We start from the raw sequence: 56603 nt of genomic DNA, 5'->3' as shown, positions 1-56603 counted from the left end.
GGCGCTGGCCGACACGGTGGTGATCGTCAACGAGTTCGGCGAGATCGGCCTCGACCACCTCCTGATCGAGACGGTGGACGAGGACATGATCCTGCTCGGCGCCGGCTGCCTGTGCTGCACCGTACGCGGCGACCTGATCGCGACCCTCGAGGACCTGCTGCGCAAGCGCGACAACGGCCGCATCAAGCCGTTCCGCCGGGTCGTCATCGAGACGACCGGCCTCGCCGATCCCGCCCCGATCCTGCACGCGCTGATCTACCATCCTTATCTCGCCCTGCGCTTCCGCCTCCAGGGCGTGGTCACCGTCGTGGATGCCGTGAACGGCATGGCGACCCTCGACGCGCATCCCGAGGCCCTGCGGCAGGCGGCGGTCGCCGACCATCTCGTGGTGACCAAGAAGGATCTCCCCGAAGCCGACGAGGCGGGGCTTCGGAGCCGGCTTCGAAGCCTCAACCCGGCCGCCAGCCTCGACGGGCCGGACGTGCCCGCGCAAAACCTGCTCGGCGGCTTCTTCGGCGTCGACGGCAAGGCCGCCGACGTCCGGGCCTGGCTCGGCGCGGCGCAGGAGGAGATCGAGGGGCATGACGACCCCGGCCACCACCACCACGGGCATCATTACGGTCACGGGCATGCCCATCACCACCATGACGTGAATCGCCACGATGCGCGCATCCGGGCCTTCCATCTCGTCAGCGACGCGCCGGTGCCCCGGGCAACCCTGGAGATGTTCCTCGACCTGATGCGCGCCTCGCACGGCCCGAAGATCCTGCGGCTGAAGGGGCTCGTCGCCCTGGCCGAGGATCCGGAGCGGCCGGTGGTGGTGCACGGCGTCCAGCACGTGGTCCACAGCCCCGTCACCCTCGACACCTGGCCCGACCCGGACCGGCGCTCGCGCCTCGTCCTGATCGTGCACGACCTCGACGCCGCCTTCGTCACGCGGCTCTGGGACGCCTTCCTCGGCCGCCCGCGCATCGACACCGCCGACCGTGCCGCCCTCACCGACAACCCGCTGGCCATCCCGGGGGGCTGATTCCGCCCGGCGCGGCGGCACCGGTCTTGAACCGTTAACGGCATCTCACGGGCCGGAGCCTCGGACTGTCCCAGGACGGTACGACGGCGCAGCGGATCAGGACGGGCCGACATGTCGAAGCGCTTCACGATCATACAGGGCGGCCTGTCCGATCGGCGTCCCAACGCCGCCGCGGTCGCCCTCCGCGCCGCGCACTGGCGGGTCCGGCTCGCCCGCCCGGGCGAGCTCGACGAGGGCGATCTCGTTGCCTGGCGCGCCTTCTTCGATGGCCTGCCGGCGGCCGATCCCTTCGCCGACCCCGACTACCTGCACAGCGCCGCGAGCCGGGCCGCCGGCCCGGACGAGGTCACCTTCGCCCTTCTGTTCGCGTCGGCGGAAGACGGTGCGGAGGCGCTCTGCGGCGTGGTGCCCCTTCTCCTGCCGCATCCGTTCTGGGGCGGCTCGATGATCCGCCTGTGGCAGCCTCCGCTCGCGCCCCATCCGGTCGAGCCGGCGGTGAGGACCGAGGTGGCGGCCGCCGCCTTCGAAGCTCTGATCGCCCGCCTGCGGGCGAGCCGTCCCCGGGCGACGCTCCGCCTCGAGGGCCTGCGCGCCTGTGGCGCCCTGGTCGCCGCCCTGAGGGACGATTCCCGGCTCGACCTCGCCGAGCGCCCCCAGCCGAAGCGGATCCCGGAAAGCAGCTTCGTGGATCTCCGTCCGCCGTCCATTCCGACCACGGTCGAGCGGGCCGAGGGGCCGGCCATCCGCGACGCCGTCGAGCGCTTCCTGCTCGCCGATGCCAGGGCCAGCGACACGCCGCTCCTGTCCGATCCCTCCGATTCCACGCTGGTGCGGGTGGTGACGCGCCTGTTCGCCCGGCGGGGCCAGGCGGAGGTCGAACTCGGCGAGCGGGAGGGCCGGGTGGTCCGGGCTGCGATTCGGCTCGGCGCGCCGGGCGCGCGCATCACCTGGCGCACGATCGGGCGGCAGGACGCGCCGCCCCGCGCGGAGACGATCGGTCTCGATCTGCGCCGCTCCCCCGAGGCCGATGCCGGGGCACGGCCCGCCCGCATGCGCCTGATCGGCGGCTGACCGAGGCCCGGCGGGGCCGCGGGCGGGACTACTCGTCCTCGCCGAAGCGGTTGGCCAGCAGGGCCTCGATCGCGGCGAGGGCGTCCGCGGCATCCTCGCCCACGGCCACCACGGCGATGGTGGTGCCCTGGGCGGCGCCGAGGGTCAGCAGGCCCATGATCGAGCGGCCGCCCACGGTCTCGCCCGCCCGGGTCACGGTGACCGTGGCGTCGAAGCGCTCGACGGTCTGGACGAACTTCGCCGAGGCGCGGGCGTGAAGGCCGCGGCGGTTGATGATGGGGAGGATCTTGGCGATGCCGCCCGCTGGAACCTCGGGCTCCGGCTCGATGTCGCTGTCGAAGCTCTCGCTCATCGCCTTCCGTGCCGTTCCCTGCAAGACGTCCCCTGCCGTTGCCCGGCATCGGGCGCGCAGCCTCTCGTCATCCGCGCTGTCATTGCTGGTTAGGCGAGGCGGGGCGTGAAGGGAAGGCGGTTGCGCTTCCCCGCAGGCTACTTGCCGGCGAGAACCCGCGACGCGACGTTGATGTACTTCCGGCCAGCTTCCTGGGCGTGCAGCACGGCCTCGCTCAGGGTTTCCTCGTCGCGCACGCTGGCGAGCTTGATCAGCATCGGCAGGTTGATGCCGGCCACGACCTCGACCATGCCGCCATTCATGCAGGACAGGGCGAGGTTGGAGGGCGTGCCGCCGAACATGTCGGTCAGCACCACGACCCCGTTCCCGGAGTTCACGCGGCCGACGGCGGAGATGATGTCGCGACGGCGCGACTCCATATCATCGTCCGGCCCGATCGTGACCGTCTCGATCTGGTCCTGACGGCCGACCACGTGTTCCAACGCGGCCTTGAATTCGGTCGCGAGCTGGCCGTGGGTGACGAGCACCATTCCAATCATCGAAGCGCGTTCCGACGCCCTGTGAGCGGAGCCGCCATTTTGTGCAGCGCAAGGTCAAGCGCAACCCATTGCGACTTTTTACTAGTCGCAACAACCCCACCATGCCACGCCGGCTCTGGGGGCGCTATGGGTCGGCGGCGTTGCGCGCGAGAACGGATCCGGGGTGCGACTGCCGGGCAACGCTCATCGACCGCAGCACCTCACGGATGAGGTATGGGCCCGGCTGGCGCGGTTCAAGCGTGAGGACGGGAAGCCGCAGGCCGAGGATCTCCGTTTTCTCCTCCGCCGTCTCCGGCATCCGCGGCCGATGCGGGACGAGATCCACCACGAGGCGCAGCACGGCCGCCTCCGCATGGGTCGGCAGGGTGCGGATGCCGAGGCCGCGCAGCTCGATCCGGCCGGCCAGCGCCGGATGCGGCCGGGCGATCAGGCGCCCGTGGCGGCGGGTGAGCCGCACGCGGTCGTCGGCCACGAGCCGGGCATGGAGGCGGTCGCGCTCCGCCTCGTCGATCAGGGCGAGGCAGAGCGCCGACTTGCCCGCCCCCGACTCGCCGCGGATCAGGATCCCGGCCTCGCCCAGGAGCACGCAATTCCCGTGGATCGTCGTCGCGTCGGCATCGGGCTCGCGCAGCATGGGGCAGCCTCAGGCCGCCTCGTCGGCGGCGTAGCGGTCGGCCCGCGGGGCAGGGGGCAGGCGCACGATGAAGCGGGCGCCGCGCACGGTCGGCTTGCCCTCCTCGTCGGCCGGACCGGGCCGGTTCTCGGCGCGGATGGTGCCGCGATGGGCCTGCACGATCTGCCGGGAGATCGAGAGGCCGAGGCCGGAATTCTGGCCGAAGCCCTGCTGCGGCCGGTCGGTGTAGAAGCGCTCGAAGATCCGCTCCAGGGCGTGTTCGGGGATGCCCGGCCCCTCATCCTCCACGATGAACTCGATCGTGCCGCGCAGGCGGACCAGGGCGACGCGCACCTTGGCCCCGGGGGGCGAGAAGGAGCGGGCATTGTCGAGGAGGTTGTTCACGACCTGCCCGAGCCGGCTGTCGTGGCCGATGATGCGGAACGGGTCCTCGATATCCGCGGGCGGCTTGTCGATGTCGAGCTGGATCAGGGCCGTGTTCGCCCGCCGCCGCTCGTTGGCCACGGAGACGACGGTGGTGAGCAGGCGCTTCATGTCGACCCGCCGCGCCTCCGCCCGGGCGAGCTCGGCGTCGAGGCGCGAGGCGTCGGCGATGTCGCTGATCAGCCGGTCGAGGCGCTTCACGTCGTGCTGGATGATCTCCATCAGCCGGCCGCGGGATTCGTCGCTCTTGGCGAGCGGCAGGGTCTCGACGGCGCTGCGCAGGGAGGTCAGTGGGTTCTTGAGTTCGTGGGAGACGTCCGCCGCGAAGCTCTCGATGGCGTCGATGCGCCGGTAGAGGGCCTGCGTCATGTCGCGCAGGGCTCCGGAGAGATGGCCGATCTCGTCGGTGCGGTTGGTGAAGTCCGGGATCTCCTGGCGGGACTTGATGCCCTGGCGCACCCGCTCGGCGGCATCCGCCAGCCGCCGCACCGGCCCGGCGATGGCGCCGGCGAGCAGGAAGGAGAGCACCAGCATCACCGCGGCGGCGATCAGGAAGACCTGGAGCAGGCCGAAGCGCTCGGAGGCGATCACCCGGTCGATGTCGCCGCCGGGGGTCGAGACCATCAGGGCGCCCCGCACCGCGCCGGCGCGCTGGATCGGCACGGCCACCGAGACGATGGTCTCGCCGAGCTCGTTGCGGCGCACGATCGTGCCCCGGGAGCCGGACAGAGCCGCCTGCACCTCGCGCAGGGTGCGCCCGTTCTGCGGGCCGATCTCCTCGCTCTGGGACGAGCGGTCCCCGGGGATCAGGCCGAAGATGCGGCCCTGCACGAAGTCGAAGGTCTTCTCCAGGAAGTTCGGCTTCTGCCGCCGGGGCGTCAGGGCGGAATCCGAGCGGGCGCTCTCCCCCCGCGCGGAGAGGGTGCGGGTGTCGAACAGGAGGCCGCCCTCCCGGTCGTAGATCCGGGCGCGGTTGCCGGTCGGCGTCACCAGGCGGCGCAGCAGGGGCGCCGCCTTCTCCGGGTTCAGGGAGAAGTCGAGGGAGGCGGCGTCGTCCTCCGCGCTGTCCTTGGGCTCGCCCGCCTGGAGCTGCAGCAGCCGGTCGGGGTCGATGCGGATCGCGTCCGTGTCGACGGAGGCCTGGGCGGCGATGGCGCCTGCGATGATCTCGCCCTGGATCAGCAGGCTCTGCACCCGGGCCTGGATCAGCCCCTGGCGGAACTGGTTCAGGTACAGGAACCCGACGAGCAGGACGATCAGCCCGACGAGGTTGAGGACGACGATGCGGCGGGTGAGGCTCGACGAGGCGCGGGCGCCGATGGCGTTCCACAGGTCGCCGAGCCAGGACAGGGGAGGGGCGGAGAGAGGAAACGCGACGCCGCGCAGAAGCTTGCGCAGCCCGGACCGGTTCCTGTCGGGATCGGAATGGAAGAAAGGGGCGAGCATCGCTCCGTCGGTCTCTCGCGGCACACCGGCCGCCGGTGGAATCCGGGGTCGGAAACGCCGGTTCTGGAAATCAGGTTTCCTTGAAGCGGTAGCCGACGCCGTAGAGCGTCTCGATCATGTCGAAGCTCTGGTCGGTCACCTTGAACTTCTTGCGCAGCCGCTTGATGTGGCTGTCGATGGTGCGGTCGTCGACATAGACCTGATCGTCATAGGCCGCGTCCATGAGGGCGTTGCGGCTCTTCACGACGCCGGGGCGCTGGGCGAGGGCCTGCAGGATCAGGAACTCGGTCACGGTCAGCGTCACCGGCTCGCCCTTCCAGGTGCAGGTGTGCCGCTCCGGGTCCATCATCAGGGCGCCGCGCTCCAGGGAGCGGGCGGCATCCGCCTCGCGGGCGGCCGGGTTGGCGGTGTCCTTGGGCGCGAAGCGGCGCAGCACCGCCTTCACGCGCTCGACGAGGAGGCGCTGCGAGAACGGCTTATGGATGAAGTCGTCCGCGCCCATCTTCAGGCCGAACAACTCGTCGATCTCCTCGTCCTTCGAGGTGAGGAAGATCACGGGAAGGTCCGATTTCTGCCGCAGGCGTCGGAGAAGCTCCATCCCGTCCATGCGCGGCATCTTGATGTCGAAGATCGCGAGATCCGGCGGGGATTGCCGAAGCCCGTCGAGCGCCGAGGCACCGTCGGTATAGGTCTGGATCCGGTACCCTTCCGTTTCCAGGGCGATCGAGACGGAGGTGAGGATATTGCGATCGTCGTCGACGAGGGCGATGGTCGGCATGCGCGTTCCCTGGCTCGGCGGCCCGGCGGCGGATCTTGTCGCGATCGTCCGCCCTCCGGCCGGCCCCATGCTTGGGCTGGCGTGCACGCGACCGCAAGCCCCTTGGATCGGGCTCCGCCGCGTGACGAAAGCTCCGTCCTTTACGACCATCGTGGGAAAAAAGCGAGCGGGCGGCAGAGCTTGGCCGTAACGACCACGGAACGCGGGCGCCTCGCGACGGCCTCGGCAGGCTGCGGCGAAGGCCATCGGTGCCCCGGCCCGGCCCGCGCGCTATGCTGTCCCGAGAGAACCCGGGAGAGCACGACCATGCAGGACGAGAACGCCGATGCGGCGGGGCCGGCGACGGCCGCGGAGGTCCCCGCCGGGCCGCCGGCGAGGGGGCCGGCGGAGCCGTTTCCCGCAGCGCAGGCACCCTTCGACGCGGTCGGCCTCGCCCGCAGGCTGCTGCGCAGCGTGCGCTCCGGCGCCCTCGCCACCCTCGATGCTGCGGACGGCACGCCCTTCGCCTCGCTCGTGACCATCGCGACCGATGTCGACGGCACGCCGCTGCTGCTGCTCTCCCGGCTCTCGGCGCATACGCGAAACCTGTTGAAGGATCCGCGCGCCTCGCTGCTCTTCTCCGCCGGCGGCAAGGGCGATCCCCTGGCCCATCCGCGCCTGACGGTGACGGGCCGGGCCGAGCCCGTCGCCGAGCCGCGGGCCCGGGAGCGCTTCCTTGCCCGCCATCCCAAGGCCGCCCTCTACGCGGACTTCCCCGATTTCGGCTTCTTCGCCCTGAGGCCGTCCGCCGGCCATCTCAACGGCGGCTTCGCCAAGGCGGCGACCCTGAAGCCGGAGGAACTCCTCCTGGATCTCACCGGCGCGGAAGGGCTCGTCGCGGGCGAGCGCGGCGCCGTCGCCCACATGAACGCGGACCACGCCGATGCCCTCGCCCTCTACGCGGCGGGGCAGGGGGAGGCGGGCGCGGCCTGGACGCTGACCGGGCTCGACCCGGAGGGGCTCGACCTCGTCTCGGGCGAGCGGAGTGCGCGCGTGACCTATCCCGAGCCCGTCTCGGATATGGGTGGTCTGCGCCGTATCCTGGTGGCGATGGCCGCAGCGGCGCGGGGTGGATAGTCCGCCGCCCGCAGGGCCGCCCGCTACCCATTGGAAACCTCTGCCGGATTAGAACGGCGTGTCTTCCAGGGGTCAGGGGCGGCGGGTTTCGGGATCATGGCAGGTGTGAAGCGGGGCAGGTCCCTCGTCGCATCCTTCGCGAAATTCGCCCTGGCGCTCGTCCTGCCGCTCGTGCTGATGACCGCGGTCGCGACGCGCTGGTATGTCGAGAGCGAGCGCGCGCGGCTCGGCACGGTCGTGCACATGGCCGGCGAGCGCCTCAGGGAGGCGATCGAGCGCGATCTCGCGGAACTGGCGGGCGTCGCCCGGGCGCTCGCCCATTCTCCGGCGATCGATCGGCGCGACTTCGCCGAGCTCCATGCCCGCTTCCTGACGCTGATCGAGAGCGGTGCCGACACGATCACCCTGACGGAGCTGGGCGGCCGCCAGCTCGTCAACACGCGCGTCCCTCCCGGCGAGCCCATGCCCGTCGTGGCGCGGCCCAAGCTCGAGGCGAGCCTTCGACCTGACGGAAAGCCCGTGGTGTCCGGGCTGCTGATCAGCGCGCTGTCCGGCCGGCGGATCATCGGCGTCAACGTGCCTGTCGTGCGGGACGGGGTGGTTCGGAGCTACCTCTCCGTCACCCGGCGGCTCGAGCATCTCGAGCATCTCCTCGACCGCCAGGGCATCGCCGAGCCGTTCTCGGCGGCTATCCTCGACGGCGAGGGGCACGTCATCGCGATGACGCCCGGTGCGCGGATCGCCGAGGCCTGGATCGAGCAGACGAAGCTCGCGGCGGAGGATGTCGCCCGCGAGCCGGTCGCCTCCCTCTCTCCCTTCGGCGACGGCGTCGTGGGCTATCAGGTGAAGTCCGACCTGTCGGGCTGGACGATCCTCACCGGCGTCGACCGTGCGGCCCTCGAGAAGCCCCTCAGCGATTCGATGTTTCTCTTCCTGGGGCTCGGTTTCGTCCTGTGCGGGATCGGCGGCGGGATCGCGTGGCGCTGGGCGCGCCGGATTACGGCGGGCGCGGAGGCCCTGGTGGCGGCGGCCCGGGCGATCGGACGCGGCGAGAAGGTCGAGCTTCCGCCCCTCTACCTTTCGGAATCGAACGCGGTCGGGCGCGCCCTGGTCGATGCCTCGCAGCTTCTCGAGGAGCAACGCCGGGCGATCGCCGCCGCGCACGCGACCCTGGAGGAGCGCGTCGCCGAGCGGACCCGGGAGGTGGAGGCGAGCCGGCTCCGCTACGAGGTGCTCGCGGAGAACCTGGCCGACGTCATCGTCCTGCGGCAGCAGGGCGCCTTGGAGATCGGCTACGTCTCGCCCTCCTGCGAGCGCGTCTTCGGCTTCCATCCGGATTACGCCCGCACGATGCCGCTCGAGGAGGTGATCCATCCCGACGATCTCGCCGAGATCCGGGGCGGCGACCTGACGCTCTCGCCGGCGCGGCCCTGCGTGACCACGCTGTTCCGCGCCAAGCGGAAGGACGGCCGCTGGATCTGGGTGGAATGCGCCAGCAGCCTCGTCGCCACCACGGACGGCGCGCCGCCGAACATCGTCTCGGTCCTGCGCGACGTCACGGAGCGGCAGGAGCAGGCCGAGGCCCTGCGCATCGCGCGGGACACCGCCGAACTCGCCCAGGCCAAGGCCGAGAATGCGAGCCGCGCGAAGACGGATTTCCTGGCCGTGGTGAGCCAGGAGATCCGGACGCCCCTGGCCACGATCTCCGGCATCGGCGAGCTTCTGGCGGAATCCGAGCCCCTGTCCTCCGAGCAGCGCCGCTATGTCGGCTTCGTCGCCGAGGCCGCCGCCGCGATGCAGGCGGCCGTGGACGACATCCTCGATTTCGCCCGGGTCGAGGCCGGCGACATCCAGCTCGACCCGATGCCCTTCGCCCTGGCCCGCATGCTCGATCACGTCGTCGCCCAGGTGCGCGGCATGGCGGCGCGCAAGGGCGTCAGCCTCGGCCTCAACGGCGCGGACCGCCTGCCGCCCCTCGTGATGGGGGACGAGCGCCGCCTGAACCAGATCCTCCGGAGCCTTCTGACCGCGATGGTGCGGGCGCGCCGGGGCGGCCTCGTCACCCTCTCGGTGCAGCATCGGCCCGGCCCCGGGGGGGAGAGCCGCCTCGCCTTCGTCCTGACCGGCGACGGCGGCCAGGTCGTCTCGAAGGATCATGGCGGGCTCGGCGTCACCATCGCCCGCCGCCTCGTCGCCCTGATGGGCGGCCAGCTCGAGGCGGCCAAGGGCGCCTCCCGCTACGCCTTCAGCCTCGGCCTGCCGGTGGTGGCCCAGGCGCCGGATCCCGTGCCGGTCGAGGCCGCGACGCCCGGCAGGCCCGGATCGGCGCGGCTGCTCGTCGCCGAGGATCATCTCGTCAATCAGGAGATCGTGCGCGCCATCCTGGAGCGGGCCGGCTTCGCCGTCGACGTGGTGTCCGACGGGGTCGACGCCCTCGCTGCGGTCCAGCAGCGCAACTACGATCTCGTCCTGATGGATGTGCAGATGCCGGGCATGGACGGCATGACCGCGACCCGCCGCATCCGGGCCCTTCAGCATCCGGCCCGGCGGATCCCGATCATCGCCATGACGGCCAATGTCATGCCCGATCAGGTGCGCGCCCTGCGCGAGGCGGGCATGGACGCCCATGTCGCCAAGCCCTTCGACCGGCACACCCTCTGCGCCGCGGTCTATGCCAGCCTGTCCTCGCTGATGCTGGTCGATGCGGCGAGCGACGCGCCCGCGCCCCCCGCCGTGTTCGACCGCACCGTCTACGACCGGCTCTGCACCCAGTTCGACCCGGGCGAGGTGCGCGGCTTCGTCGGCGGCTTCGTCACCCTGCTCGATCTCGTCCAGGGCGACGAGGTGATGCTGCGCGCCCGCTCGCCCGCCATCGCCGTGGGGGCCCGCCAGCTCGGCTTCCTCGACCTGGCCGAGGCCCATGACCAGCTCGCCCAGGCCGGCGACGAGGCCTCGGCGGCCGCCGCCCTTTCCGCCTGCCGGGTCGCCCACGGCCTCGCCTGCCGGGTGCTCGACGAGCTCACGACCACCGCTTCCCCCGAGATCGCGGCGAACGTCGTATTGCTCTGAACGCCCTGATTGTGGGTCCCTCGGGGCAGGGGCGCCTTGGCGCGCCTGCCCGCCGCTGCTATCTCCCGCCCCCGACCGTTCCCTTCAGACCTGCCGTGCGCCGCGCCAGCCCCTGGGACGGGCCGCCGTGTCAGCGCCGGAGACCCCGATGACCACCTCGTCCATCGACAACATCCGCAACTTCTCGATCGTCGCGCATATCGACCACGGGAAGTCGACGCTCGCCGACCGCCTGATCCAGGCGACCGGCACCGTGGCCTTGCGCGACATGAGCGAGCAGATGCTCGATTCCATGGATATCGAGCGCGAGCGCGGCATCACCATCAAGGCCAACACCGTCCGCCTCGAATACAAGGCGCAGGACGGCAAGGACTACATCCTCAACCTGATGGACACGCCCGGCCACGTCGACTTCGCCTACGAGGTCTCGCGTTCGCTGGCCGCCTGCGAGGGCTCGCTGCTGGTGGTGGACGCCTCCCAGGGCGTGGAGGCGCAGACGCTCGCCAACGTCTACCAGGCGCTCGACGCCAACCACGAGATCGTGCCCGTCCTCAACAAGGTCGACCTGCCGGCCGCCGAGCCGGACCGGGTCAAGGAGCAGATCGAGGAGGTGATCGGGCTCGACGCCTCCGAGGCCGTGCCGATCTCGGCCAAGACGGGCCTGAACATCGACCAGGTGCTGGAGGCCATCGTCACCCGGCTGCCGGCGCCCAAGGGCGACCGGGACGCGCCGCTGAAGGCGCTGCTCGTCGACAGCTGGTACGACGTCTATCTCGGCGTCGTCGTGCTCGTGCGCATCGTCGACGGCGTGCTCAAGAAGGGCATGACCATCCGCATGATGGGCGCGGACGCGGTCTACGGCGTCGACAAGATCGGCGTGTTCCGCCCGAAGATGGCCGATATCGGCGAGCTCGGGCCGGGCGAGGTCGGCTTCCTCACCGCCTCGATCAAGGAGGTCGCCGATACCCGCGTCGGCGACACCATCACCGAGGACAAGCGCCAGACGGCCGCGATGCTGCCGGGCTTCAAGGACGTGCAGGCGGTGGTGTTCTGCGGCCTGTTCCCGGTCGATGCCGCCGATTTCGAGAATCTGCGCGGCGCCATGGGCAAGCTGCGGCTCAACGACGCCAGCTTCTCCTACGAGATGGAGACCTCCGCGGCGCTGGGCTTCGGCTTCCGCTGCGGCTTCCTCGGGCTCCTGCACCTCGAGATCATCCAGGAGCGCCTGGAGCGCGAGTTCAACCTCGACCTGATCTCGACGGCGCCCTCCGTCGTCTACCGCCTCAACATGCGCGACGGCGAGGTGAAGGAGTTGCACAACCCGGCCGACATGCCGGACCCGATGAAGATCGAGACGATCGAGGAGCCCTGGATCCGCGCCACGATCCTCACCCCCGACGATTATCTCGGCGGCGTGCTGAAGCTCTGTCAGGACCGCCGCGGCATCCAGATCGACCTCAACTACGTCGGCAAGCGCGCCATGGTCGTCTACGACCTGCCGCTCAACGAGGTGGTGTTCGATTTCTACGACCGCCTGAAGTCGATCTCGAAGGGCTACGCGTCCTTCGACTACCACGTCTCCGATTACCGCGAGGGCGACCTCGTGAAGATGTCGATCCTCGTCAATGCCGAGCCGGTCGACGCCCTCTCCATGCTCGTCCACCGTACCCGCGCCGAGAGCCGCGGGCGGGCCATGTGCGAGAAGCTGAAGGACCTGATCCCGCGCCACCTGTTCCAGATCCCGGTCCAGGCGGCCATCGGCGGCAAGATCATCGCCCGCGAGACCATCCGGGCCCTGTCGAAGGATGTCACCGCCAAGTGTTACGGCGGCGACATCTCCCGCAAGCGCAAGCTCCTCGACAAGCAGAAGGAGGGCAAGAAGCGCATGCGCCAGTTCGGCAAGGTTGAGATCCCGCAGGAAGCCTTCATCGCCGCACTCAAGATGGACGATTGAGGGCTGCGTCCACTTGCTCGCGACGCGGCATGCCGCCGGATCGTCATGCGCCGCGATAAAATCCCGTATTCGATCCGATGATTTTAATCACGAATATTCGGTTATTCGGGGTAAAATCTTCACGGACCAGCCCTAGTCCGAGTCGATAATTGGGTCGCGCCGATCCGTCTATAATCATCGGCGCGGCCGGCACGGCCGCTTAAACGATCTGTTTTCGGCTTCGCGCTAACACGTCAGCGACGCAACCAAGCTGTGCGTCTTCCCGCTCCGGATGCCGATGCGTCTCGACACGCCGACCCTGCTCCTGATGACGGTCGCCGTCACCGCCGTGGTGGGCGTGCTGTTCCTGCTGTCCTGGAGCCAGGCCCGCCACACCCGCGCCCTGGCGATCTGGGGCGTGGCGCATCTCCTGGGCGCGGCCGGCGCGGCGCTTCTCTCCCTGCGCAACGTGATCTCCGACGCGCTCTCGATCGGCCTCGGCAACGCCCTCATGCTCGGCGCCTACGGGCTGATCTGGTGCGGCGTGCGCGCCTTCCAGCACCGGCCGCCCCGCTACGGCGTCGCGGCGGCGGTGGGCTGCCTCTGGAGCCTCGCCTGCCTCTGGCCGGACTTCATGGCCTCGCTGTCGGCGCGGGTGATCTTCATCTCCGTCTTCGCCGGGGCGTTCTGCGCGCTCGGCGCCTACACCCTGTGGCGGGGCCGCAGTGAGGCGCTGGTCTCGCGCTGGCCGGCCATGACGATCCTGGCCGCCTACGCCGCCCTCTATTGGCTGCGCATCCCGATCGCCCTGGGGCCGACGATGCCCGCCGACACGAATGCGATGGAATCCCCCTGGTTCGCGGTCGTCTGCTTCGGTGGGACGCTGTTCACGGTGGCGATCGCCTTCGTGTTCATGGCGCTCACCAAGGAACGGGCGGAGCACGAGCAGCGCCTCGCCGCCGAGACCGATCCCCTCACCGGCGTGCCGAACCGCCGCGCCTTCGTGGTCCGGGCGGAGAAGCTCCTCGCCGCGCGCGACCGGCCCTGCGTGCTGCTGCTGTTCGACCTCGACCACTTCAAGGCGATCAACGACACCTACGGCCATGCGGTCGGCGACGGCGTGCTCGCCGGCTTCTGCCACGCGATCCAGGCACTGCTGCCGGCCGGTGCCGCCTTCGGGCGCATGGGCGGCGAGGAATTCGCCTGCGTGGTGCCGGACATGGCGACCGAGCCGGCGATGCGGCTCGCGGACCGGTTCCGTGCCGTGCTCGCCGCCATCGACGTGCCGGCCTATCGCGACCTCCGGATCCAGACCAGCATCGGGCTCGCCACCGCGCGGGCCGGGGAGCAGGCCGCCTTCGAGGCGATGCTGCGCGCCGCCGACGACGCGCTCTACAGCGCCAAGCGGGCGGGCCGCGACCGGGTCGTCGCCGCCTGCCCGCTGGGGGAGCGGCTCGCGGCCTGACGACCGGACGAGGCGCGCTGCCGCGGAAAAGCCGCCTTCGCTCCGTCATGGCGCGTTCAGGCGCCGTGCCCGAAGCTTCGGCGCGTGACAGATCAGGCCGCGATGCCCCGAAGGGCCCGGCGAGGGGAGACGACGAGACCATGGGCGGGGGTGCTTTCCGGGCCGGCGCGCGCATCGCCGCCGCCCTTGTCCTCGTCTGCGGCGCGGCCCGCGCCGAGACGGTCGAGGCGCGGATCGATGCGCTTCTCGCCAAGATGACCTTGGAGGAGAAGGCGGGCCAGCTCAACCTGATCTCCCTGGAGCCCGGCTTCGATCCCGAGAGCGCGGCCCGCGGCGAGGTCGGCGCGGTCATCAACTTCAACAATCCGCAGCTCGTGGCGGGCATCGATGCCAAGGCCCGGGCTTCCCGCCTCGGCATCCCCCTGCTGGTCGGGCTCGACATCGTCCACGGCTACCGGACGATCTTCCCCCTGCCGATCGGCATGGCCGCGAGCTTCGATCCCGGCCTGATGCGCCGCGCCGCCGCGGCGGAGGCCCGCGAGGCCGCCGCCATCGGCGTGAACTGGACCTTCTCCCCCATGGCCGACGTGGGGCGCGACCTGCGCTGGGGCCGGGTCGCGGAGGGCACGGGCGAGGACACCTGGCTGACGAGCCGCTTCACCGAGGCGCAGGTCGAGGGGTTTCGCGATGGCGGGCTCGCCAGCACGCTCAAGCATTTCGCGGGCTACAGCGCCGTGCTCGGCGGGCGCGACTACGACGCCACCTGGATCGCCCCGACCGAGCTCTACGACACCCATTTTCCGCCCTTCCGGGCCGGCATCCGCGCGGGCGCGGATTCGGTGATGACCGCGCTCACCAGCCTGAACGGGCTGCCGGCCACGGCGGATGCCACGCTACTCACCCAGGTCCTGCGCCGCGAATTCGGCTTCAAGGGCCTCGTCGTGGCCGACTGGCAGGCGGTGAGCGGGCTGATCGCCCACGGCGTTGCCCGCGACGGCGCGGAGGCGACCCGCAAGGCCTTCCTCGCCGGCGTCGACATGGACATGACGAGCGGCCTGTTCGTGCGCCACCTGCCCGAGGAGGTGCGCGCCGGCCGGATCGCCGAGGCGCAGGTCGACGAGGCCGTGCGGCGGGTGCTGAAGTTGAAATTCGGCCTCGGCCTGTTCGACAAGCCGGTGGTCGACCCCGCCAGCGCCGATGCCAAACTGCTCCGGCCCGAGACCCGGGCGCTCGCCCGCGAGATGGCCCGGTCGAGTTTCGTCCTGCTCAAGAACGAGGGCGACCTGCTCCCGATTGATCCGAAGCGGGTGCGGCGCATCGCCCTCGTCGGCCCCTTCGCGGATTCCGCCTGGGACCAGGTCGGCCCGCACGAGGGCGCCGGCAAGCCCGAGGATGCGGTGACCTACCGCGCCGCCCTCGAGGCGCGGGCTGCCGCGGCCGGAATCACCCTCGACGTCGCCCCGGGCTGCGACCGCGCCTGCGCGAGCGATGCGGGCTTCGCCGAGGCCGTCGCGGCGGCGGGGCAGGCCGATCTGGTGATCGCGGTGATGGGGGAGGGGCGCGACCGCTCCGGCGAAGGGTCCTCCCGGGCCTACCTGACCATGGAGGGACGGCAGCAGGAGTTGCTCGCCCGGGTCGCGGCCACCGGCAAGCCCGTCGCCCTGATCGTCACCGGCGGGCGCCCGGTGGAGCTGCGCGAGGCCCTCGACCGCGCCCGCGCCGTGATGATGGCCTGGATCCCCGGGATCGAGGGCGGGCCTGCGCTCGCCGACGTGCTGTTCGGCGATGCCGCGCCGGTGGGGCGCCTTCCGGTCAGCTGGCCGCGCACCGTCGGCCAATTGCCGCTCACCTATGACGGCCGCCCGGGCGGGCGCCCGCACGTGCCCGGCACCCGCTGGACCATGGGCTATGCCGACGAGTCGCCGCTGCCGCTCTTCCCCTTCGGCTATGGCCTCACCTACACGCGGTTCGCCTATGGCAAGCCGGAGATCGAGACGCCGCATGTCGGCGTCGGTGCCCGGTTCGATCCGGTCCTGGAGGTGAAGGTGCCGGTGACGAACACCGGCGCCCGGGCCGGCCGCGCCGTGGCGCAGCTCTACCTGCACCAGCCCGTCGCCGCCCGCAGCCGGCCCTCGCGCCTGCTGAAGGGGCTCGTCGCCCTCGACCTCGCCCCCGGCGAGACGGGGACCGCGACCTTCCGCGTGGCGGCACGGGATCTCGGCTACCACGAGGCGGACGGCACCCTCGTCGTCGAGGAGGGCGGCTACGAGGTCTTCGTCGGCTCCGACGCGGCCGCGACGCAGAGCGCGTCCTTCGACGTCGAGACCGGGTGGCGCGGGCCGCCGGGCAGCGCCGAGGCGCGGCGCTGAGGCTCGCTGGCCGCGCGCGGGGGCCGCGTTAGATCCCGGGCATGAGCGACTCGACACCCCGCCCGCCGCCCCGGGACGCGATCGCGGAGGGCGCCCGCGCCCGGGCGCAGGGCCGCCGGAAGGATGCCTGCCCCTATCCTGCCGATTCGCCGGAACGGCGGGCCTGGATGGAAGGCTTCGACGGGAAACCGGCCGACCAGGCCCCCGATCCGCCCCTCGACCGGGGCTGACGCGGCGACTTCGTCGGCGCGGCCCGTCCTACCGTGCGGCGCGCCGAATTGCGCCGTGTGCTGCGACACTTCGACGGGCCGCCCGGAGCGCGGAACGGTTGTGGATAACCTCCGGACTCCCCATCTCCGGGAAGGTCGAGGCAGGTCGCCTTGACGTATCCTGTAGCCAAGTTTAGCGTAGAACATATGGGGAACAAACGGACCCTGTCCTGGACGGGCGCGATGCGCGACCTGAGAGGCGGCCGATCTCGGAGCATGGACGTGCGCGAGGAACGTTTGAGAAGCACCGCCGGGCTGCGCGGGACCCCCGCCCTGGCGCTGAGCGCGTGGCGCGGCCGCTCCGGACGCCGCTACGTCGTGGGCATCCACGAGCTCGTCGAGCCCGATCTCCTGGAGATGGGCGAGGCCGTGATGATCGCCGTCCGCCGGGACGATGCCGGCGTGGCGGAGCCGGTCTCCGTGGCCTCCATGGGCGTGAGCCCCCGGGAGCATCTGGTGCGCAACTGGCTCGCCCGGGCGCGCCAGAGCGGCGCCACGGAGATGCATGTCCACCGCCTCGCGGAGACCGACGACGAGCGCCGCGCCATCGTCGCCGACCTGCGGCGGGAGCCGGCCGGGAACGCCTGACAAGACTCCGCCCCCTGCCCGCGGCGCTCGCGACCTGCGGTCGCGCTTCGTGCGGTCGCCGCACCGTCGCCCTTGCCTTGCCGCCCCGCGGTCGTCAAACACGGCGGCCTTGAGGGAAGCGGGGACGATCGGATGGCGCAGACTTCGCAGGGTCCCGGGGCCGGAAAGCCCCGCTCGCGCCTCGGCCTGTTCCTTCCCTTCATCCTCCTCGTCATCCTCGCCGTCGCCTGGTCCGGGCTCTGGTTCTGGATGCGCGGCCGTGCCGTGCAGGAGATCGACGCCTGGCTCGCCCGCGAGGCCGCCGGGGGCCGGAACTGGACCTGCGCCGACCGCTCCGTCACCGGTTATCCCTTCCGCCTGGAACTGCGCTGCAGCGCCGTGACGCTCGCCCGGTCCGATGGCGGGTTCCGCGTCGGCCCCCTCACCGCGGTCGTGCAGGTCTACCAGCCGATGCACGGGCTGATCGAGGTCGCCGGCCCGTTCCATGCGGAGCAGGGCGACCTCGTCGGCGACGTGACCTGGACGTCCCTCGAAGGCAGCTTCCACGGCTCCACCAGCGGCTTCGTGCGCGCCTCCCTCGTCGTCGATCAGCCGAAGGGCAGCGTGCGCGGGGGCGCCCCGGGGCCGGTCGATTTCGCCGCCCGGCATCTGGAGCTGCATGCCCGCCCGACGCCCGGCCGCTTCGAGAGCGAGGGCGCCGTCGATATCAGCCTGCGCCTCGCGAACGGCCGCTTCCCGCAGCTCGACGCGGTGGTCGGCAATGCGGAGCCGGCCAGCGTCGCCCTCGACGCGACCCTGGAGCAGGCCACCCGCCTCGGCACCGGGACGATCGCCCACGAGCTGGAGATCTGGCGGCAGGCCGGCGGGCGCCTCGACCTCGCCCTCGGCTCCCTGGAGAAGGGCGACCGCCGCCTGCAGGCCAACGGCGCGGTCGGCCTGGACGAGGCGCATCGCCCGGCCGGCCGGTTCGACGTGCGCGCGGCGGGGCTCGATGCGCTGGTCGGCCAGATCATGGGCCAGCGCCTCGGCGCGGAGAAGGGCGCCCTGATCGGCAATCTCGTCGGCCGCTTCCTCGGCGGCCTGCAGCGCGGGCAGGGCGAGGCGGGAGCCGGGCCGGAGGGCAACGGCGCCTCCGCCAAGGGCGACCCGGCCCTGGCGCCGCTGCCGCCGGTGAAGCTCGCGGATGGGCGGCTGTTCCTCGGCCCCTTCGCGGTGCCGAACGTGGTGCTGCCGCCGCTTTACTGAACGGCGGGCATCGGGGGCGGCATCTCCGCGGCCAGCGGCCCCGACGTCCGGCTGGACAAGCTGCGGACCGCGTCCCCGGTGCGCCCCGCGGTGACGTCCGCCAGGGTGAAGCGGTCGAGTTCGCGCAGGAAGCTGCGCTCGGCGTTGTCGATCGCGTGCTTCAGGGCGCAATGGCCCGCCAGCGGACAGGGCCCGCGCTCGCAATCGATCAGGCAGCCGCTGCCCTCCAGTTCCGCCACGACCGCGCCCAGGCGGATCTCGCCGACGGGCTTGGCCAGGCGCAGGCCACCGGAGCGGCCCTGGCGCGCCTGGACGAACCCGGCGCGCACGAGACCCTGTGCCGATTTCTGCAGATGATGGGCGGAGATGCCGAAGACGCGCGCCACTTCCGGCGTGGTCGCCCAAGCTTCCGGCGGCTGCCCGGCGAGATACATCAGCAGCCGCAATGCGAAATCCGTGTAGAGCGAGAGACGCACGCGCGGGCCTTCCGTTAGGTCGTCCGGCTCCCCCGCCTGCCGAGCATGGCGGCGCGCCCCCGCGCCCCTTCCGGATCGGCCGCTGATTCCATGAACGGAAGCGCGGGTAAACACATGTGAAGAATCTACGTTAATCGTATTGGTATACTATTGCACAAAGTAAGTCCATGCGTCGCACCTGCCGCGCAGGTGATCTTTGATCGCTTTTGTGTGATCGATCCTGGACGGCTTGGGCAGCCGTGGCGCGTTGGGCAAATCGGCTGGCGACTTTGACAGCCGCCGGTGTCAACTTTTGCGCCGCCCGAAATCCGGCTCCGCCGTCTCCTGGCCCATGGCGACGATGCCGCGTCGGATCTCGCGGGTGCGGGTGAACAGGGCGTGCAGGGCGTCGCCGTCACCCCAGCGGATGGCACGGGCAAGCGCCGCGAGGTCCTCGTTGAAGCGCCCGAGCATCTCCAGCACCGCCTCCTTGTTGGCGAGGAAGATGTCCCGCCACATGGTCGGGTCGGAGGCCGCGATCCGGGTGAAGTCGCGGAAGCCGCCGGCGGAGAACTTGATCACCTCGGAGCGGGTGACCGCCTCGAGATCGGCGGCGGTGCCGACGATGTTGTAGGCGATCAGGTGCGGCACGTGGCTCGTGATGGCGAGCACGAGGTCGTGGTGCTCCGGGCTCATGGTCTCGGTGATGGCGCCGAGCCCCTGCCAGAAGGCCTGGACCCGGTCGATCGCCGCCGCCTCCGTGCCCTCCGGCGGCGTCAGGATGCACCAGCGGTTGGCGAACAGGGTCGCGAAGCCCGCATCCGGCCCCGAATGCTCCGTGCCCGCCACCGGATGGGCCGGCACGAAGGGATTGTCCGGCTTCAGGTGCGGGGCCGCCGCGGCGACCACGGCGGCCTTCACCGAGCCCACATCCGAGAGCACGGCGCCTGGCTTCAGGTGCGGCGCGAGTGCGGCGGCGACGCTGCCGATGGCGCCGACCGGCACGCAGAGGACGACGAGATCGGCCTCGGCCACGCCCTCGGCCAGATCCCCGGTGGCGTGATCGGCGAGGCCGAGGGCGCGAACCCGCTCGACCACGGCCGGGTCGCGGTCGATCGCCACGATCTGCCGCGCGAGCCCGAAGGTGCGCGCGCCCCGGGCGATCGAGGAGCCGATCAGGCCGAGCCCGACGACGGCGAGCCGTTCGACGACGATCCCCACCGCCTCAGCCCCGCAGGAAGCCGGTCAGCGCTGTCACGAAGGCCCGGTTCGCCTCCGCGCTGCCCACCGTGACGCGCAGGGCGTTGGGCAGGCCGTAGGAGGCGACCCGCCGCACGATCACGCCTTGGCTGGTGAGATGCGCGTCGGCCTCGGAGGCGGTGCGGCCGGGCGTCTCGGGGAAGTGGACGAGCAGGAAGTTGCCGACGCTCGGCGTGACGGCGAGGCCGAGCCCCTCGACCTCCCGGGTGAGCCAGGCGAGCCATTCGTCGTTATGGGCCACGGCGGCGGCGACATGCGCCTCGTCGGCGATCGCCGCCGCGCCCGCGGCGATGCCCCCGGAGGACAGGTTGAACGGGCCGCGGATGCGGTTGAGCGCATCCACCACCTCCGCCGGGCCGACCATCCAGCCGATGCGCTGGGCGGCGAGGCCGTGGATCTTCGAGAAGGTGCGCGTCATCACGACGTTGCCCGCCTCCAGCGCCAGTTCCAGCCCGGCGGTGTAGTCGTTGGCCCGCACGTATTCCGCGTAGGCCCCGTCGAGGACGAGGAGGACCTGGGGCGGCAGCCCGGCCTGCAGGCGGCGGATTTCGTCGAAGGGCAGGTAGGTGCCCGTCGGATTGTTGGGGTTGGCGAGGTAGACGATCTTCGTGCGCGGCGTGACGGCGGCGAGGATCGCGTCGACATCCGCGGTGAGGTCGCGCTCCGGCACGACCACGGGGGTGCCCCCCGCCGTCAGGATGGCGATGCGGTAGACCAGGAAGCCGTGCTCGCTGAAGATGCCCTCGTCGCCCGGGCCGACATAGGCGAGGGACAGGAGCGTCAGCAATTCGTCCGAGCCGGCGCCGCAGACGATGCGGGCCGGGTCGATGCCGTAGCGCGCCCCGATCGCCGCGCGCAGAGGCGCGGCGGTCCCGTCCGGGTAGAGGGCGAGCTGGCCCGCCGCCGCCGCATAGGCCTCGACCGCCTTCGGGCTCGGCCCGAGGGGCGTCTCGTTGGAGGAGAGCTTGTAGACCTTGGCGTGGCCGGGCGCGGCGCTCTTGCCGGGCACGTAGGCCTCGATGGTGAGGACGCCGGGGCGGGGGACGGGGCGGGAGGCGGCGGACATGATCGGTCGATGGCGGTCTTGCTCGGAAACGGGATCGTCTACAGCATTTCGGCCCCGCGGGGAGCCGCCGCCTTCGGGAAAAGCGTCGCCCCCTCGCGGGCGCCGTATCCGCCCGGGGCCAGCGCCCACCCGGGGCGGCATCGAGTTTCGTTGACGCTCGCTGGGGGAGCGATTACCTGCAAGGGCTCGCCCCGCCGCAAGCCGAGGCGACCGGGTGCCCGTATCGTTCCGCTTCGGTGCGCGCCACGCGGCCGGACGCGGCGGCCTGGTTCGCGAAAGGGCGGCCCCCGGACGCACGATGGACAACACCCTCGCTCCCGATGCCGGGATCTCGCCCGAGGCCGGCCGGCCCCGCGGCGGCTCCGAGACCTCGCAGGCCCTGGAGCCGACGAGCCCGGTCGCGCTGTTCTCGCGCGACGAGCCGCTCGCCATGGATTCCGGCCTGACGCTCGCCCCGTTCCAGGTCGCCTACCAGACCGCTGGCACCCTCAACGCGGACCGCTCCAACGCGGTGCTGATCTGCCACGCGCTCACCGGCGACCAGCATTTCGCCCATCGCCACCCGGTCACCGGCAAGGGCGGCTGGTGGGAGACCCTGGTCGGCCCGGGCAAGCCGATCGACACCGACCGCTATTTCGTCGTCTGCTCCAACGTCATCGGCTCCTGCATGGGCTCGACGGGGCCGGCCTCCGTCAATCCGGTCACCGGCTGCGCCTACGGCCTCGACTTCCCCGTCGTGACCATCCGCGACATGGTCCGGGCCCAGGCGATGCTGCTCGACCGGCTCGGCATCCCCGACCTGTTCCTGTGCATCGGCGGCTCCATGGGCGGGATGCAGGTGCTGCAATGGGCCTCGCTCTTCCCCGAGCGGGTCTTCGCCGCCATGCCGATCGCGACGGGCGCGCGCCACTCGGCCCAGAACATCGCCTTCCACGAGGTCGGCCGGCAGGCGATCATGGCCGATCCCGCCTGGGCGGGCGGGCGCTACCTGGAGGCGGGCACGCGGCCGGCCAAGGGGCTCGGCGTCGCGCGCATGGGCGCCCACATCACCTACCTGTCGGAGCCGGCCCTGCACCGCAAGTTCGGCCGCCGCTTCCAGGACCGCTCGGCCCCGACCTTCTCCTTCGACGCCGACTTCCAGATCGAGAGCTACCTGCGCCACCAGGGCCTCACCTTCGTGGAGCGCTTCGACGCCAACGCCTATCTCTACCTGACCCGGGCGATGGACTATTTCGACCTCGCCGAGGACCATGGCGGCGTGCTCGCCAACGCCTTCCGCGGCTCGAAGAGCACCCGGTTCTGCGTGATGTCCTTCACCTCCGACTGGCTGTTCCCCTCTGCCGATTCCCGGGCGATCGTGCACGCGCTCAACGCGGTCGCCGCGCCGGTCGCCTTCGTCGAGATCGAGAGCGACAAGGGCCACGACGCCTTCCTGCTCGACGAGCCGGCGATGTTCTCCGCCGCCCGGGGCTTCATCGAGGCCGCGGCGCGGGCGCGGGGCCTGTGAGCGCGGGCGAAGGGAGCGCGAGGAGCGGCATCAGCGGCATGAGCGACATCCTCACCGATGCGGCCTCCGGCGCGCCCTGGGAGGCGGCCGAGGGCCTGCCCAGGGCGGGCGAGGCCGGCGCCCGCGTCGACCACATCGTGGTGCTCGGCCTCGTGCCCGCCGGCGCCCGGGTGCTCGATATCGGCTGCGGCGACGGCTCGCTGCTCGCCCTCCTGCGCGACCGCCGCGGGGTCGACGGGCGCGGCATCGAGCTGTCGCGGGAGGGGGTGAATGCCTGCCTCGCCCGCGGCCTCTCGGTGATCCAGGGGGATGCGGACACCGACCTCGCCAACTATCCCGACGATGCCTTCGATGTGGTGGTCCTGTCCCAGACCATCCAGGCGACCCGCAATCCCCGCATCGTGCTGGAGCACCTTCTGCGGATCGGCCGGCAGGTCATCATCTCCTTCCCGAATTTCGGGCATTGGCGGGTGCGCTCGGAGATCGCCCTGCGCGGGCGCATGCCGGTCACGGATTTCATGCCCGAGGCCTGGTACGAGACCCAGAACATCCATTTCTGCACGATCCGCGACTTCGTCGGCCTGTGCCGCCTCCTCGGCGCCCGCATCGAGAAGGCGACGGCCCTCGACACCCGCGGCCGGCCGATGCGCTTCTCGATGCCCTGGTGGTTCTGGAACCTGATGGGCGCGCAGGGCGTGTTCCTGCTGCGCCGGGGCGCGAAGCCGGGGTGAGGCCGGCCGGGTCCTCGTCATCCGCTCTTGCCGCGATGCGGGGCTGACGCGGGTCTGGGCGAGTCGATCGAACCGAACTCGGCCCCCCTCTCCCCGCAAGCGGGGCGAGGGGGGACTCGGCGCGACCCGCTCCGATCAGGCGGACGTCACGGTCACAGCGTGCCCGAGGTCTCCGGCACCGAGCCTGCCATGGCGACGGCGACGGGATGGCCCCGGCGGGCGAGGTCGGCCCGGCCCTCGTTGAACAGGGCTTCCGAGGCGGTCTCGATCCGGTGCTCCAGCTCCTTCAGGAAGGCCGCCCGCGGCAGGCCCGGCGGGATCGGCGGCAGGAACTCGATCACCGTGGTGCCGGGCATGCGGCGAAAGCCCCGGCGGCGCCAGTACAGGCCGGTGTTGAGGGCGACCGGCAGGCAGGGCACGTTCAGCGTCGTGTAGAGATGCGAGGCGCCCTGCTTGTAGGCCGGGGGCGCCCCGGCGGGGCGGCGGGTGCCCTCGGGGAAGATGATGAGCTGGCGGCCCTCCGCGATGGCGGCCGACGCCGCGGCGTTCAGCGCGGCCATGGTCTTGGCGCCCTTGGAGCGGTCGATCGGCACCATGCCGCCGCGGCCGAGATACCAGCCGATCACCGGGATCCACATCAGCTCGCGCTTGAGCACGTAGGCGAAGTCCTCGAAGGGCGTGGTCAGCGCCAGGGTCTCCAGCGCCGATTGGTGCTTGGCGGCGACGAGCAGCGGCCCCTTCGGGATGTTCTCCAGCCCTCGGAACTCCACCCGCGTGCCGGCGACGACCCGCAGCAGGAAGACCACGGTCCCGCCCCAGAACTGCGCCACCCGGATCACCCCCTTGCGCGCGGCGAGCGCCGGCAGGGCGAGGAGCGCGAGCGCCGTGGTGACGACGTAGAAGCAGAGGTTGAAGGCGAGGGAACGCAGGACGAGCATCGGAGGCCGGGAGGTTGAGCCGTGCCCCTTTACTCCGGCGCCGTGGCCTTCACCAGCCGGTCCGACTCCGCCCGCCGCCGCTCCCGCCGCTCCGCCCGGGACAGCTCGTCGGCGCTGGAGAAGCCCGTGGCCGCCGCGATCTCGGCGGCGGTGAGCGGGCTCTCCCGGCGCAGGCGCTGCGCCTGGGCGAGGCGCAGCCCGAGATAGTGCCGGTGCAGCCCGGTGCCGAGCAGATCCCGGAACAGCCGTTCGAGCTGGCGCGTCGAGACCCGGCCGAGGGCGGCCAGGGCCTCGCGGGAGAGGGGCGCCTCGAGATGCCCCTCCATCGCCGCCAGGACCCGCAGCAGGCGGGCGTCGCGGATGCCGGTGCGGGCCTGCAGGTCCATGCGCTGCGGGTCCGGCCCCTGGCGGATCTGGTCGTGCAGGAACCAGTCGCTCACCCCCGCGGCGAGCTTCGGCCCGTGGTCGCGCCCGATCAGGGTCAGCATCATGTCGAGGGCGGCGGTGCCGCCGGAGCAAGTGACCCGGTCCCCGGCGATCTCGAAGAGGGAGCGCACCACCTCCGCCTTCGGAAAGCTCTCCTGGAAGGCGGGGATGTGCTCCCAGTGCAGGGTGCAGCGGCGCCCGTCGAGGAGGCCCGCCCGGGCGAGCAGATAGGGGCCGCCGGAGATGCCGCCGATCACCAGCCCGGCGCGGGCGAGCCGGCGCAGCCAGGCGGTCAGGCCGGGATCGGCGAAGGCCGCCGGGTTGCCGCCGGCGCAGACGAGCACCCAGTCCGCGTCGAGGTCGAGGGCCCCGACCTTCACGTCGGGCAGGATGGCGACGCCGTTCGAGGCCTGGACCGGGGCGTCCCCTGGCGCCGCATGCCACCAGCGATAGAGGTTGCGGCCCGACAGGGTGTTGGCCGCCCGCAGCGGCTCCACCGCCGAGGCGTAGGACATCAGCGGGAAGCCCGGCAGCAGCACGAAGCCGACGGCGAGGGGGCGGCTGCCGGCCCCGTTCAGCGTGAGAGCGGCCATGGTCGGGACCCCGCGATTTCGGCGGGATTTGCCGGAATCGTGTCGCGGAAAGCAAGCCCGGCCCTCGTGGCTCTGACATACTCGCCGTCGTGATCGGGGGCTGGTCCCCCGCGAAGACGGGAACGGGCGCGATGCGCTATTCGGTGTTCAGCGTGCTGGGCCAGGCCCTGCGCGGGCAGCGGGACTGGAAGCCCCAGTGGCGCGATGTGGGGCCGCGCTCCGACTACGACGTGGTCATCGTCGGCGGCGGCGGCCACGGGCTCGCGACGGCCTATTACCTGGCCAAGGAGCACGGCATCACCAACGTCGCCGTGCTGGAGAAGAGCCATGTCGGCTCCGGCAATGTCGGCCGCAACACCACGATCATCCGCTCGAATTACGGCCTGCCCGGCAACATCCCCTTCTACGAGCATTCGATGAAGCTCTGGGAGGGCCTGGAGCGGGACATCAACTACAACGCCATGGTCAGCCAGCGCGGCGTGCTGAACCTGTACCATACCGACGGCCAGCGCGACGCCTATGCCCGCCGCGGCAATGCCATGCGCATGGCCGGCATCGATGCCGAGCTGCTCGACCGGGAGCAGGTGCGGGGCATGGTGCCCTTCATCGATTTCGAGAATGCCCGCTTCCCCGTGAAGGGCGGCCTGCTGCAGCGGCGCGGCGGCACCGTGCGCCACGACGCGGTGGCCTGGGGCTATGCCCGCGCCGCCGACCAGCGCGGCGTCGACATCGTCCAGAACTGCGCCGTGACCGGCATCCGCCGCGAGAACGGCCGCGTCACCGGCGTCGAGACGAGCCGGGGCTTCATCGGCGCCAGGAAGGTGGCCCTGTCGGTGGCGGGCTCCTCCTCGCTGCTCGCGGCCATGGCGGGCCTGCGCCTGCCGATCGAGAGCCACGTGCTGCAGGCCTTCGTCAGCGAGGGCGTGAAGCCGCTCATCGATTGCGTGATGACCTTCGGCGCCGGCCATTTCTACGTCAGCCAGTCCGACAAGGGCGGCCTCGTCTTCGGCGGCGACATCGACGGCTACAATTCCTACGCCCAGCGCGGCAACCTCGCGACCATCGAGGACGTGATGGAGGGCGGCATGGCGCTCTGGCCGGGGCTCGGCCGCCTGCGGCTCCTGCGCCACTGGGGCGGCATCATGGACATGTCGATGGACGGCTCGCCGATCATCGACCGCACCCCGATCGACGGCCTCTATCTCAATGCCGGCTGGTGCTACGGCGGCTTCAAGGCGACGCCGGCGGCGGGCTTCTGCTTCGCCCACACCATCGCCCGGGACGAGCCGCATCCGGTCAGCGCCGCCTTCCGGCTCGACCGCTTCGCCACCGGCCGGATCATCGACGAGAAGGGCATGGGCGCCCAGCCCAACCTGCACTGATCTGATGTTCCCTCCCCGGGCGGGGAGGGGCGTGTCTTCAACAGGACGAAGAGCCATGCGCATCCGATGCCCCTATTGCGGGGAGCGCGACAACGGCGAGTTCAGCTATCTCGGCGACGCCGCCCCGGTCAGGCCGGACGGCCTCGAAGCCACCGCCGAAGCCATGCACGACTATGTCTATCTGCGCGACAACGTCGCCGGAGAGACCCGCGAGCTCTGGTACCACGCCGCCGGCTGCCGCTCCTGGCTCGTCGTGACCCGCGACACCCGCACCCACGCGATCACCGATGTCGTCCCGGCCCGGGACGCGGCCCGGCAGTGCGCCGCGGCGCAGGCAGGGAGCGCCGACCATGCTTGAGAAGACCCCCGATTTTCCGCCGGCTGCCCCGGTTCGGGCGGCAACGACCCAGCCCTTCCGCCGGGCGACCGGCGGGGCCATCGACCGGCGCCGTGCCCTCGACTTCACCTTCGACGGCAAGACCTTCACCGGCTTCCAGGGCGACACGCTGGCCTCGGCGCTGCTCGCCAACGGCGTGCGGCTGGTCGGGCGCTCGTTCAAGTATCACCGCCCCCGCGGCATCCTGAGTGCGGGCTCGGAGGAGCCGAACGCCCTGGTCGAGCTGCGCTCGGGCGCCCGGCGCGAGCCCAACACCCGCGCCACGGTGGCGGAGCTGTATCAGGATCTCGAGGCGGCGAGCCAGAATCGCTGGCCCTCCCTGCGCTACGACGCCCTGGAGGTGAACGCCCTGGCCGCGCCGATCTTCGCCGCGGGCTTCTACTACAAGACCTTCATGTGGCCGTCCTCCCTCTGGGAGAAGCTCTACGAGCCGATGATCCGCCGCGCCGCAGGCCTCGGCCGCGCGGCCGACGCCCCCGATCCCGACCATTACGAGCGGGCCTACGCCCATTGCGACCTGCTCGTGATCGGCGGCGGGGCGGCCGGTCTCTCGGCGGCGCTCGCCGCGGGCCGGGCCGGCGCCCGGGTCATCCTGGTCGACGAGGACTTCGCGCTGGGCGGCCGGCTGCTCGCCGAGCGGCGGGAGATCGACGGCCGCCCGGCCGCCGAATGGGCCGCCGCCGTCATCGCCGAGCTGGAGAGCCTGCCCGAGGTGCGGCTGATGCCGCGCACCACCCTGTTCGGCGTCTACGACCACGGCGCCTATGGCGCGGTCGAGCGCGTCTCCGACCACCTGCCGGTGCCGCCCGCGCACCAGCCGCGCCAGCGCTCCTGGCGGATCACGGCCAAGCGCGCGGTGCTCGCCGCCGGCGCCCTCGAGCGTCCCCACGTCTTCGGCGGCAACGACCGGCCGGGCGTGATGCTCGCCGGCGCGGTGCGGACCTATCTCAACCGTTACGCCGTGTTGCCGGGCCGCAACCTCGCCGTCTTCACCTCCAGCGACGACGGCTGGCGCACGGTGGCCGACATCGCCGCCGCGGGCGGGCGCCTCGCCGCGGTGATCGACACCCGCACCGAGGTGTCGCCGGAGCTGCGCCGCGCGGCCGAGTCCGCCGGTGCCCGGGTGTTCCTGGGCGGCTACGTCGCCGGCACCAAGGGGCGGCTGGGGCTCACCGGCATCGAGGTCGTCGATGCGGCGGGCCACGCCCTGACGATCCCCTGCGACGGGCTCGCCATGGCCAATGGCTGGAACCCGATCGTCCATCTCGACTCGCATCTCTCCCGCAAGCCGGTCTGGAACGAGGCGGTCCACGCCTTCGTGCCGGGCACGCTGCCCTCCGGCTTCGTCGCGGCGGGTGCCGCCGCCGGACGCTTCAGCCTCTCCGAGGCCCTGGAGACGGGCGCCGAAGCCGGCCGCGCGGCGGCCGAGGCCTGCGGCTTCACCGCCGCGGCCGCTCCGACGCCGACGACGGATCCCGAGCATCTCGGCCATGTCCCGCTCTGGCGGGTACCGAAGCCGAAGGGCAAGGCCTTCGTCGATTTCCAGAACGACGTGGCCGCCACCGACGTGGAGCTCGCCCATCGCGAGGGCTTTCGCGCGGTCGAGCTCCTGAAGCGCTACACCACCCTCGGCATGGCGACCGATCAGGGCAAGACCTCGAACCTCGCCGGCCTGTCGATCATGGCGGAGCTGACGGGCAAGCCGATCCCGGCGGTGGGCACCACCGTGTTCCGCCCGCCCTTCACCCCAGTGGCGATCGGGGCGCTGGCCGGCCATCACCGCGGCAAGGCGTTCCGCGCCACGCGGCACACCCCGTCCCATGCCTGGGCGGAGCGGCAGGGCGCCGTCTTCGTCGAGGTCGGGCAGTGGCTGCGCGCGGCCTATTTCCCGAAGGCCGGGGAGACCGACTGGCTGGAGACCGTGAACCGCGAGGTCACGACCGTGCGCAGCCAGGTGGGGCTGTGCGACGTCAGCACCTTCGGCAAGATCGACATCCAGGGCCGCGACGCCCTCGCCTTCATCGAGAAGGTCTGCGCCAACCCCTTCGGCACGCTCGCCATCGGCAAGGCCCGCTACGCCCTGCTCCTGCGGGAGGACGGCCTGGTCCTCGACGACGGCACCATCGCCCGGCTCGCCGAGCGCCACTTCGTGATGACGGCCTCGACCGCCCACGCGGCCAAGGTGATGCAGCACCTCGAATTCTGCCGGCAGTGGCTCTGGCCGGAGCTCGACGTGCAGCTCGCCACGGTGAGCGAGCAATGGGCCCAGTTCGCGGTGGCCGGCCCCCGTTCCCGCGACACCCTGCGCGCCGTGGTCGATCCGGGCTTCGACCTCTCCAACGAGGCCTTCCCGTTCCTGGCCAGCGCCGAGATCACGGTGGGCGGCGGCATCCCGGCGCGGCTGTTCCGCATCTCCTTCTCCGGCGAGCTCGCCTACGAGATCGCGGTGCCGGCGGCCTATGGCGAGGCCGCCTGGGAGGCGATCCTGGCCGCGGGCGCGCCCCACGGCATCATTCCCTACGGCACCGAGGCGCTCTCGGTGATGCGCATCGAGAAGGGCCACGCGGCCGGTGCCGAGATCAACGGCCAGACCACGGCCCGGGACCTCGGCCTGGGCGGCATGCTCGCGAAGAAGAAGGACTATGTCGGCCGCCTGCTGAAGGAGCGCGCGGGCCTGACCGAGCCGGACCGTCCGACGCTCGTCGGCTTCAAGCCGGTCGATCCGAGCCAGCGCCTGCGCGCCGGCGCCCATTTCCTGGCCCTCGGCGCGAGCCCGAGCCTGGAGGCGGACGAGGGCTACATGACCTCGGTGGCCCATTCCCCGAGCCTCGGCCACTGGATCGGGATCGGCCTGATCAAGCGCGGGCCGGCGCGCATCGGCGAGCGGGTGCGGGCCTACGATCCCGTCCGCGGCGGCGACATCGAGGTCGAGATCTGCCCGCCCGTCTTCGTGGACCCGAAGGAGGAGAAGCTGCGTGCCTGAGATCGCGAACACTTGGCGGCCCCGCAGCGCCTGGGCCGGCTCTGCCAAGGCCGGACGGCTCGGGCGCTCCACCGGCGAGGCCGGTGTCCGCCTGACCCTGCGCGACCATCTCGGCCTCGCCACGATCCTCGTCGCGGACGGCCAGGAGGCCGCGCTGGCGGAGAAGATCCGCGAGACCCTCCGGCTCGACCTGCCCGGACTGGGCCGGACGCTGTTCACGGGGACGACCGGTCTGGTCTGGTCCGGCCCGGGCCAGTGGCTCGCCGTGGCCGAGGACCGCGACGCCTTCGCGGCGCTGCCGGCGGCGCTGGCCGGCATCGCCTCGGTCACCGACCAGTCGGACGGCCGCGCCGTGGTCCGCGTCTCCGGGCGCGATGCCCGGGTGGCGCTCGCCAAGGGCGTGTCCCTGGACCTGCATCCCCGCGCCTTCCACGCCGGCCACGCGGCGGTCACCAGCATCGCCCATATCGGCGCGCAGCTCTGGCAGGTGAGCGAGGCCCCGGTTTACGACATCGCCGTCGCGCGCAGCTTCGCCGGCAGCTTCTGGTCCTGGCTCGCGGATTCCTCCGCCGAATTCGGCTGCGAGGTCGTGGCCTGAGCCGATTCCCGCCCGAGCCCCGGCTCGGGCGGTCGTTTCCGGTGGCCGGCCATGGTCGCCGCTCCGATCGCGCCGGCCGCCGTCGCGCATCGTCGAGAACCACCGGTGCCGCCGCCGTCGTTCCGGACCGGGTGGGCCACGGCCAGCCTCTCACCAGCCTGCCGGGACAGATCTCCCGCCGCCCGCACAATTCTCGGGAAATGTCTCTTCAGATTGTTTCTCGCTCTGAAATACAATTAGAAGATGCTTTTGCGAAGAATGCGCCAGCCGACGCAATTCTCGCGTTCGAGATCTGAATTATAATCACTCCAATGCGATATATTGCGCTGCACAAAATCTCTTGCGCAGCGCAGCAAAGCTGTTATGGCCGCCGACCGAGAATAGTGGAGAAAGGCAGGCCGATGACCGAGAACGTGCGACTGATGCAGGAGATCGAGGACCGGAAGGTCTTCAATCGTCGCAAGTTCCTCGAATTCCTGGCGGCGAGCCCGGTCGTGCTGCCCGGCGCGGCCGGTGCCCTCGGCGGCGCCTCCCTGCTCGGCGGCGGCGCCCTGGCTCAGAGCTACGACGTGCTGCGCCAGTCGCCCGGCAATGTCGGCGAGATCATCGACCAGCCGAACCAGGCGCTCGACGTGTTCGATTTCGAGCCGGCCGCCAAGAAGGCGCTGCCCCCGGCCCATTTCGGCTACCTCGCCAGCGGCGTCGATTCGGACGCCACGCTGAAGGCGAACCGTGACGGCTTCGACCACATCCGCATCCGGGTGCGCCGCCTGATCGATGCCCGCAAGATCGACACCAGCGTGAAGATCTTCGGCGAGACCTGGGCGAGCCCGATCGCGCTGGCCCCCGTCAGCAGCCAGGGCGCCTTCCACCCCGAGGCCGAGGCGGCGGTCGCCCGCGCGGCCAAGGCCAAGGGCCACCAGATGATCCTCTCGACGGTGGGCAGCACCGCCATCGAGGACGTGATCAAGGAGCGCGGCGCGCCGGTCTGGTACATGCTCTACCCGACCGACGACTGGGCGGTGACCGAGGCCCTGGTGAAGCGCGCCGAGGCCGCGGGCGCTCCGGCCATCGTGCTCACCGTCGACCGCCAGGGCGGCCGCAACACCGAGACCCTGTTCCGCGCCCGCCGCCTCGACACCCGCACCTGCACGGATTGCCACACGCCGGGCTTCAAGAACGAGGTCAGCCGCAAGCCGATGTTCGACGGCCTCGACGTGTCGAAGGTGACGAACCTCTACGGCACCGGCATGACCTGGGACTACGTGAAGCGCCTGCGCGGCATCGTGAAGGGCAAGCTCGTCCTCAAGGGCATCGTCACCGGTGAGGATGCCAAGCTCGCCCTGACCCACGGCGTCGACGGCCTGATCGTCTCCAACCACGGCGGCCGGGCCGAGGAGAGCCTGCAATCGACCATCGGCGCCCTGCCGGAGGTGGTCGCGGCGGTGAACGGCAAGATCCCGGTGCTGGTGGACAGCGGCTTCCGCCGCGGCACCGACGTGCTCAAGGGCCTCGCCCTGGGCGCCACCGCGGTCTGCATCGGCCGGCCCTATTGCTGGGGCCTCGCCGCCTTCGGCCAGCCCGGCGTCGAGACCGTGCTGACCATCATGCAGCGGGAGTTCGAGACGATCATGCGCCAGGTCGGCGCCACCAAGATCTCCGAGATCACCGCCGCCAGCGTCAGCGGCCGCGCCTGAGGCGCCTTCCGGCGGAGCCGCACCTCTCCTCCTCCAGCGAGGACGGAGAGGTGCGGCCTTCGCGCGGAGGTCAGATCCGGCAGGCGCCGGCCAGGGCCTCGTTCTCGGCCTGGCTGAACAGGCGCGAGCGGATGTGGAAGCGCTTCTCGCGGCCGTTCTCCAGGGAGAACATGCCGCCGCGGCCGGGCACCACGTCGAGGATGATGTGGGTGTGCTTCCAGACCTCGAACTGCGAGCGCGAGATGAAGAAATCCGCGCCGCCGACCTGGCCGAGATGCACGTCGGCGTCGCTGGTGAGGAAGTCGCCCACCGGGTAGCACATCGGCGAGGAGCCGTCGCAGCAGCCGCCGGACTGGTGGAACATCACCGGCCCGTAATCCGCCTTCAGCTCCGCGATCAGCTCCAGGGCCGCGGGGGTCGCGGTCACCCGCAGGGGCGTGCCGGCCGTGTCGGCCTGCTCGGCGGTGACGGGATCGACGGCCTCGGCCGCCGGAGGAGCCTGTTCGGTCATGCTGCGTCTCCCTGACTGGCGTCTCGTCCTCATCTGAGCCTCGGGGCGGAAAGTTCCACGCCGCCGCGCCCTTCGACAAAAAACCCCGGCCTTGCGGCCGGGGTCGAGGTCGTCTCGGGTCTGAGGTCTCTCAGAAGAAGCCGAGCTTCTTCGGGGAGTAGGACACCAGCAGGTTCTTGGTCTGCTGGTAATGGTCGAGCATCATCTTGTGCGTCTCGCGGCCGATGCCGGACTGCTTGTAGCCGCCGAAGGCCGCGTGGGCCGGGTAGGCGTGGTAGCAGTTCGTCCAGACGCGGCCGGCCTGGATCGCCCGGCCGAAGCGGTAGGCGCGGGTCCCGTCGCGGGTCCAGACGCCGGCGCCGAGGCCGTAGAGTGTGTCGTTGGCGATGGAGAGCGCCTCGGCGTCGTCCTTGAAGGTCGTCACCGAGAGGACCGGGCCGAAGATCTCCTCCTGGAAGATCCGCATCTTGTTGTGGCCCTTGAACACGGTCGGCTTCATGTAGAAGCCGCCGGCCAGATCGCCCTCGCGGGTGCCGCGCTCACCGCCGGTGAGGCATTCGGCGCCCTCCTGCTTGCCGATATCGACGTAGCTCAGGATCTTCTCGAGCTGCTCCGAGGAGGCCTGGGCGCCGATCATGGTCGCCGGGTCGAGGGGGCTCCCTTGCGTGATCGCCTCGACGCGCTTGACGGCGCGCTCGATGAAGCGGTCGTAGATCGATTCGTGCACCAGCGCGCGGCTGGGGCAGGTGCAGACCTCGCCCTGGTTGAGGGCGAACATGGTGAAGCCCTCGAGGGCCTTGTCGAAGAAGTCGTCGTCCTCGTTGGCCACGTCGGCGAAGAAGATGTTCGGCGACTTGCCGCCCAGCTCCAGCGTCACCGGGATCAGGTTCTGCGAGGCGTATTGCATGATGAGGCGGCCGGTGGTCGTCTCACCGGTGAAGGCGATCTTGGCGATGCGCGGGTTCGAGGCGAGCGGCTTGCCGGCCTCCAGGCCGAAGCCGTTGACGACGTTGACCACGCCCGGGGGCAGCAGGTCGCCGATCAGCTCCAGCACCACCAGGATCGAGGCCGGGGTCTGCTCGGCGGGCTTCAGCACCACGCAGTTGCCGGCGGCGAGGGCGGGCGCCAGCTTCCAGACGGCCATCAGGATCGGGAAGTTCCACGGGATGATCTGGCCGACGACGCCGAGCGGCTCGTGGAAGTGATAGGCAACCGTGTCGTGGTCGATCTCGGAGATCGCGCCTTCCTGCGCCCGCACGCAGCTGGCGAAGTAGCGCCAATGGTCGATGGCGAGCGGGATGTCGGCGGCCATGGTCTCGCGGATCGGCTTGCCGTTGTCCCAGGTCTCGGCCAGCGCGATCAGATCGAGGTTCTCCTCCATCCGGTCGGCGATCTTGTTGAGGATGCGGGCGCGCTCGGCCGGGGCGGTGCGGCCCCAGGCTTCCTTGGCGGCATGCGCGGCGTCCAGCGCCTTCTCGATGTCCTGCGCGTCGGAGCGGGCGACCTCGCAGACCACCTTGCCGGTGATCGGGGAGGTGTTCTCGAAGTAGCGGCCGGCGACCGGCGCGACCCACTGGCCGCCGATGAAGTTGTCGTAGCGGGCCGAGAAGGGCGACTTCGTCTTGGCGTCGGCGAGAAATTCCGGCTTGTTCATCGCGTTTCCTCCATGGCGTTCTTGAATGGCCGGTGGACGGCTTTCCGCGGGAGAGGAGGCCGATCGAGGGGCCAGATCAAGGTGGACTTTAGGCCAAATCGGTTTTGCAGCGCGGCAAGTCGCGGGAAGATCTGATGATTTCCTTGTAAGATCGGAAAGGTTCCAAGGTCAGGTCTCCACCTGCGGTGGCGATGTCTACTCCTGATGATCGCGACTGGCGAGCCCGGGCGGTCAATGGCCGCGGCCGGGCTCCGGCGGGGCGCTTTCCTCGAGGCGCCGGGCCGGCGTGACGCGCCCGTTCTGGGTGAGACTCAGCCCCGTGGTCCGGCCGACGGCATCGACCTCGAAGCGGATCCGCGCATCGACCTCCTTGAGGAAGAAGGCCTCCGCGCCCTCCGGATAAAGCGGGAAGCGCGGCTGCCCCGCGAGCTGGATTTGCAAGCGCCCGCCCTCCTGCGTCACCGTGAGGCGCTGCCCGGCGAGGTCGTAGCGGCCGAGATGGGCGGCGAGCCGGGCGGGATCGACCGGGACCTCCCGCGGCGGCGCCAGGGCCGCCTCCGCCTCCTGCGGCTCGACCCGGATCGCGATCTGGTCCTGGCCGTGCTGGTGCCACACCAGCCCGTTGGGCCGCCCGTCGGGCTCGGTGTCCATGGTGATGCGGGCGCCGAGGGCGGTGCAGGCGAAGGTGCGGTCGCTCTCCGGCAGGAAGGGGAAGGCCGGCTGGCCCGTCGCCTGGACGAGGAGGCCGCGCGCGCCGCGGGTCAGGGTCAGGAAGAAGCGCGGCCCGAGCCGGTAGGTGCCGGCATAGCGGTCGAGGATCAGGTCTTCGAGGGCGAGGGGCTCGGGCGCGTCCGCCAGCCCGAGGAACGGAGCGGCGAGCGCCCGGGCGAGGGTCTGGGCCGGGGCGTTCTCGTTGTTGGCGAGCACGATCACCGCGAGCCGCGCTTCCGGGTAGTAGTCGGTCTGGGCGAGGAAGCCCGAGACCATGCCGGCATGGGACCAGAGCCGCTGGCCATGCGCCGTGCCGATATACCAGCCGAAGCCGTAGCCCCGGCCGCCATCCTCGCCCATGGCGGCAAGCGAGGTTTGGGAGATCACCCGCCCGCCGAACAGGGCCTCGTCCCAGGCGAGCAGGTCGTCCACGGTGGAATAGAGGCCGCCCGCCGCATAGGCCGCGCCCACGGGAAGCGGCGGGGCGTTGCGCCATTGCCCGTGCCAGAAGCGGTAGCCCCGGGCGCGCCGGGGCAGCACGGCGGAGAGGTCGTCGTAGCCGGTCTGCGTGAGCCCGGCCGGCGCCAGGACATGCTCGGCGAGGTAGCGGGGATAGGGCGCGCCGGAGGCGGCCTCGATCACCAGGCCGAGCAGCAGGTAATTGGTGTTGCTGTACTCGACCCGCGTACCCGGCGCGAAGAGCAGGGCCTCCTTCGCCACGCTGGCGAGGATCGCCCGCGGCGGCGGCTCCAGCCGCGCCGTGGTGGCGAGGTAGTCCGGCATGGCCGTGTAGTTGACGATGCCCGATGTGTGCCCGAGCAGGTGGCGCAGCCGCACCTGGGCCCAGGCCGGAGGCAGATCGGGCAGGAAGCGCGCCACGGGATCGTCGAGGGTGAGTTGGCCGGCCTCCGCGAGGAGCAGGATGGCGGCGGCGGTGAATTGCTTGGTGAGCGAGCCGATGCGGAAATGCGTGTCGGGGGTGTTGGCGATGCCCCATTCCCGGTCGGCGAGCCCATAGGCCTGCCGGAACAGCGGTTTGCCGTCCCGCGCCACCAGGACCACGCCCGACATCAGCCCCGCCTCCCGGTAGGGCTCGACCAAGGCCGCCGCCCGGGTCTCGGGGGCGGTGTCGTCTCCCGCGGCCCGCGCCGTCATCGGCAGCGCCGGCAGGAGGAGGGACAGGGCCAGGCGGAGCAGGCAGGGGGCATGGGTCACGGGCCTCCGATCCTCCGGTCTTCGTCCGAGGCGCCCCGAGACGGGATGTGCGCTTCGGCACGGTGCCGGCAAGGGGGCGCCCGCCATCCCGGTCCGGATCACGGTTTCGCCCCGAGCGGGTGGCACGCAACCCTGGCTGGTCGGTGCGGTGTCCTTCGGAGCGCCCGCCAGCCTCCTGCACGTGGAACCGACAGCAGAGGCAGATCCATGACGACCACCGCGCGCATCCTGCTCGCTGCCGCCCTCGCGGCCGGGAGCCTCGCCCCCGCCTCCGCGCTTCTCGCGGGCTCGGCGGCCTGGGCCCAATCCAGGGCCGCGGCGGCGCCGGCCAAGGCCCCCGCGCCGCCCAAGGAGGTCGCGCTGACCCAGGCGCAGATCGACGGGATCGTCGCCGCGCAGGGCGAGCTCGCCAAGGTCTCCTCCGCCGGCGACGGCGAGAAGCCCGATCCCAAGGCCAAGGCCGCGGTCGAGGCCATCGTGAAGAAGAACGGCTTTGCCGGCCTCGACGATTTCCAGGGGGCGGCCGACAGCGTCGAGGCGGTGCTCGACGGGGTCGATCCGGAGACGAAGGCCTATGTCGGCGTGGCGCCGCTCCTCAGGAAGCAGATCGCGGCCGTCGAGGCCGACAAGGCCATGCCCGCCAAGGACAAGGCCGCGGCGCTCAAGGAACTGAGGCAGGCGCTCGCCCAGGGCGAGCCCTCCCAGCCCTCGGAGGGCAACATCGCCCTGGTCACGAGGAACTACGACACGCTCGCCGCCGTGATGGGCGAGGGGCAGGGCCAGGAATAACGCCGCGCTTCTCTCCCGGGCGTTTCCGGGAGAAGGACGTTCTCCCATCGTGACGCCGCATCCGGGGCCGGATGCGGCTCTCTTCGTTCCGCCCCCCGTTTCCGTCCGAACCGGCCTCGTTCGCCGCGAAAGCACCGCCCGTGACCGCACCCTTCCGGCCCGCGCCCGGCCGTCCCGTCCTTCCCCCCGGCAACCCGGTCTCCCCCGGGGATCCGGCCGGGGCGCCGCCCTGGGACGGGCCCCGCTTCGGCGAGTTCGTCGCCATCGTCGCCCTGATGATGGCGGTCACCGCCATGTCGATCGACAACCTGCTGCCGGCCTTCCCGGCGATCCGCGAGCGCTTCGGCGTGGCCGATCCCAACCACCTGCAACTCCTCGTCTATGTCTACATGATCGGCTTCGCGGTGGGGCAGATCGTCTACGGCCCGGTCTCGGACGCCCTGGGGCGGCGGCGCGTGCTGCTCGCGAGCCTCGCGATCTACGTCGTCGCCTGCCTCGCGGCGATGGTGGCGCCGACCTATGGCTGGCTGCTCGCGGCGCGGGTGGTGCAGGGCGTGGGCGCCGCCGGGGGACGGGTGCTCTCCACCGCCATCGTGCGCGACCGCTTCGCCGGCCGGCAGATGGCGAGCGTGATGTCGCTCATCATGATGGTGTTCCTGATCGTGCCGATGATCGCCCCGGCGATCGGCTCGACCATGCTGCTCCTCGGCTCCTGGCACTGGGTCTTCGTGTCGATGCTGGCGCTCTCGGGTCTGCTCGTCGTCTGGTTCACGACACGCATGCCGGAGACCCTGCATCCCGAATACAGGCGGCCGCTCTCGCTGAAGGCGACCTGGGAGGCGGTGAAGATCACCCTGCGCACCCGCGTTGCCGTGGGCTACGCCACGGCGCTCGGCCTGCTCACCGGCTGCATCATGGGCTATGTCGGCTCGGCCGAGCAGGTCTTCGATTCCGGGCTCTATCATCTCGGCGGGCTGTTCCCGCTCGCCTTCGCGGCGGTGGCGGGCGCCATGGGCGCGGCCACCCTCGTCAATGCCCGGGTGGTGCAGCGGCTCGGCATGCGCACCCTGTCCCATGCCGGCGTCATCGCCTTCACCGCGGTCGCCCTGGTGCAGGTCGGCATCGGGCTCGTCTATCATGGCCACCCGCCCCTGTGGCTGTTCATGGCGGTGCTCTGCGCCAACCAGTTCATGATCAGCTTCGCCATGCCGAACTTCAACGCCCTGGCGCTGCAGCCCCTCGGGGCGGTGGCGGGCACCGCCTCCTCCTTCCTCGGCTTCTACACGACCCTGCTCGGGGCGGCGGGCGGCGCGATCATCGGCCAGACCTTCGACGGCACGGTGATGCCGGTCGGCCTCGGCTACGCCGTGCTCGGCGGCGCGGCCTTCCTCGTCGTGCTGTGGACGGAGCGCGGGAAACTGTTTCGGGCGGGCGTTTCCGGTTGAGGACGCGGAAGGCTTAACCGCTCCTTCAACGCCTGCGCGCAAGCCTGACATCCGCCTCATCCTGCGCGGAGTTGCCCTCGTGACCGGTCGTGCCCAGAACGGCGTGCTCCTCGCCTCGCGGCTGCTGATGGCGGCGGCCCTGCTGCCGACGGGGATCGCCCGGGCGCTCAACGTCTCGGGCTTCGCGCTCACCCTGGCCAGTGCCGGCATGCCCGCGCCCAACGCCGTCGCCACCGCGGCGGTGGTCGTCCAGGTGTTCGGCCCGCTCGCGGTCGTCCTCGGGGTGATGCCGCGGATCACCGGCTTCGCCATGGCCGGCTTCGTGGCGGCGATGGCGGGGCTGCTGCACCCGTTCTGGCTCTATGCCGGCGGCAGCGCCGTGGTGGAGCGCAGCTTCCTGCTCGCCGATCTCGGGCTCGCCGGCGCCTTCCTGATGTATGCGATGACCGGCCCCGGCGCCTGGAGCTGGCAGGGCCTGCGCCGCGGCGGATCCGCGCCGGCCCGCGCCCCGGCCAAGGCGGCCCCGCGCTCCGGCGCCAAGGCGGGCGGGGCTAAGCGTGCCCCCGGCCGCGCTCCGGCCCGGGCGGCGGCGTGAGCGGGGCCAGGGTCGCGGGCGCGCCGTCGGCGGGGCGCACCACCGCGATCCTGTGACCGGAGACCTCGTCGCCCGCTTCCGGCGCGAGGCTGCGGAACACGAAGAACGAGCCCGCCGAGATCAGCGCCACCGCGAGAAAGGCGAGGGGGAAGTCGTCCGCCGTGAGGCCGGCATGGCCGTGCCAGGCCGCCGTGCCCTCCAGCGCCAGGGCGCCGAGGGTCACGCCGAGGCTCAAGGAGATCTGCTGCGCCACGCTGGCGAGGCTGGTCGCCGCGCTCATCTCCCTCTGCTCCAGGTCGGCATAGGCGATGGCGTTCACGCAGGTGAATTGCAGCGAGCGCACGCAGCCGCCGACGAGCAGCACCGCCACGATGATCCCGTGCGGCGTCTGCGCCGTGAACAGCCCGTTGGCGGCGAGGAAGGCCGAGGCGATCAGGGCGTTGGCCACCATCACCCGGCGGAAGCCGTAGGCCCGCAGGATGCGGGGGCCGACGATCTTGATCAGCATGGCGCCGGCGGCCGCGGCGAAGGTGATCAGGCCGGAGCGCAGGGGATCGAGCCCGAAGCCGATCTGCAGCATCAGCGGCAGCAGGAAGGGGATCGCCCCCGTGCCGATACGGAACAGCGAGCCGCCGGTCACCGCCGCCCGGAAGGTGGCGTGGCGCAGGAGGTCGAGCCGGATCACCGGATGCGCCACCCGCCGGGAATGGCGCAGGTAGAGCCCGATCAGCCCCGCGCCGGCGGCGATGCAGGCCCAGGACACCCAATCCGGCAGGAGATGCCGCCCGGTCGAGGCGAGCCCGAGCATCAGGCTCGCGAGCCCCGCCCCGGAGAGCAGGAAGCCCAGGCCGTCGAGGGGCGGGCGCTCGTCCTCGCGCAGGTCCTCGAAAAACAGGGTCGCGAGCAGGAGGCCGGCGAGCCCGATCGGGATGTTGATGAAGAAGATCCAGCGCCAGTCGAAATAGGTGGTGATGAAGCCCCCGAGCGGCGGGCCGATGATCGGCCCGATCAGGGCGGGGATGGTCAGGTAGGCCAGCGCCCCGACGAGCTCGGATTTCGGCACGCTGCGCAGGATCACCAGGCGCCCGACCGGCACCATCATCGCCCCGCCGATCCCCTGCAGGAAGCGCGCGCCCACGAAGCCGGCCAGGGACCCGGCCCCCGCGCAGGCGAGGGAGCCCGCCATGAACACGCAGAGCGCCGCGCGGAACACGTTGCGCGCCCCCCAGCGGTCGGCCGCCCAGCCGGAGACGGGGATGAAGATCGCGAGGCTCACGAGATAGGCGGTGAGCGCCAGCTTCAGGGCGATCGGGTCCTCGCCGAGGCTCTTGGCGATGGCCGGCAGCGCCGTGGCGATCACCGTGGAATCGGTGTTCTCCATGAAGAGCGCGGTGGCGACGACGAGGGGGACGATCTGGGCGGGACGCATCGGGAGCGAAAGGCCGTTCGAGGCCCGTGGGTTGCAAGCCCGTACGCCCCCCGGCGGCTGCGTGAAAGTCTCGCGGGATGAAAGACGCGTTTCGGACGTAGCCGGTTTTTCGTGGCGGATCAGTCACATGCGCAAACCGATGGTTCACGCTGCCCTGCGCTGCCGCTTCCGCGGATCACGGGCTTGTGGTTAAGCTCACGATGGCGTGATCGAGGGGCCTGGCTCCGGCGAGGCGCCGCCCGGAGCCGGTGCCCCCGCGCCGGCCCTGAAAAAATCCCGCGAAAGAGACAGGCTGTCCGTGCGGCTCGAACACACCCGCTCCTTCTGTCGCGCCGCGGGCCTGGCCGTGGGCCTGGCGCTCGCCCTGTCGGGCTGCGGCGACGTCGTGCTGACGGACGGGCGCAGCCTGTCGAGCGCCGCGCGCCTCGTGGCGAGCGACGAGGTCGCCTCCGAGGCCAGGCTGTTCATCGACTATCCGGTGGTGTCCCGCGCCCGCACGGTGCGCATCATCCCCACCGCCTTCCCCGAGACCGTCTCCCGCCCGGGCCTGACGCCGGCCGAGCGCAAGCTCGTCGCCAATGCCGCCGACCGGGCGCTCTGCTACGAGCTCTCGCTGAAATACGACGTGGTCAGCCACGGCAAGGCGGACCTCACCGTGCGCTCGACCATCTCGCGGGTCGATCTCACCAACGTGCCGGCGGCGGGCTCCACGGTCGGGCTCTCGGCGGCGATCACCATCGCCGGGCAGGTCGGCATCGGCTTCGCCGACGCGATCGGCAAGGTGCCGGTGCCGCGGGTGCCGATCGGCCTCGGCAGCCTCACGGTGGAGGCGGAGGTGCTCGACGCCCGCAACCGCCAGCGCGCGGCCATGATCTGGGGCGGCGCGGCCAACGCCTTCACCAACCAGGCCCGCTTCTCCGCGGTCAGCGACGCCTACGACCTCGCCGGCGAGTTCGGCCAGGATTTCGGCTCCTACCTCGTCAACGGCGTCGACCCGTTCAAGGCGCCCCTCGGCATCCCGAGCTACGACCGCGTCCGCATCACCACCCTCGGCGAGGCGCCCCTCGACCCGGACTGCGAGGCTTTCGGCCGGGCGCCGGGCGTCGACGGCATCATCGGCGACTATATCGGCCTGCCGCCCGAATGGACGGACAAGGGCCCGGCCGGCGGCCTGCCGTAGCCCTTCGCGGCCCGGCGGCTCTTATTCGGGAACGGGGCGCCCGGGCGGGACGGGCTGGTATGAGCGCGCCCACCTCCCTTCCGGGAATGCAGGGCTGACCCGTCGTTTTCCCCCTGTGCAGCGGGCTTGCCGCCTTTGCGTGCGGGAAGGTCGCGTGATACTGGCACGTGCCAATCCGATCCGCCGGCACCAGCAACCTCCGGCGAACGTTCCTGAAAATCCGGAGTTGGCTCATGGCCCGTTTCAGCGCAGACTCGATCATCGAGGGTCTGACCTTCGACGACGTGCTCCTGCGCCCCGCAGCCTCGTCGGTGATGCCGACCGAGGTCTCGGTCGCATCGCGCCTCACCCGCTCGATCCACCTGAACCTGCCGATCGTCTCCTCGGCGATGGACACGGTCACCGAGGCGCCCATGGCTATCGCCATGGCGCAGAACGGCGGCATCGGCGTCATCCACCGCAACCTGGAGCCGGCCGAGCAGGCCGAGCAGGTCCGCCTCGTCAAGAAGTACGAGTCGGGCATGGTGCTCAACCCGATCACCATCCATCCGGACGAGACGCTGGCCGACGCGCTGAGCGTGATGAAGCTCCACAACATCTCCGGCATCCCGGTGGTGGAGCGCGGCCCCAACGGCTCCCGCGGCAAGCTCGTCGGCATCCTCACCAACCGCGACGTGCGCTTCGCGACCGAGCGCGGCCAGTCGGTGGCCGAGCTGATGACGCGGGACCGCCTCATCACCGTGCGCGAGGGCGTGACCCAGGACGAGGCCAAGCGCCTGCTCCACCAGTTCCGGATCGAGAAGCTGCTGGTGGTCGACGACCATTACCGCTGCATCGGCCTGATCACCGTCAAGGACATGGAGAAGCAGGTCGCCCACCCGAACGCGGTGAAGGACGAGCAGGGCCGCCTGCGCGTCGCCGCCGCAACCACGACCGGCGACCAGGGCTTCGAACGGGCCGAGCGCCTGATCGATGCCGGCTGCGACGTGGTGGTGGTCGACACCGCCCACGGCCACTCGATCAAGGTGCTCGACGCCGTGCGCCGGGTGAAGGCGCTCTCCAACGCCGTGCAGATCGTCGCCGGCAACGTCGCCACCCGCGAGGGCGCCCAGGCGCTGATCGATGCGGGCGCGGACGCCATCAAGGTCGGCATCGGCCCGGGCTCGATCTGCACCACCCGCATCGTGGCCGGCGTGGGCGTGCCCCAGCTGACCGCGCTGATGGAGGCGGTGGAGGCGGCCCACGACGCCGACGTGCCGGTGATCGCCGATGGCGGCATCAAATTCTCGGGCGACCTTGCCAAGGCGATCGCCGCCGGCGCCTCGGTGGCGATGCTCGGCTCGCTGCTCGCGGGCACGGACGAGGCGCCGGGCGAGGTGTTCCTGTACCAGGGCCGCTCCTACAAGAGCTACCGCGGCATGGGCTCGGTGGGCGCCATGGCCCGCGGCTCGGCGGACCGCTACTTCCAGGCGGAGGTGAGCGACACCCACAAGCTCGTGCCGGAGGGCATCGAGGGTCAGGTCCCCTACAAGGGCCCGGTCGCCGCGGTGTTGCACCAGCTCGCCGGCGGCCTGCGCGCGGCGATGGGCTATGTCGGCGCGCCGAGCGTGCCGGAATTCCAGGAGAAGGCGCAGTTCGTGCGCATCACCAATGCCGGCCTGCGCGAGAGCCACGTCCACGACGTGACCATCACCCGCGAGAGCCCGAACTACCCGAGCCGGTAAGGTCGGCAGAGTCCGGGACCGTGCCCACGGTCCCGGATGAGGGTTTCGCCTCCGCGACCCGCATGAACAGAAGACCGTGCGGGCCTCTCCTCGCCCTCTGGGCGAGGGGGGACCGCGCGGAGCGCGGTGGAGGCGCGCGCCGCGCTCGATGCCGGGTACTTCGGTGCCGCCTCGTCCGTCCGCTTCGCGGCCACCTTCCCCAGAGGGGAAGGAAAGGCGCTCGACCCCCTCTACGCAACCGGAGGCGACGTCTCACCCCTGCCGCTGCGCCTGGGTCACGGCCACGTGGATCAGCTCGGCCAGGGTGCGCACGCCGAGTTTCTGGCGCATCTGCGAGCAGGCATTGGTGACGGTCTTGTAGCTGACCGAGAGGTCGGCCGCGATCGCGCCGTAGGACTTGCCCTGGGCGAGGCGGGCCAGGATCTGCTGCTCGCGGGGGGTGAGCTGGGATTCGGGGGTGCGGCGCGGGTCGGCCCGCAGCATCGCCACCTCGGTGGCGAGCCGGCGGTCGAGGAAGACCTCGCCCTTGCGCACCTGCTCGAAGGCCTGGAACAGCTCGTTGGAGGCGTGGTCCTTGAGCACGTAGCCGAGCGCCCCGGCTTCGAGGGCGCGCGAGACGATGACCGGGTCGTTGTGCATCGAGAACACGAGCACCCGCGTGCCCGGCTCCACGGCGCGCATGCGGCGGATCAGGGCGAGGCCGGCCAATCCGCTGCCCTGGAAGGTGAGGTCGCAGATCACGACCTTCGGGCGCAGGCGGTGGAACAGGCGGTAGCCGGCGACCGTGCCGGTCGCCTCGGCCACGCTCTCGATGCCGGCATCCTCCAGCACGCGGCGGCAGCCCTGGAGGACGATCGGATGATCGTCGATCACGAGCACGGTCTCGGCGGGGGTGCCCTTGGCGAGGGAGTCGGCGGGGGTCTTCATCGCAAGCGCAGTCATGTCGCGGGCTTCGTCTCGAGAGAGGGCGTCGCGGCCGGGGCCGGGTGTCCGGCGGCCTGGTCCTCGCCCCGCTCCGGATCGATCGGGATCGTGATCCGGACAACGGTTCCCGGCGCGGCATTGTCAAGGGTGAAGCTGCCGCCGAGGGCCTCCACGCGCTCGCGCATGCCGGAGAGGCCGAGGCCGGTGCGGTGGTCGGGGGCGAGGCCGCTGCCGTCGTCCCGCACGCTCACCGTCAGCCCCCGCGCCGTCTCGCCGGCCTCGGCGCGGACATGGCGGGCGGCGCCGTGACGCACGGCGTTGGTCATGCTCTCCTGGATGCAGCGGAACACGGTGAGGTCGACGACGTCGCCGTAGCCGCGGCCGAGATCCTCGAAATGGCCCTCGAAGCGCGTGCCCGGATGCCGGCGGGAAAAATCCCGCAGGAGCAGGTCGAGGCATTGCGGCAGGGGGACCTCGCCCAGGGCGTGGGGGCGCAGGCGGTTGAGCAGGTCGCGGTTGAGCGTCTGCACCTGCCCGACGATGCCGGCGATGTCGCCGGCCCGGGCCGCGAGCTTGGCGCGGTCGGGCTCCGGGGCCTGGGCGAGCCGGGCCACGGAGGCGGCATTGGCCTCGAGGGCGAACAGGCAGGGCCCGAACTCGTCGTGCAATTCCAGGGCGGTGCGGCGGCGCTCGTCGTCCTGGGCGGTCAGGAGCTGCCGGTTCAGGCGGTTGTTGGCGGAGCGGGCCTCGCTCAGCGCCCCGGCCACGCTGTTGAAGCGCTCGGTGATCACCGCGAGCTCGCGGGAGGTCGGCGGGTCGAGGCGGGCGGTGTAGTCGTGCCGCTCCAGCTGGGTCAGCCCTTCGGCGAGGCCGTGCAGCGGCTTCAGCAGCCGCCCGAAGGCGAGGTAGAGCGCGGCCAGAACCGCGACGTTGAGGAGCAGGCTCGCCAGCGACAGGGAGACGGCGTCGTCCCAGCTCTCCTCGATCTCGTCGCCCGGCTCGGTGGTGATGCGGGCCGTGCCGATGGTCGCCCCGCCGGCCACGATCGGCACCTGATGCTGCTCCACCGGCGGCGCGATCAGCTGCACGAACCAGTGCGGCGCCTCCCGCGGGCGGCGGCGCAGCCCTGGCTCGTCGATGGTCACCCGCTGGCCGGCGGCGTCGAACACGGCGACGCGGACGTGGCGCAGGGTCTGGAAGCGCAGATCCAGGGTGTGGAGCAGGCTCTCGGGGCTGGGCGCCCGGGCCAGGCGGATCGTGTCCGAGACGAGGGGCTCGACGGTGGCGAGGGAGGCGCGCATCTCCACCTTCACCGCCTGTCGGGCGTTGAGCACGATGACCCCGCAGGTGGCGATGGCCGCGACCAGGTCGATGGCGAGCACCACCAGGATCAGCCGCATCCGCGTGGACAGCCCGGCCCAGAAGGGCAGGGCGCCCCGGGTGGCCGGGGGCCGCTCCTGGCGCGCGGCCTCGAAGGCGTCGTGATCCGGCCTCTGGCCCATCGCCGCCTCCCTCAGCCCCGCTTGCGGGCCGGATCGCCGGGTCGGGAAGCGGCCGTGCGGGGTGCGGTCACGGTTAAGCGGCTCGAATGGAAGGCGTTTCGCGTCGGCCGGGCAGCGTGGCCGATTGGTCGCCGAAAGTCCATCTTGCTAGCCCGGCTGGGGCCTCGAGCTGCACTGAGGAATCTCTTATTGTCGTGCCCCTGTCCGGGAGGTTCTCGAAGCGCCGGCGGGCCACCTTGCCCGGGCGAGGGGGCGCCTCCGGGCGGGACGCGTCGCCCGAGTCGGGGTGTTCGAGTCCTGCCAGAGTCTTCGGATTGAGCCAGCTTGGGACGTGTGAAGTCACGTCCGGTGACCAGATCTTAAACCCATGTGCTTCATCAGATTCGTGGGGGAACGCGACTCCTCATCACTGTCGCCGGTCCTTCCGACATCTTGCCGCCGCATTGTCAGGGTCGCTTCGTCGTGACGATCAACGCTCGAAAGCCCGACCTCATGACGGTCGCCCTCCATCCTTCCGAGACCCGCGCCGCCGAGGAGCGCGCCCCGGCCGCCGCCGGCCGCAAGACCGGCCTGTTCGTCCTCGGCGGCATCGCCGGCCTCGGCCTGCTCGCCTTCTCCGTCGGGGCCTTCAGCTTCTTCTCGGACCTGGCCGATCCCCGCGCCCGCGCCGCCCGCAACGGCGCCGTCGCCGCGAGCTGGCCGGACCTGAAGGACGGCGTGCCCGCCCTGGCCGCGAAGGACGGCACGGCCAAGGACCAGCCGGCCGTCTCGCTGCCGAGCCCCGACAGCATCCGGGCCGAGGCCCCGCAGGCCGCGCCGGTGCCCGCCGCCGCGCCGCTCCCGGTCCGGGCCGAGGCGCCGAAGCCCGTTCCCGAAGCGCCCAAGCCCGTGGCCGAGGCGCCGAAGCCGCCGGTCGAGGCCGCGAAGCCCGTGGCCGAGGCGCCCAAGGCCGAGGCCTCCAAGCCCGTTGCCCCTGCGAAGCTGGCCGCGGAGAAGCCGCGTCCCGCCGCGCCCGCCGCCCGCCCGCCGCTGCCCATCGCCAATGCCGCCATGGTCGGCGCGGGCGAGGCGGCCGCGCCCGCCGTGACGCCGGCCCGCACCGCCAAGCTCATCGCCCCGGCCAAGTCCGAGACCGTGAAGGCGAAGGACGAGCGGCCGAGCACCTTCGTCTCGCTGCCCTCCGCCGAGAAGCCCGCCGCGGCGACACCCGCGCCGAAGAAGGCCGCCGCCGCGCAGCCGGCGCCGCCTGCCAACAAGAAGCCCGCGACCAAGGCCGTCGCCGCCGCCCAGCCCCCCGGCGAGGCCGCCAGCCACGCCCCGGCGGCCCCGGACGAGCCCGAGCTCCTCGGCGTGAAGATCCCCGGCGCCCGCGCCCTCAGCGACGGCGTGAAGGCGGTCGGCAACCTGTTCGGCGGCCAGAGCGACGAAAACTGACGGGGCGGCGCGCGCGCCGCTCGCCGTTTCAGGCACCCGCGAAGCAACCCAGCGGCGGCGCCCCCTCCGGAGAGGGCGCGCGTCGGCTCCGCCCCAAGAGGGCGAAGCGACCGTTTCCGCTCGCGAAGGCGTCGGGGCTGAGTGCGCGGGCTCTACTTGCCCGCGCGGCGGGCGTGCTTGGTCGCCCGGGGGCTCTTGTGCTTCTTGGGCGGGGGCGACTCGTCGCCGGGGACGCGCTCGATCTGCAGGTCGTCCGAGCCGCGGTGCCGGAAGGCCTCGGCGAAGGCGGCGGCCGCGCTGCCGCGGATCTCGAACTTGGTCTCGCGCTCGAAGATGCGGATCGCGCCGATATCGCCGCGGCCGATCTGGCCGCGCCGGGTCAGCATCGGCAGCAGGCGGCGCGGCTCGGCATTGTCGCGCTTGCCGAGATTGAGCCGGAACCAGGCGGAGGGGCCGTCCTCGCCCACCCGCGGCGCGCCGAGGGCCAGGGCCTGGTCGCGCTCCAGGGCGGTGCGCTCCCGCCGCGGCGGGTCGGCGGCGAGCTCGGTCACCTCCTCCGGCACGGGGATGCGGGAGCGGTAGATCCGGGCGAGCGCCCCGGCGAGCACCTCCGGCGCGAGGTTGGCGAGCAGCGCCTCGGCCCAGTCCTTGTCCTCCTCCGAGACCGGCTCGGTGAGCAGCGGGTCGGCGAGCATGCGCTCCCGGTCGAGGCCGCGGATCTCGTCGGCCGTGGGCGGCCCGCTCCAGGAGGGGTTCACCTTGGCGATGGCGAACATCTGCTCCGCGCGCCGGCGCCGGGCCGGGGGCACCAGCAGCACGCTGGTGCCCTTGCGGCCGGCCCGGCCGGTGCGGCCGGAGCGGTGCTGCATCACCTCCGCGTCGTGGGGCAGGTCGGCATGGATCACGAGGTCGAGGCCCGGCAGGTCGATGCCGCGGGCGGCGACGTCCGTCGCGACGCAGACCCGGGCGCGGCCGTCGCGCAGGGCTTGGAGCGCGGCGTTGCGCTCGCCCTGGCCGAGCTCGCCCGAGAGCGCCACCGCCGAGAAGCCGCGCTCGTTGAGCGAGGCCTGGAGATGGCGCACGCCGTCGCGGGTGTTGCAGAAGACGATGGAGGTCGGCGCATCGACGTAGCGCAGCACGTTGACCACCGCGTGCTCGATCTCCCGCGGCAGCACGCGCACCGCCCGGTAGGCGATGTCGGCATGCCCCCGGGTCTCGCCGGCCACGGCCAGCCGCAGGGCATCGCGCTGGTAGCGCTCGGCCAGCGCCACGATCAGCTTCGGCAGGGTGGCGGAGAACAGGAGCGTGCGCCGCTCGGAGGGCGTGGCCGAGAGGATGAATTCGAGATCCTCGCGGAAGCCCATGTCGAGCATCTCGTCGGCCTCGTCGAGGACGACGGCGCGCAGGGCCTCCGTGCGCAGGCGCCCGCGCTCCAGATGGTCGCGGATGCGGCCCGGCGTCCCGACCACGATATGGGCGCCGGCATCGAGCGCCCGGGCCTCCTTGCGCGGATCCATGCCGCCGACATTGGCGACCACGCGGGCGCCGGTGGCGGCGTAGAGCCAGGACAGCTCCCGCTGCACCTGCAGGGCGAGCTCCCGGGTCGGGGCGATGGCGAGCGCCAGGGGCGCGTCGGGGGGCGGCAGGGTCTCGGCGCCCGCGAGCAGGGTCTCGGCGATGGCGAGGCCGAAGGCCACCGTCTTGCCCGAGCCGGTCTGGGCGGAGACGAGCAGGTCGCGGCCGGCCTCCGTGTCGAGCACGGCCTGCTGCACCGGCGTGGGCTCGGCATAGTTGCGATCGGCGAGCGCCCGCGCGAGCGGGGCCGGAAGAGTCGGGAACGGCACGGGGCGGGGCCTTGAGGAAGCCGGAGCGTGAGGGCCGGGCGGGGAGCGCCGGCACGGGCCGGCCGATTCGGGCCGGTCACGGTCGATTGCGGATCCTGCCCTTCTAGCCTCGGTGCTGCATTGCGCCAATTCCCGGTATGCATGCGGCCCGTGCGGCGTGGGATGGCGGCAGGGGCCCAAGTGCTCACGCAAGGTGCCGCCTCTGCGGTTCTCGTCTATCTGGCCGATGATCGGCCGGTGAGCAGGCCCAACAGCATCGGATCGCGCGTGATGGAGGTTCTGGTCGTCGGAGCGGGGGTGGTCGGGCTCGCCGTCGGGCGGGCGCTGGCCCGGCGCGGCCATGCGGTGATCGTGGCCGAGGCGGCGGAGGCGATCGGCACCGGCATCTCCTCCCGCAGCTCCGAGGTGATCCATGCCGGGATGTACTACCCCGCCGGTTCCCTCCGCGCCCGCCACTGCGTGGAAGGCCGCCGCCGGCTCTACGCCTTCTGCGCGAGCCACGGCGTGCCCCATCGCCGCTGCGGCAAGCTCATCGTGGCGACGGGGGAGGCGGAGGTCGCGACCCTCGAATCCATCCTGGAGAAGGGCCGCGCCAACGGCGTCGAGGGCCTGCGCCTGATCGCGGGCGCCGAGGCCCGCGCCCGCGAGCCGAACCTCGCCTGCGTCGCCGCCCTCGAGTCGCCGGAGACCGGCATCGTCGACAGCCATGCCCTGATGCTGGCGCTCCAGGGCGACCTCGAGGCGGCCGGCGGCGTGCTCGCCCTCCGCACGCGCATCGACGGGCTCGGCCCCGAGGGCGCCGGTTGGCGCCTGCGCTTCGGGGAGGAGACGCTCGCCGTCGATGCCGTGGTGAACGCCGCCGGGCTCGGCGCGCAGGCCCTGGCCCGGGCGGTGGAGGGGTTTCCGCAGGAGCGGGTGCCGCCCCTGGTGCTGGCCAAGGGCAACTATTTCGGCTGCGCCGCCAGGCCCGCCTTCTCGCGGCTGATCTATCCGGCGCCGGTGGTGGGCGGCCTCGGCACGCATCTCACCCTCGATCTCGCCGGGCGCATGCGCTTCGGCCCCGATGTGGAATGGCTCGACACCGTCGATCCGGCGCAGGTGGACTATGCCGTCGATCCAGCCCGGGCGGCCTCCTTCGCGGCGGCGATCCGGCGCTACTGGCCCGGCCTGCCGGAGGGCGCCCTGGTTCCGGATTATGCGGGCATCCGCCCGAAGCTCACCGGCCCGGAGGCGCCGGCCGCCGATTTCAGGATCGAGGGTCCCGCGGAGCACGGCCTGACGGGGCTGGTGCATCTCTTCGGCATCGAGAGCCCGGGGCTGACGGCCTCGCTCTCGCTGGCAGAGGATGTGGCGGACCGGCTCGAAGCTTAGGAGCCCCTGTCTCGGGATGACGCGGCGGTGGTCGCGCGTTCCTAGAAGAAGAGGGGGAGATCCGGTGGCGGGGCTACCCAGACATAAAAGAGGCCGCTCCACGAAGGAGCGGCCCGAAGTCTAGGGAGGAAACGCCCAATGAAGGGCACACCGTCGCGACGCCATCGCGGCGGTGGGTGACGACCTTCTGCCACCTCACGCTGCGCCGCACAAACCGGTTCCGCGCGTACCTGGCATACCAGAAACGCATGAAAACGTTTTCAAGCTCGTTCGTCGCGGGCGCTCCGCCCGGGGCGCGATGGGTCCGGACGATGCGGCGCCCGGGGGCGGTTCGCGCGCATCGGTAAGGATGGGCGTGGCAAAGCGATGCGCGCTCAGTCGCAGCGCTCCTTCTGGACCGTCTCGCGGTCCCCGTCGTCGTTCTCGCGGGTCACGGTGGTGCGCTCGCAGCCGCCGACGCGGGGCGGGACCTCGACGTCGCGGCGCTCGATCACCGCGGCGGGGCGATCGCGCACGACCACGGCGGGCTCGTCGCGCTCGATGATCGTGGTCTGGGCGAGCGCCGGGGCAGCCGCGGCCATGAGGGCCGCGGCAAGGGGAAGCGTCAGGCGCATGGATCAACTCCTGGCTGTCGTTCGTACGGAAGCAAACGAGCGCGCGAGCTGAACCGTTCCGGCGGGCCTCCGGGCCTCAGGCCGGCGCGGCGAGGGCTGTCTCGATGGCGTCCGTGAGCGCGGCGGGCTTCGTCCGGGGGCCGAAACGGGCGAGCACCGTCCCGTCGCGGCCGACCAGGAACTTGGTGAAGTTCCACTTGATCGCCCGGGTGCCGAGCAGCCCCGCCTTCTCCCGCTTCAGGTGCTCGTAGAGCGGCTCGGCCCCGTCGCCGTTCACCGCCACCTTGGCGAGGACGGGGAAGGTGACGTCGTAGGTGAGGGAGCAGAACTGCGCGATCTCCGCCGCATCACCCGGCTCCTGGGCGCCGAACTGGTTGCAGGGCAGGCCGAGCACCACCAGCCCCGCCGCGCCGTAGCGCCGCCACAGGGCCTCCAGCCCCTCGTATTGCGGGGTGAAGCCGCATTTCGAGGCGGTGTTGACGATCAGGAGCACCTTGCCGCGGTAGCGGTCGAGGGCATGGGGCTCGCCCGCCGCGTCCCGGGGGGCGAAGGCGTAGATGTCGCGCATGTCGGGCCCTTCTCACGGCCGTCCTGCATCGCCGCTCTTCCAAGGATCGGCAAGTGCAGGATCGTGCATTGTTCAGTTGTAGCGGCCTTTGTCTGCGGACCGGGAGGATTGCGCAAGCCTGAGTAGGCGGCATTGCTTGGAGACATTCCAGAGTAGACCGGTCGAACAGGACACAACAGCGGGAAAACCGTCGAGGGTGCGATTGCATCGTCGCGCCTGCGGAGCTAGGCGGCGCGGGAAAACGTGACCATCCCGTGCTCGAGAGGCCGTCCCGCATGCCGTCGCATCTCCTGTCCGCCCGCGCCGCCCTGCTGAGCCTGAGCCTCGCCCTCGCCGGGCCGGCCCTCGCCCAGGACGCGGCGCCGGAAGCCGCCCCCGAGGCCGCGCCGGAGGCGGCCCCCGCCCCCAAGGCCAAGCCCAAGCCCCGGCCGAAGCCCGCCCCGAAGAAAGAGGAGGCGGCCAAGGCCGCCGGGCAGGAGGGCACGCTGCTGGAGCCGGGCCAGGCCGCGGCCGGCTCGGCCCCCTGGCCCAACGGCGCCAGCGCCGTCAGCGAGAGCTACGGCGACTGGAACGTCAACTGCAACCGCACCGAGGGCAAGCCGGACTGCGTCGTCATCCAGTCCCAGGGCGACCGCCGCACCGGCCGCCGCCAGTTCAGCATCGAGCTGCGCACCCCGAAGGACGGCCGGGCCGAGGGCCTGATCCTGATGCCTTTCGGCCTCCAGATCGAGCCGGGCGTGAGCTTCAAGCTCGACGACCGGGCGCTGGGCAAGGGCGCGCCCTATTCCTTCTGCGTCAACGATGGCTGCCTCGTGCCGATCAGCCTGCCGACGCTTGCCACCGACACGATGAAGACCGCCCAGAACCTCACCGTGTCCGGCACCAAGCCCGAGGCGACGGAGCCGACCACGATCACGGTCCCGATGTCCGGCTTCGCCGCCGCCTTCGCCCGGGCGATCGCGCTCGGGGGCTGAGGGGAGGGCGCCGCCCGGGCGAGGCGGGTCAGGGCCAGACCTTGATCGCCACGGGCCGCTTCACGAGGTCGCGGTCGGAGGTGATGGCGCAGCCCTCGACGCGCAGGGTCGCGTAGGTGAGGAGTGCTGTGTCGCCGACATCGTCGAAGTTGCGCCCCTCCGCCTGCGGATCGAGCAGGGCGGGATAGGCGATCAGCCCGCCGCCGGCCCCGCAGGGATCGTCGTAGAGGGTGGGCCCGGCGAGGAGCAGCCGCGGGGCGTCCCAGGTCAGGAGATCGCGCGAGCTCGTCCAGTAGAAGCCCGATTGCGGGAACAGCCCGCCGGCCTTGGCCATGAACACGGCGATCCAGGCCCCGGTGCCGCGGTGGCGCACCACGGCGCCCACGGGGGCGGGGAAGGGGGCGATGGCTGCGCAGGTCGCCGGCGGCTTGACGGGCGTTCGGTACGGGTCGGGGAAGGCGGCGCTGAAGCCGCGCCCGGTCCAGGCCCGCCAGCGGCCGGGATCGGCGGGGTCGTCGGTGCGGAACAGGCAGGCGCCCCCCGCCTGGTCGCTGCCCGGCCGCTCCCAGCCCGTGGTCGAGACGAAGACGTAGCGCCAGCGCCCGTCGCCGACGATGTTGGAGGGGTTGAAGAAGCCCCGGTGCCGGCCCTGGTCCACCTCCTGCCGGAAGGGGGCGGCGGCCACCACCGCGGGCGGGTCCGTCCGGGTGAAGCGGGCGCCGCCGTCCCGCGAGGCGGCGGCGGTGATCGTGTTGTACCAGCACTCCAGATAGACCTTCGAGCGGCAGCGGCCCGGATGCGCGTTGGCCTGGTATTCGTGGTGGAGCAGGGCGGCGACGGCCGTGCCGTCCTCGGTCCAGGTCGCGGTGATCCAGGAGCGGTCGTCATAGGCGGCCGGATCGGGCTTCTCCCCCGACTCGAGCACGACCCCGCAATCGATCCGGAGATGGTCGAAGTCCGGCCCGCGCAGGCGCCGGTTGCGGTAATGCAGCCCGAACAGGGCGAGCCCGCCCCCCGCCTCCCGGAAGGCGCGGGCGGAGGCATCGGGCACGTCGGCCCCGTCGCAGGCATCCTTTTGCGCGCGGAAGATCGGCACCGGCGGCCCGACCAGGGTCAGGGCCGAGAGCGGCGGCTCGGTGCCCGCCCGGGCGGGCAGCGTCGCGGGAAGCAGCAGGGCCAGCAGGAGAAGAAGGCCGGCGCGGCGGTGGGTCATCGTGTCGGCCTGGACAAAGCGGCCAAGTCTAGTGTCTTGAACGGTTACAAAGAGCTTGGCGCTCGCCCGAAGGGGGCGCCGCATCCACAGCCAACCGTTCCGGGTGCACGCATGGCGATCCTGATCCTCGGTCTCGTGCTGTTCCTGGGCACGCATGCCTTCACCATGCTGCGGGGCCCGCGCGCCGGGCTGATCGGCCGCTTCGGCGAGAACGGGTACAAGCTCGGCTACACCGCCCTGTCGATCCTCGGCCTCGGGCTCACGGTCTACGGCTATCAGCTCTACCGGGCGAACGGCATGATCCCGGTCTGGGACCCGCCGGTCTGGACGCGCCATCTCGCGGTGCTGCTCACGCTCTTCGCCTTCATCAGCCTCGCCGCCGCGGGCAAGAAGCCGAGCCACATCCAGGCCGCCGTGAAGCACCCGATGCTGCTCGGCGTGAAGATCTGGGCGACGGCGCATCTGATCGCCAACGGCGATCTCGGCTCGATCCTGCTCTTCGGCGGCTTCTTGGCCTGGGCGGTCTCGGCGCGGATCAGCCTGAAGCGCCGCCGGGACGAGCCCGTCGCCAAGCTGCCGAAGCCCGCCCCCGCCGGCTGGCGCCGCGACATCACCGCCGTCCTCGGCGGCCTCGTGGTCTGGTTCGTCTTCGGCAAGTACCTGCACCCGCTCCTGATCGGCGTGCAGGCCTGGCCGGGGCAGGGCTGAGGGGGCGCGGTGCGCCGCCGGCGCGGAGGGGCGGCCGCTTCCGGCCCTTTGCAACGTCTGCTTGCCAGCAACCTTGCTGACCCCGTTCGCTCACGCGTCCGATCCATGCGCAAGAAGAGGTCTCAGCGATCGAAGCGACCCCTGATCTTTGGAAGGGGATGCGAGATGGCGGCAGTCTTTGATCGTCGCCTTGGCCGTGTCGATGGCAATCGAGACCGCTGACATCGTCCGCTCGTCCGGGTCGCGCTCCCGAGCGTAGCGCACAACGTCCGTGGCAAGCCGGTCGACCTCGACATTGAGCGCCTCGATGGCTGCCGGATCTGTCAGCGTCCGGGCCTGCTCGGTGACCTCCAGCAAACGGTCAATGATCTCGTCGATCCGCTCGCGGCGCAGGCTGGACAAGCGCTGGCGCAGCCATGCGAGCGCCGAGAACAAGCCGCCGGCCAGAGCGCCGAGCAGGTAGAGGGTGTCGCCGTAGCGGTCGACGAAGCCGTGCTGCTCGCGCTCGTAGTAGTCGATGGCCCCAGGATGGATCGGGACACGCGCGCTCGTCGCCGCGGCGGTCGTGTCGTAGGCCGGCGCCTGGACGTACTCGGCGGCATCCGTCTTCTCGGTGGCCGCAGTGCGCTTCTCGAAGAGCTGCTGCGTAACATCGGCCGCCACGACGCGACTGAGGGAGGCGCGCGCCATCAGTCGGTAGGAGGCTCCCACCGTCTTCACGTCGTCGGCGGGCAGCTTGGGGTCACCCGCGAAGAGGCCGCCCGGGATCGTCACGGCCTGAAGGCGCGGGAAGCGCTCAATGATGGCGCCATCGTCCTCGACCGCCACGAACTCGATCTTGCCGTTGCGGGCAACCGAGCGTACGGCACCCACCAGGGCCAAAGCTTTGGGTGCCGAGGGTGCGATGATGCTGACGAAAGCATCGATCCGCTTGTCGCGGAATGCAGCTGCGACAGCATCCTGATCGACCCGGACGAGATGGACTGCGCCCTCCCGGACGGGCCCGCCGGCCGCTTCGGTATCGAGGGCCAGGCCGTGGTAGCCGAGGATGTTTTTCAAAAGCGAGAAGTCGGCGTCCCGGTGGGCCGCGATGCCGAGCCGCTTGCCGGCAAGCTTCGGAAAGCTCTTGATGCCAGCCTGTGCCGGTGAGGCGATGATCATCGCCTGATCGCGCAGGATCGCGAGCGTCAGCCCGTTGGTGGGGAGCAGCACATCGGGCCGGACCACCGCGAGGTCGGCGCGCCCGTCCTGAAGGGCAGCCGCGCTCTCGCGCACGTCGTCGAAGGAGAGGATTTTGAGGCGGACGCCCTCTTGGCCCGCGTCCAGGGCATCGGCGTAGGCCTTGATCAGCTCCGGCTCCGTGCCGTCCCGCGGGGCGACCGCGATGGTGAGCACGCTGGCCTGCAAGAGGTACCAGGCCGCGACCGCGCTCGCACCGACCGCGAGGGTGGCCGCCAGGAGCAGCGTCTCGCGGCGCATCAGCCAGGCTGGAACGGGAAGCATGCGTGTCGCGCCTCGCAGGATCGGGCCTTCTGCGCAAGGCAATGCTCGAGGTTGCCGCAAGTGCCATCTGGGCGTGGAGCGCTCGGTACAGGCGCGCCGTGTCCACGCCAGCACGGCGTCCATGTCTGCTTCGAAGATGCGGCGGAACACGGTCAAATGACCGGTTGTGGGGACAAGGCGGCACGTCCGCTTGCGGGCGGCGAGCGAATCGCCGCTTTCCACTCCCAGAAGACCTTGATCGGTACAGCCGACATCTTCGCTCGGGGCGTAGAGCGAACCTAAGCCAGCCCGGTCGCAGGTCGCGTCCAACCCCCGCCAGATATCTGCCTACGATC

Annotated in this window: 47 protein-coding genes (1 of these 47 only partly in view); 26 read left to right on the top strand and 21 right to left on the bottom strand. The window is 71.6% G+C overall.

Going from position 1 to position 56603, the window contains the following annotated elements; all coding sequences use genetic code 11:
* Both MFF21_RS14515 and MFF21_RS14510 read left to right on the top strand, forming a co-directional pair.
* Positions 1–1030: the 3' portion of a CobW family GTP-binding protein gene (locus tag MFF21_RS14515; protein ID WP_238311838.1), read on the top strand. 107 nt of this gene lie to the left of the window's left edge; 1030 of the gene's 1137 nt are visible here — the last part of the coding sequence; its start codon lies off the left edge, out of view; it ends in the stop codon at positions 1028–1030.
* A gap of 111 nt (positions 1031–1141) precedes the next feature.
* On the top strand, positions 1142–2101 hold the full coding sequence (locus tag MFF21_RS14510) for a GNAT family N-acetyltransferase (protein WP_238311837.1): 960 nt from the start codon (positions 1142–1144) through the stop codon (positions 2099–2101).
* 28 nt (positions 2102–2129) lie between these two features.
* Here the strand turns inward: MFF21_RS14510 and MFF21_RS14505 are convergent, their stop codons facing one another.
* From MFF21_RS14505 to MFF21_RS14485, 5 genes are all read right to left on the bottom strand, one after another.
* A complete protein-coding gene (locus tag MFF21_RS14505) occupies positions 2130–2453 on the bottom strand; it encodes an HPr family phosphocarrier protein (RefSeq protein ID WP_238311836.1) in 324 nt (107 codons plus the stop codon).
* Between the two features lie 137 nt (positions 2454–2590).
* Complete coding sequence (locus MFF21_RS14500; protein WP_238311835.1) at positions 2591–2992, bottom strand: PTS sugar transporter subunit IIA; 402 nt, start codon at positions 2990–2992, stop codon at positions 2591–2593.
* Positions 2993–3116: 124 nt separating this feature from the next.
* Positions 3117–3626, bottom strand: coding sequence for an HPr kinase/phosphorylase (locus MFF21_RS14495; protein WP_238311834.1), 510 nt, complete (start codon positions 3624–3626; stop codon positions 3117–3119).
* A 9-nt stretch (positions 3627–3635) separates the two neighbouring features.
* Positions 3636–5495, bottom strand: coding sequence for a sensor histidine kinase (locus MFF21_RS14490; protein WP_238311833.1), 1860 nt, complete (start codon positions 5493–5495; stop codon positions 3636–3638).
* A 70-nt stretch (positions 5496–5565) separates the two neighbouring features.
* Positions 5566–6273 carry a response regulator transcription factor gene (locus tag MFF21_RS14485; RefSeq protein WP_238311832.1) on the bottom strand — a complete coding sequence of 236 codons (708 nt, stop codon included), beginning with the start codon at positions 6271–6273 and terminating at the stop codon, positions 5566–5568.
* A gap of 306 nt (positions 6274–6579) precedes the next feature.
* Between MFF21_RS14485 and MFF21_RS14480 the strand changes: the two genes are divergently transcribed.
* From MFF21_RS14480 to MFF21_RS14445, 8 genes are all read left to right on the top strand, one after another.
* On the top strand, positions 6580–7389 hold the full coding sequence (locus tag MFF21_RS14480) for a HugZ family pyridoxamine 5'-phosphate oxidase (RefSeq protein WP_238311831.1): 810 nt from the start codon (positions 6580–6582) through the stop codon (positions 7387–7389).
* A gap of 96 nt (positions 7390–7485) precedes the next feature.
* The gene (locus MFF21_RS14475) at positions 7486–10458 is read left to right on the top strand and encodes a response regulator (RefSeq protein WP_238311830.1); all 2973 of its coding nucleotides are present in this window, start codon (positions 7486–7488) and stop codon (positions 10456–10458) included.
* Positions 10459–10606: 148 nt separating this feature from the next.
* Positions 10607–12412, top strand: a complete 1806-nt coding sequence (lepA, locus tag MFF21_RS14470; protein WP_238311829.1) for a translation elongation factor 4 — start codon at positions 10607–10609, stop codon at positions 12410–12412.
* A gap of 277 nt (positions 12413–12689) precedes the next feature.
* Positions 12690–13856 carry a GGDEF domain-containing protein gene (locus MFF21_RS14465; protein ID WP_238311828.1) on the top strand — a complete coding sequence of 389 codons (1167 nt, stop codon included), beginning with the start codon at positions 12690–12692 and terminating at the stop codon, positions 13854–13856.
* 140 nt (positions 13857–13996) lie between these two features.
* Positions 13997–16225 (top strand): glycoside hydrolase family 3 N-terminal domain-containing protein, encoded by a 2229-nt coding sequence (locus MFF21_RS14460; protein ID WP_238311827.1) that lies wholly within the window; start codon positions 13997–13999, stop codon positions 16223–16225.
* A gap of 41 nt (positions 16226–16266) precedes the next feature.
* Positions 16267–16455 (top strand): ribosome modulation factor, encoded by a 189-nt coding sequence (locus MFF21_RS14455; RefSeq protein ID WP_238311826.1) that lies wholly within the window; start codon positions 16267–16269, stop codon positions 16453–16455.
* 255 nt (positions 16456–16710) lie between these two features.
* The gene (locus tag MFF21_RS14450) at positions 16711–17082 is read left to right on the top strand and encodes a hypothetical protein (protein ID WP_308445684.1); all 372 of its coding nucleotides are present in this window, start codon (positions 16711–16713) and stop codon (positions 17080–17082) included.
* Positions 17083–17214: 132 nt separating this feature from the next.
* Positions 17215–18327, top strand: a complete 1113-nt coding sequence (locus MFF21_RS14445; RefSeq protein WP_238311824.1) for a DUF2125 domain-containing protein — start codon at positions 17215–17217, stop codon at positions 18325–18327.
* Here the strand turns inward: MFF21_RS14445 and MFF21_RS14440 are convergent.
* From MFF21_RS14440 to MFF21_RS14430, 3 genes are all read right to left on the bottom strand, one after another.
* Positions 18321–18803: an RrF2 family transcriptional regulator gene (locus MFF21_RS14440; RefSeq protein WP_238311823.1), complete on the bottom strand. Its 483-nt coding sequence runs from the start codon at positions 18801–18803 to the stop codon at positions 18321–18323. The genes MFF21_RS14445 and MFF21_RS14440 overlap by 7 nt on opposite strands.
* 285 nt (positions 18804–19088) lie before the next feature.
* Positions 19089–20003 carry a prephenate/arogenate dehydrogenase family protein gene (locus MFF21_RS14435; protein ID WP_238311822.1) on the bottom strand — a complete coding sequence of 305 codons (915 nt, stop codon included), beginning with the start codon at positions 20001–20003 and terminating at the stop codon, positions 19089–19091.
* A 4-nt stretch (positions 20004–20007) separates the two neighbouring features.
* Positions 20008–21108, bottom strand: a complete 1101-nt coding sequence (locus MFF21_RS14430) for a pyridoxal phosphate-dependent aminotransferase (RefSeq protein ID WP_238311821.1) — start codon at positions 21106–21108, stop codon at positions 20008–20010.
* Positions 21109–21406: 298 nt separating this feature from the next.
* Here MFF21_RS14430 and metX point away from each other — a divergent pair, with 298 nt between their 5' ends.
* Both metX and metW read left to right on the top strand, forming a co-directional pair.
* On the top strand, positions 21407–22615 hold the full coding sequence (gene metX, locus MFF21_RS14425; RefSeq protein WP_283206535.1) for a homoserine O-acetyltransferase MetX: 1209 nt from the start codon (positions 21407–21409) through the stop codon (positions 22613–22615).
* A 38-nt stretch (positions 22616–22653) separates the two neighbouring features.
* The gene (metW, locus tag MFF21_RS14420; RefSeq protein WP_238311820.1) at positions 22654–23346 is read left to right on the top strand and encodes a methionine biosynthesis protein MetW; all 693 of its coding nucleotides are present in this window, start codon (positions 22654–22656) and stop codon (positions 23344–23346) included.
* Positions 23347–23498: 152 nt separating this feature from the next.
* On the opposite strand, the gene MFF21_RS14415 is transcribed toward metW, so the two are convergent.
* A complete protein-coding gene (locus MFF21_RS14415; RefSeq protein WP_238311819.1) occupies positions 23499–24284 on the bottom strand; it encodes a lysophospholipid acyltransferase family protein in 786 nt (261 codons plus the stop codon).
* A 29-nt stretch (positions 24285–24313) separates the two neighbouring features.
* Positions 24314–25303, bottom strand: a complete 990-nt coding sequence (locus MFF21_RS14410; protein WP_238311818.1) for a GlxA family transcriptional regulator — start codon at positions 25301–25303, stop codon at positions 24314–24316.
* A 131-nt stretch (positions 25304–25434) separates the two neighbouring features.
* Between MFF21_RS14410 and MFF21_RS14405 the strand changes: the two genes are divergently transcribed.
* The 5 genes from MFF21_RS14405 (at position 25435) to MFF21_RS14385 (ending at position 32360) form a co-directional block, all read left to right on the top strand.
* A complete protein-coding gene (locus MFF21_RS14405; RefSeq protein ID WP_238311817.1) occupies positions 25435–26685 on the top strand; it encodes a sarcosine oxidase subunit beta family protein in 1251 nt (416 codons plus the stop codon).
* Positions 26686–26740: 55 nt separating this feature from the next.
* Positions 26741–27043: a sarcosine oxidase subunit delta gene (locus MFF21_RS14400; protein ID WP_238311816.1), complete on the top strand. Its 303-nt coding sequence runs from the start codon at positions 26741–26743 to the stop codon at positions 27041–27043.
* Positions 27036–30065 (top strand): sarcosine oxidase subunit alpha family protein, encoded by a 3030-nt coding sequence (locus tag MFF21_RS14395; RefSeq protein ID WP_238311815.1) that lies wholly within the window; start codon positions 27036–27038, stop codon positions 30063–30065. Before MFF21_RS14400 ends, MFF21_RS14395 begins: the two co-directional genes overlap by 8 nt.
* Positions 30058–30663, top strand: coding sequence for a sarcosine oxidase subunit gamma (locus MFF21_RS14390; RefSeq protein WP_238311814.1), 606 nt, complete (start codon positions 30058–30060; stop codon positions 30661–30663). The genes MFF21_RS14395 and MFF21_RS14390 overlap by 8 nt, the downstream gene beginning before the upstream one ends.
* Before the next feature lie 401 nt (positions 30664–31064).
* Positions 31065–32360 carry an alpha-hydroxy acid oxidase gene (locus tag MFF21_RS14385; RefSeq protein ID WP_238311813.1) on the top strand — a complete coding sequence of 432 codons (1296 nt, stop codon included), beginning with the start codon at positions 31065–31067 and terminating at the stop codon, positions 32358–32360.
* Between the two features lie 70 nt (positions 32361–32430).
* Here MFF21_RS14385 and MFF21_RS14380 read toward each other — a convergent pair whose 3' ends face one another.
* The 3 genes from MFF21_RS14380 to MFF21_RS14370 all read right to left on the bottom strand — a co-directional run bounded on the left by MFF21_RS14380 (position 32431) and on the right by MFF21_RS14370 (position 36451).
* Positions 32431–32871 (bottom strand): DUF779 domain-containing protein, encoded by a 441-nt coding sequence (locus tag MFF21_RS14380; protein ID WP_238311812.1) that lies wholly within the window; start codon positions 32869–32871, stop codon positions 32431–32433.
* A gap of 130 nt (positions 32872–33001) precedes the next feature.
* Positions 33002–34525, bottom strand: coding sequence for an aldehyde dehydrogenase (gene adh, locus MFF21_RS14375; RefSeq protein ID WP_238311811.1), 1524 nt, complete (start codon positions 34523–34525; stop codon positions 33002–33004).
* Positions 34526–34756: 231 nt separating this feature from the next.
* A complete protein-coding gene (locus MFF21_RS14370; protein WP_238311810.1) occupies positions 34757–36451 on the bottom strand; it encodes a serine hydrolase in 1695 nt (564 codons plus the stop codon).
* 207 nt (positions 36452–36658) lie between these two features.
* Here MFF21_RS14370 and MFF21_RS14365 point away from each other — a divergent pair, with 207 nt between their 5' ends.
* The 3 genes from MFF21_RS14365 (at position 36659) to MFF21_RS14355 (ending at position 39280) form a co-directional block, all read left to right on the top strand.
* Positions 36659–37240 carry a hypothetical protein gene (locus tag MFF21_RS14365; RefSeq protein ID WP_238311809.1) on the top strand — a complete coding sequence of 194 codons (582 nt, stop codon included), beginning with the start codon at positions 36659–36661 and terminating at the stop codon, positions 37238–37240.
* Positions 37241–37380: 140 nt separating this feature from the next.
* Positions 37381–38685, top strand: a complete 1305-nt coding sequence (locus MFF21_RS14360) for a multidrug effflux MFS transporter (RefSeq protein WP_373325021.1) — start codon at positions 37381–37383, stop codon at positions 38683–38685.
* A gap of 79 nt (positions 38686–38764) precedes the next feature.
* Positions 38765–39280 carry a DoxX family protein gene (locus tag MFF21_RS14355; RefSeq protein WP_238311808.1) on the top strand — a complete coding sequence of 172 codons (516 nt, stop codon included), beginning with the start codon at positions 38765–38767 and terminating at the stop codon, positions 39278–39280.
* Here MFF21_RS14355 and MFF21_RS14350 read toward each other — a convergent pair.
* Entirely contained in the window at positions 39237–40709 is a 1473-nt protein-coding gene (locus MFF21_RS14350; protein ID WP_238311807.1) for an MFS transporter, read from the bottom strand. The two genes, MFF21_RS14355 and MFF21_RS14350, sit on opposite strands and share 44 nt — an antisense overlap.
* A 298-nt stretch (positions 40710–41007) precedes the next feature.
* Between MFF21_RS14350 and MFF21_RS14345 the strand changes: the two genes are divergently transcribed.
* On the top strand, positions 41008–41889 hold the full coding sequence (locus MFF21_RS14345) for a DUF3313 domain-containing protein (RefSeq protein ID WP_373325020.1): 882 nt from the start codon (positions 41008–41010) through the stop codon (positions 41887–41889).
* Positions 41890–42122: 233 nt separating this feature from the next.
* Positions 42123–43613: an IMP dehydrogenase gene (gene guaB, locus MFF21_RS14340; protein WP_238311806.1), complete on the top strand. Its 1491-nt coding sequence runs from the start codon at positions 42123–42125 to the stop codon at positions 43611–43613.
* Positions 43614–43865: 252 nt separating this feature from the next.
* On the opposite strand, the gene MFF21_RS14335 is transcribed toward guaB, so the two are convergent.
* Together MFF21_RS14335 and MFF21_RS14330 are read right to left on the bottom strand one after the other, a co-directional pair.
* The gene (locus tag MFF21_RS14335) at positions 43866–44540 is read right to left on the bottom strand and encodes a response regulator transcription factor (RefSeq protein ID WP_238311975.1); all 675 of its coding nucleotides are present in this window, start codon (positions 44538–44540) and stop codon (positions 43866–43868) included.
* 11 nt (positions 44541–44551) lie between these two features.
* Entirely contained in the window at positions 44552–46039 is a 1488-nt protein-coding gene (locus MFF21_RS14330) for an ATP-binding protein (RefSeq protein WP_373325019.1), read from the bottom strand.
* 492 nt (positions 46040–46531) lie between these two features.
* Between MFF21_RS14330 and MFF21_RS14325 the strand changes: the two genes are divergently transcribed.
* A complete protein-coding gene (locus tag MFF21_RS14325) occupies positions 46532–47473 on the top strand; it encodes a hypothetical protein (protein WP_238311805.1) in 942 nt (313 codons plus the stop codon).
* Between the two features lie 152 nt (positions 47474–47625).
* Here the strand turns inward: MFF21_RS14325 and MFF21_RS14320 are convergent, their stop codons facing one another.
* Positions 47626–49317 (bottom strand): DEAD/DEAH box helicase, encoded by a 1692-nt coding sequence (locus MFF21_RS14320; protein ID WP_238311804.1) that lies wholly within the window; start codon positions 49315–49317, stop codon positions 47626–47628.
* A gap of 270 nt (positions 49318–49587) precedes the next feature.
* On the opposite strand from MFF21_RS14320, the gene MFF21_RS14315 reads away from it, so the two are divergent.
* Positions 49588–50688: an NAD(P)/FAD-dependent oxidoreductase gene (locus MFF21_RS14315; RefSeq protein ID WP_238311971.1), complete on the top strand. Its 1101-nt coding sequence runs from the start codon at positions 49588–49590 to the stop codon at positions 50686–50688.
* A gap of 374 nt (positions 50689–51062) precedes the next feature.
* Here MFF21_RS14315 and MFF21_RS14310 read toward each other — a convergent pair whose 3' ends face one another.
* Together MFF21_RS14310 and MFF21_RS14305 are read right to left on the bottom strand one after the other, a co-directional pair.
* Positions 51063–51302: a hypothetical protein gene (locus MFF21_RS14310; RefSeq protein WP_238311803.1), complete on the bottom strand. Its 240-nt coding sequence runs from the start codon at positions 51300–51302 to the stop codon at positions 51063–51065.
* 76 nt (positions 51303–51378) lie between these two features.
* Complete coding sequence (locus MFF21_RS14305) at positions 51379–51870, bottom strand: glutathione peroxidase (RefSeq protein WP_238311802.1); 492 nt, start codon at positions 51868–51870, stop codon at positions 51379–51381.
* Positions 51871–52145: 275 nt separating this feature from the next.
* Between MFF21_RS14305 and MFF21_RS14300 the strand changes: the two genes are divergently transcribed.
* On the top strand, positions 52146–52844 hold the full coding sequence (locus MFF21_RS14300; RefSeq protein ID WP_238311801.1) for an invasion associated locus B family protein: 699 nt from the start codon (positions 52146–52148) through the stop codon (positions 52842–52844).
* Between the two features lie 28 nt (positions 52845–52872).
* Here the strand turns inward: MFF21_RS14300 and MFF21_RS14295 are convergent, their stop codons facing one another.
* Positions 52873–54057, bottom strand: coding sequence for a DUF4185 domain-containing protein (locus tag MFF21_RS14295; RefSeq protein ID WP_238311800.1), 1185 nt, complete (start codon positions 54055–54057; stop codon positions 52873–52875).
* Positions 54058–54168: 111 nt separating this feature from the next.
* On the opposite strand from MFF21_RS14295, the gene MFF21_RS14290 reads away from it, so the two are divergent.
* Positions 54169–54765: an NnrU family protein gene (locus tag MFF21_RS14290; protein WP_238311799.1), complete on the top strand. Its 597-nt coding sequence runs from the start codon at positions 54169–54171 to the stop codon at positions 54763–54765.
* Between the two features lie 90 nt (positions 54766–54855).
* On the opposite strand, the gene MFF21_RS14285 is transcribed toward MFF21_RS14290, so the two are convergent.
* On the bottom strand, positions 54856–56268 hold the full coding sequence (locus MFF21_RS14285) for a TAXI family TRAP transporter solute-binding subunit (protein ID WP_238311798.1): 1413 nt from the start codon (positions 56266–56268) through the stop codon (positions 54856–54858).
* Positions 56269–56603 lie beyond the last annotated feature (335 nt).

The organism is Methylobacterium organophilum (genome assembly GCF_022179465.1).
Lineage (GTDB): Bacteria > Pseudomonadota > Alphaproteobacteria > Rhizobiales > Beijerinckiaceae > Methylobacterium > Methylobacterium organophilum.
Note: the sequence above shows the minus strand (reverse complement) of the source record. Positions and strands in the feature narration are given on the sequence as shown.

What these genes read in the sequence shown, in the direction of transcription:
- MFF21_RS14465 (WP_238311828.1), top strand. Translation starts at nt 12,690, where the DNA reads ATGCGTCTCGACACGCCGACCCTGCTCCTGATGACGGTCGCCGTCACC.
- MFF21_RS14285 (WP_238311798.1), bottom strand. Translation starts at nt 56,268, where the DNA reads ATGCTTCCCGTTCCAGCCTGGCTGATGCGCCGCGAGACGCTGCTCCTG.
- MFF21_RS14510 (WP_238311837.1), top strand. Translation starts at nt 1,142, where the DNA reads ATGTCGAAGCGCTTCACGATCATACAGGGCGGCCTGTCCGATCGGCGT.
- MFF21_RS14495 (WP_238311834.1), bottom strand. Translation starts at nt 3,626, where the DNA reads ATGCTGCGCGAGCCCGATGCCGACGCGACGACGATCCACGGGAATTGC.
- MFF21_RS14380 (WP_238311812.1), bottom strand. Translation starts at nt 32,871, where the DNA reads ATGACCGAACAGGCTCCTCCGGCGGCCGAGGCCGTCGATCCCGTCACC.
- MFF21_RS14505 (WP_238311836.1), bottom strand. Translation starts at nt 2,453, where the DNA reads ATGAGCGAGAGCTTCGACAGCGACATCGAGCCGGAGCCCGAGGTTCCA.
- MFF21_RS14475 (WP_238311830.1), top strand. Translation starts at nt 7,486, where the DNA reads ATGGCAGGTGTGAAGCGGGGCAGGTCCCTCGTCGCATCCTTCGCGAAA.
- MFF21_RS14310 (WP_238311803.1), bottom strand. Translation starts at nt 51,302, where the DNA reads ATGCGCCTGACGCTTCCCCTTGCCGCGGCCCTCATGGCCGCGGCTGCC.
- MFF21_RS14350 (WP_238311807.1), bottom strand. Translation starts at nt 40,709, where the DNA reads ATGCGTCCCGCCCAGATCGTCCCCCTCGTCGTCGCCACCGCGCTCTTC.
- guaB (WP_238311806.1), top strand. Translation starts at nt 42,123, where the DNA reads ATGGCCCGTTTCAGCGCAGACTCGATCATCGAGGGTCTGACCTTCGAC.
- MFF21_RS14365 (WP_238311809.1), top strand. Translation starts at nt 36,659, where the DNA reads ATGACGACCACCGCGCGCATCCTGCTCGCTGCCGCCCTCGCGGCCGGG.
- MFF21_RS14455 (WP_238311826.1), top strand. Translation starts at nt 16,267, where the DNA reads ATGAGCGACTCGACACCCCGCCCGCCGCCCCGGGACGCGATCGCGGAG.
- MFF21_RS14415 (WP_238311819.1), bottom strand. Translation starts at nt 24,284, where the DNA reads ATGCTCGTCCTGCGTTCCCTCGCCTTCAACCTCTGCTTCTACGTCGTC.
- MFF21_RS14450 (WP_308445684.1), top strand. Translation starts at nt 16,711, where the DNA reads ATGGACGTGCGCGAGGAACGTTTGAGAAGCACCGCCGGGCTGCGCGGG.
- MFF21_RS14395 (WP_238311815.1), top strand. Translation starts at nt 27,036, where the DNA reads ATGCTTGAGAAGACCCCCGATTTTCCGCCGGCTGCCCCGGTTCGGGCG.
- MFF21_RS14330 (WP_373325019.1), bottom strand. Translation starts at nt 46,039, where the DNA reads ATGGGCCAGAGGCCGGATCACGACGCCTTCGAGGCCGCGCGCCAGGAG.
- adh (WP_238311811.1), bottom strand. Translation starts at nt 34,525, where the DNA reads ATGAACAAGCCGGAATTTCTCGCCGACGCCAAGACGAAGTCGCCCTTC.
- metW (WP_238311820.1), top strand. Translation starts at nt 22,654, where the DNA reads ATGAGCGACATCCTCACCGATGCGGCCTCCGGCGCGCCCTGGGAGGCG.
- MFF21_RS14405 (WP_238311817.1), top strand. Translation starts at nt 25,435, where the DNA reads ATGCGCTATTCGGTGTTCAGCGTGCTGGGCCAGGCCCTGCGCGGGCAG.
- MFF21_RS14480 (WP_238311831.1), top strand. Translation starts at nt 6,580, where the DNA reads ATGCAGGACGAGAACGCCGATGCGGCGGGGCCGGCGACGGCCGCGGAG.
- MFF21_RS14430 (WP_238311821.1), bottom strand. Translation starts at nt 21,108, where the DNA reads ATGTCCGCCGCCTCCCGCCCCGTCCCCCGCCCCGGCGTCCTCACCATC.
- MFF21_RS14485 (WP_238311832.1), bottom strand. Translation starts at nt 6,273, where the DNA reads ATGCCGACCATCGCCCTCGTCGACGACGATCGCAATATCCTCACCTCC.
- MFF21_RS14385 (WP_238311813.1), top strand. Translation starts at nt 31,065, where the DNA reads ATGACCGAGAACGTGCGACTGATGCAGGAGATCGAGGACCGGAAGGTC.
- MFF21_RS14315 (WP_238311971.1), top strand. Translation starts at nt 49,588, where the DNA reads ATGGAGGTTCTGGTCGTCGGAGCGGGGGTGGTCGGGCTCGCCGTCGGG.
- MFF21_RS14300 (WP_238311801.1), top strand. Translation starts at nt 52,146, where the DNA reads ATGCCGTCGCATCTCCTGTCCGCCCGCGCCGCCCTGCTGAGCCTGAGC.
- MFF21_RS14500 (WP_238311835.1), bottom strand. Translation starts at nt 2,992, where the DNA reads ATGATTGGAATGGTGCTCGTCACCCACGGCCAGCTCGCGACCGAATTC.
- MFF21_RS14400 (WP_238311816.1), top strand. Translation starts at nt 26,741, where the DNA reads ATGCGCATCCGATGCCCCTATTGCGGGGAGCGCGACAACGGCGAGTTC.
- MFF21_RS14290 (WP_238311799.1), top strand. Translation starts at nt 54,169, where the DNA reads ATGGCGATCCTGATCCTCGGTCTCGTGCTGTTCCTGGGCACGCATGCC.
- metX (WP_283206535.1), top strand. Translation starts at nt 21,407, where the DNA reads ATGGACAACACCCTCGCTCCCGATGCCGGGATCTCGCCCGAGGCCGGC.
- MFF21_RS14325 (WP_238311805.1), top strand. Translation starts at nt 46,532, where the DNA reads ATGACGGTCGCCCTCCATCCTTCCGAGACCCGCGCCGCCGAGGAGCGC.
- MFF21_RS14305 (WP_238311802.1), bottom strand. Translation starts at nt 51,870, where the DNA reads ATGCGCGACATCTACGCCTTCGCCCCCCGGGACGCGGCGGGCGAGCCC.
- MFF21_RS14410 (WP_238311818.1), bottom strand. Translation starts at nt 25,303, where the DNA reads ATGGCCGCTCTCACGCTGAACGGGGCCGGCAGCCGCCCCCTCGCCGTC.
- MFF21_RS14445 (WP_238311824.1), top strand. Translation starts at nt 17,215, where the DNA reads ATGGCGCAGACTTCGCAGGGTCCCGGGGCCGGAAAGCCCCGCTCGCGC.
- MFF21_RS14490 (WP_238311833.1), bottom strand. Translation starts at nt 5,495, where the DNA reads ATGCTCGCCCCTTTCTTCCATTCCGATCCCGACAGGAACCGGTCCGGG.
- lepA (WP_238311829.1), top strand. Translation starts at nt 10,607, where the DNA reads ATGACCACCTCGTCCATCGACAACATCCGCAACTTCTCGATCGTCGCG.
- MFF21_RS14460 (WP_238311827.1), top strand. Translation starts at nt 13,997, where the DNA reads ATGGGCGGGGGTGCTTTCCGGGCCGGCGCGCGCATCGCCGCCGCCCTT.
- MFF21_RS14295 (WP_238311800.1), bottom strand. Translation starts at nt 54,057, where the DNA reads ATGACCCACCGCCGCGCCGGCCTTCTTCTCCTGCTGGCCCTGCTGCTT.
- MFF21_RS14335 (WP_238311975.1), bottom strand. Translation starts at nt 44,540, where the DNA reads ATGAAGACCCCCGCCGACTCCCTCGCCAAGGGCACCCCCGCCGAGACC.